Source organism: Rhizobium phaseoli, assembly GCF_003985125.1.
Lineage (GTDB): Bacteria > Pseudomonadota > Alphaproteobacteria > Rhizobiales > Rhizobiaceae > Rhizobium > Rhizobium phaseoli.
In genome coordinates this window covers 57,180-112,943 of record NZ_ML133582.1, presented here as the reverse complement: position 1 = coordinate 112,943, position 55,764 = coordinate 57,180, and the positions used below count along the sequence as shown (strand labels likewise).

Sequence of the window (55,764 nt, the reverse complement as noted above, 5' to 3'; positions counted from 1 at the left end):
CTACGCCGTAGTTGCCGTAGTACTGAACGCCGGGGGTGATCTTCAGCTTGTCGGTTGCCTTGATCGCATATTCGGCAGCGACAGCCCACTCAGCCGCGTTGTAGTAGGCGTTCGGGCCAGTGGAGTAGACGGCAGCGAGGCCGAGCGTACCGGGGCCGATTTCAACCGTACCCATTGCGCGAACGGCGCCTTCTTCGTTGTCAACGTCGTAACCAGCGGTGATCTGGTAGCTGAAGGCACCAGCCTTGCCACCGAGACCGACTGCAACGCCGACATTGTTCGGGGTTTCGCCGTCATAGAACGGGCCGTCTTCCAGTTCGTCGACGCTGATGCCAGCGTAGAAGTCACCGGTTTCGTACTGATAACGGATCGAGTTATGCAGCGTGACCGGAGAACCGATATCGTCGGTTTCGCCCGAGAGGCCATCGTCCCACCAGCTGTAGAACAGACCGGCGCGGAAGCCCGCGACGTCGAGGTAAGCGGAGTCGAGCTTGGCTTCCTGGTCGGTGGCGTTGTCAGCATTGAACTGCATGACGATGACGCCGGTCAGCGGACCGTACTCGGTGTCGCTCTTGGCCGTGAACTGAACCTGACCGCGGGTGACGGCATCCCAGTCCGAATCGCCGCCGACATCTTCGCCAACGTTGACCTGGAAACGGATGTAGCCTTCGATCTTGAGGCAGGTTTCGGTGCCGGGGATGTAGAAGTAGCCGGTGCCGTAAGCGTCGCAGACGCGAACATATTCAACCGGTTCCGGCTCGGCAGCAACGATAGCGTCAGCAGCCTGAGCACCGGAAACTACTGCGAGAGCAGCAGCGGAGCCGAGAAGAAGGCTCTTGATGTTCATAAATGACCTCCAATTCAAAGTTTCGATCGGGTTTGGGATCTTTCGCTGAGCAGCGTTCCCTGCCCCATCCCCGTGTTTCAAGAAGTGGACGATCCGTCGCCCTTGCTTCCGAGGGTGAAAATACAAGACGGCGGCCGTCACGCAATCACCAACTTGCTCCAATGAGGGGTTTGAAGGCGCCTTCCCCGCATTCTGTTGCTGAAAGGACACAAGTCGGCCAACCGGCCCCGATTTCCTTTATAGTTTGTTAAGAAAAGCGTGATTTTGCGGGCGCTTAGGCGAGCTCGACAACGCGCTGGACATGCGCATTTCGACACATTTGCGACGCTTTTCTGACGAAATCCGATTGTTGCGGGAGGCATCCGGGTCCCCGGAAGCGTAACCGGCCGTTCACCGATCCGCTTTCGCCGGCCGCCAAGGACAGAACGCGACAAGTGATTCCCGCCGGCGATTCTCTCTTTTCGCAGGGAAGAGATTTGTCGACCGCGCGACTGCGAGGCTTAGCCGACCAAGCGACCAAAATTCCCCGTCGGAGGGTAAGACACGACACGCGCTGTGGAAATCGAAATGGCGGAGAAGATGGGATTCGAACCCACGATACGCTTTTGACGTATACTCCCTTAGCAGGGGAGCGCCTTCGACCACTCGGCCACCTCTCCGGTGCGGCCTAACTATGGTGACCGGTCTGTGAATGCAAGGGTTTTTTGAGTTTTCATCAGAAGAAATGCAGCGCCCGGCATTTCGACCGAGTGGGCAACGGGGGCATTGCGCATCTCTTCAATACGAGACCACGCTCGACCGCCAAGTGCTCAGGGAGAGCACCATCGTTTTTCGAGTCCTTGTGCCTAATCGCGAAACGTATAGCGGCCATGCGGCCGCATTCGCGTCGCTGCATAGGCGATAACCGAATGCCGGCTCAGCTCAGCAGGCTTTTGAGATCGGCGGAGGGGTCGGCGAGAATCGATCGGTCGGGGTTGGTTCCGGATTCCAGCAGTTTCTTGCCGGTCACATAGGCTTTCGCGTCGTTGATCGCGTCGACGGCGATCAGCCGGCCTTCCCTGAAATACCAGACCGAATGGGCGCCTTCACGGGCGCCGGGACGCAGCAACGTATCGTCATAACCGAGATTGAAGCCGGCGATCTGCAGTTTGACGTCATATTGGTCGGACCAGAACCACGGCTTCGGTTCATATGGCTCGCTGCCGCCGGCGATGACGGCTGCCGCTGCTTCCGCCTGGTCGACGGCATTCTGTACCGATTCGAGCCGGATGCGGCCGCCTTGCCACGGCAGGGCCGCGCAATCGCCAGCCGCAAAAATCGCCGAATCGGAGGTGCGGGCGAATTCGTCGACGATGATGCCGTTGGCGACTTCGAGGCCGGCTTCCTTGGCAAGCTGATCATTCGGCACCACGCCGATGCCAACGACGACGAAATCGACGTCGATGACCGAGCCGTCGGAAAGAGCGGCGCCGGAAACACGGCCATCCCTGCCGATCAGATGTTTGAGCCCGGTCTTCTCGCGAATCACCACGTCGTGGCCTTCATGGATCCCGCGCATGATGTCGGCCGTCTCCTTTGCCGCAACGCGCTGCAGGATACGGTCGGCCATCTCGATGACGGTGACCTCAAGGCCGCGATGGCGGGCAACGGCCGCCGCCTCGAGGCCGATATAACCGCCGCCGATAATGAGGACACGGCGGCCGGGGCGCATTTCGTCGGCGAGCAGATCGGCATCGCGCTTGTCGCGGGCGACATAGACACCTTCGAGATCGCCGCCGATTGCCGCCGGCAGCCGGCGCGGCGTCGAACCGGTGGCGAGCACCAGCGTGCCGTAGTCGAGAACGGAGCCGTCCTGCAGCAAGACCTGCTTGCTATCCCGCTGGATCTGTTCGGCCCAGGTCGAAACACGAAGATCGACATCGTTGTCGGGATACCAATGCTCCGGGCGGAACAGCAGGCGGTCGAAGCTCATTTCGCCGAGCAGATATTTCTTCGAAAGCGGCGGACGCTGATAGGGCGCCACATCCTCGGCGCCGATAAGAGTGATCGGGCGCGTATCCTTCAATGCCCGCAGCTTGGCCGCCAATGCGAAACCGGCCTGCCCCGCGCCAATGATCACCACTCTATCCGTCACGATCTCACTCCCGAAACTGCGCCCGACAACCACGTCAAGGCCTATCCCCTGCCCGGAGCGCCGTCAACGGAAAGCGGCTTCTTACATTCAGCCGATTTCGATCCAGCGACGCTCGTGGAAGGACTGTGCCATGGCATGCACCGACTTCTCTATCCTGAGACCGTCTTTAAATGTCACGATCGACGACGGCTCGCCTGAAATCGCCCGGATCAGCTCGCGGCATTCGATGATCTTGAGATCATTGAAACCGAGGCCATGGCCAGGCGCCGGAATGAACCGATCATACGGCCGATGGGCGGGTGCCGCCAGTATCTTGCGAAAACCCTGTTCGGAGCCACGTCCCTCCGCCTGATAGAGCTCGAATTCGTTCATCCGCTCCTGATCGTAAAGGATCGAGCCTTTCGAGCCGTAAACCTGCAGGGCGATGCGGCCCTTGCGTCCCCAGGCGGCGCGATTGGCCATCAATACGGCGGAGATGCCGCCGCCAAGCCGCATCAGCACGTTGGCAGCGTCGTGATTTTCGACGGCACGGCGACCGCCGGCGCTGAGCGGACGGTCGGCATAGGGTTTCGCCATGTCCGTGATGACGGCCTCGACGTGGCCGAAAAGATACCAGAGCAGCGACAGCGGATGCACGGCGAAATCGTCAAGCGCCCCATAACCCGCGGCAAGCTCGCTCTTCCAATAAAAGAAGACGTCGGGATCGGCCATGAAGTCCTCGTCCATTTCGACGCGGACATGATTGACCGTCCCGATGGCGCCCTCGCCGAGGAGCGTCCTAATGTGCTGCATCACCGGGTTCTGGATATAATTATAGCCAAGGACGGCAACCTTGCCGGAGCGCTCCGCCGTTTCCAGCATGCGCTCGGCATCGGCATAGGCCGGTGCCATCGGCTTTTCGCACCAGACATGCTTGCCGGCTTCGAGGGCTGCAATCGCCATCTCGGCGTGGAAGTGATTGGGCGTGGTGACGGAAACGACGTCGACCTCCGGGTCGGCGATCAGCGCCCGCCAGTCGGCGGTTGCCTTCTCGAAGCCGAATTCGGAGGCGCGCGCTTCAGCAAGCCCGGCATTGGCTTCTGCCAGATGCACGAGCCGCGGACGCTCGACATCGCCGAACACGGTCTTCACCGCATTCCATGCCAGCGCATGGCACTTGCCCATATAACCCGTGCCGATCAAACCGATGCCAAGTGGCTTCATTTCCGTCTCCTCCAGGACTGCGCGCGGATTTTTGGAATATTTGGATCATTTTGACAAGAGACCGTTTACCGGCATTTCCGCATCCCTTCCCGGACAAACTGTTTAAAAGCCTTGAATTACAGGCGATTAAAAACAATTAGGCGTGTCGTTTGAAATCGTCTATGCTCGACAATATGGAATATTTGTTTCATCCCGTGAGCCGCAAGCATGGATAACGACCCCCAGAGGCAGGCGCGTGTGCCGCGCGATTTCGAAAGCCTGCGCAGCACCATCATCGAGCGCAAGGCTAATATGCCGAAGCGGCTGGCGCAGGTCGCTGCCTTCGCGCTCGGTAATCCCGACGAAATCGCCTTCGGCACGACGGCGAGCATCGCCGCGGCCTCCGACGTCCAGCCCTCGACGCTGGTTCGCCTGGCTCACCATCTGGGCTATGAAGGCTTTTCCGATCTGCAGAGCATCTTCCGCGAAAGGTTGCGCGACCGGACTTTGAGTTATGAAGAACGGCTCGTCACGCTGGAGCAGGCGAGCGGCGACGACGAGGACGCCAATCTGCTTTCCGGCTTTATCGCCGCGGCAAGCCAGTCGGTGAACAGGCTGGCGGCGACGGTGCAGAGTGATACGTTCACGAAAGCGGTGGACATCCTGGCCGCCGCCGAAACGATCTATCTGATCGCCAAACGGCGTTCCTACCCGCTGACGGCGCATATGACCTATGCTTTTTCCAAGCTCAACATCCGCCATCAGATCGTCGCCTCCCCGAACGGGGTCGACCCTGAAATGGTGCAGTTCGCAACGCCGAAGGATGCGGCGATCGCGGCGAGTTTCTCGCCTTACGCGGCCGACAGCCTTAGCCAGAGCCAGGAGCTTGCCGACCGCGGCGTCCCGATCATCGCCATCACCGATTCGGCCTTTTCGCCGCTTGCCGCCTGCGCCACGCACTGGTTCGAGGTGGCGGAGGCCGACTTCGCCGGCTTCCGCTCGCTGTCGGCCTCGATGGCGCTCACCATGGCGCTGCCGGTGGCCATCGCCGAGCGCCGGCGCAAGCGCCAGCACGCAAAAGCGGGAAAAGCGAAAATGGAATAAACATTCCGAATTGACAAAATATCGGAACCAATGTTTCATTATTGAAAATTCGCAGGCACTGGAAGCCGCGCAAAATCTAGCGGGAGGACATCATGGTACAATCGAATCCGGGTTCACAGCCGGAGCCGGCGCTTGATGTAATCACGATCGGCCGTTCCTCGGTCGATCTTTACGGCCAGCAGATCGGGTCACGACTGGAGGATATCGCCTCCTTCGCCAAGTCGGTCGGCGGCTGCCCATCCAACATCGCCATCGGCACGGCGCGGCTCGGCCTCAAATCCGGACTCATCACCCGCGTCGGTGACGAGCAGATGGGACGCTTCATCCGCGAGCAGGCGGCGCGCGAAGGTGTGGCGACCGACGGCATCATCACCGACAAGGAGCGGCTGACGGCGCTGGTGCTGCTGGCGGTCGAGGCCGAGGGCGTGTCGCCGATGATCTTTTATCGCTCCGACTGCGCCGACATGGCGCTCGATGAAGGCGATATCGACGAGAATTTCATTAAGTCGTCGCGCGCTGTTCTCGTGTCCGGCACGCATTTCTCCCGGCCGAATACCGAGGCCGCGCAGCGCAAGGCGATCCGCATCGCCAAGGCGAACGGCCGCAAGGTGATCTTCGACATCGACTACCGGCCGAACCTCTGGGGCCTTGCCGGCCATGCCGAAGGCTTCGAGCGCTATGTGAAATCCGATCGTGTCTCTTCGAAGATGAAGGAGACGTTGCCCGATTGCGATCTCATCGTCGGCACTGAAGAGGAAATCCTGATCGCTTCCGGCGCCGACGACGTGCTCGGCGCGCTGAAGGAGATTCGCCGCCTGACGCCGGCGACGATCGTGCTGAAGCGCGGCGCCATGGGCTGCATCGTCTATGACGGCCCGATTGCCGACGACCTCGAAGCCGGCATCGTCGGCCAGGGTTTCCCGATCGAGGTGTTCAACGTGCTCGGCGCCGGCGATGCCTTCATGTCCGGCTTCCTGCGCGGCTTCCTGCGCGACGAGCCGCTGAAGACCTGCGCCACCTGGGCCAATGCCTGCGGCGCCTTCGCCGTGTCCCGCCTGCTGTGTTCGCCGGAATATCCGACCTGGGCGGAACTCGACTACTTCCTGAAGACCGGCAGCAAACATCGGGCGCTGCGCAAGGACGAGGCAATCAACCATATCCACTGGGCATCGACCCGGCGCGGCGAAATTCCGCTGCTGATGGCGCTGGCGATCGACCACCGTTCGCAGCTCGTCAGCGTCGCCGACGAGCTCGGCGTCGGACATGAGAAGATCGTCGCCTTCAAGCGGCTGGCGGTCTCGGCGGCAGCGCGAGTTTCGGACGGCCGCGACGGCTACGGCATGCTGATCGACGAACGTTTCGGCCGCGACGCTTTCTTCGATGCGGCGACGAAGAATTTCTCCTGGATCGGCCGGCCGGTGGAACTGCCGGGCTCGAAGCCGCTGCGCTTCGAATTCAGCCAGGATATCGGCTCCCAGCTTGTGGAATGGCCGCTCGGCCATTGCATCAAGTGCCTGTGCTTCTATCATCCCGACGATCCGGCCGAATTGAAGAGCGAGCAGCAGGAGAAACTGCGCACGCTGTTCGAAGCCGCACGCAAGGTCGGCCGCGAGCTGCTGGTGGAGATCATCGCCGGCAAGAACGGACCGCTTACCGACGATACGATCGCGACCGCGCTCGAAGAGCTTTATGCGCTCGGCATCAAGCCGGACTGGTGGAAGCTGGAGCCGCAAGCTTCCGGCGAAGCCTGGAAGAAGATCGATGCCGTCATCGCCAAAAATGATCCATGGTGCCGCGGTATCGTGCTGCTCGGGCTCGAGGCGCCCGCCGAGGAGCTGATCTCCTGCTTCCAAGCGACGCTGGCGGCCCCTTCCGTGAAGGGCTTTGCCGTCGGCCGGACGATCTTTGCCGACGCGGCGCGCGCCTGGCTTTCGGGCGCCATGAACGACGAGGAAGCGATCGCCGACATGGCCGGCCGCTTCCGGCAGCTGACAGAGGCCTGGCTGAAGACGCGCGGGCTTCACTGAGAATTAAATCCCTCCCCAACCCCTCCCCACAAGGGGGAGGGACTTAACTTGAGGCATCGCCTCACGCCAAAGTGGACTCAAACGAGACGTTGCGGCGAGAGCGAAAAGAGCCCGAAGATTAGCCCCTCCCCCTTGTGGGAAAAGGTTGGGGAGGGGAAAACAGACAGAGAGTTTAAACTTCGGGAGGCCCCGATGGGCAAGACGATCCGGTTGACGATGGCGCAGGCCGTCGCGCATTTCCTCAAAAAGCAGATGACGATCGTCGACGGCAAGAAAGTGCCGATCTTCGGCGGCGTCTGGGCAATCTTCGGTCACGGCAACGTCGCCGGCATCGGCGAGGCCCTCTATCAGGTACGTGGCGAACTGACGACCTATCGCGCCCATAACGAACAGGGCATGGCGCATGCCGCGATCGCCTATGCCAAGGCGAATTTCCGCACGCGTTTCATGGCCTGCACCACCTCGATCGGTCCCGGCGCACTGAACATGGTGACGGCTGCCGGTGTGGCGCATGTCAACCGCATTCCCGTTCTCTTCCTGCCGGGCGACGTCTTCGCCAATCGCGCGCCGGATCCGGTGCTGCAGCAGATCGAGGATTTCGGCGACGGCACGGTCTCGGCCAATGACGCCTTCCGTCCGGTTTCGCGCTATTTCGACCGCATCACCCGGCCGGAGCAGATCATTTCGGCGCTGAAGCGCGCCATGCAGGTGCTGACGGACCCGTTGGATTGCGGTCCGGTGACTTTGTCGCTCTGCCAGGATGTTCAGGCGGAAGCCTTCGATTATCCGCAGAGCCTGTTTGAGGAAAAGGTCTGGACGACCCGCCGGCCGCAACCGGATGCGGATGAACTCGCCAATGCCATCGCGCTGATTAAAGCCTCGCAGAAGCCGATGATCGTTGCCGGCGGCGGCGTGCTTTATTCGCAGGCGACGAAGGAACTTGCCGCCTTTGCCGAGGCCCACGCCATTCCCGTCGTCGTCACCCAGGCCGGCAAGTCGTCGATCGACGAAACCCTGCCGCTGGCGCTCGGCTCGGTCGGCGTCACCGGCACATCGGCAGCGAATGCGATCGCCGAAGAGACGGACCTCGTCATCGCCGTCGGCACACGCTGCCAGGATTTCACCACCGGCTCCTGGGCGCTGTTCAAGAACGACAGCCTCAAGATGATCGGCCTCAATATCGCTGCCTATGACGCGGTGAAGCATGACAGCCATCCTCTTGTCGCCGATGCCCGCGAAGGGCTGAAGGCGCTGTCGGCTGGCCTTTCCGGTTGGAAGGCGCCGGCGACGCTGGCCGAAAAGGCCGCGGCTGAGAAGAAGGTGTGGATGGACGCTGCGGAAAAGGCAATGGCGACGACCAATGCCGCCCTGCCCTCCGACGCGCAGGTGATCGGCGCGGTGGTGCGCACGATCGGCGGCGAGAACACGACGCTGCTTTGCGCCGCCGGCGGCCTGCCCGGCGAATTGCACAAGCTGTGGCCGGCGACCGCGCCGGGCAGCTATCACATGGAATACGGCTTTTCCTGCATGGGTTACGAGATCGCCGGCGGCCTCGGCGCCAAGATGGCGCGTCCCGAACGGGATGTCGTCGTCATGGTCGGTGACGGCTCCTACATGATGATGAATTCGGAGATTGCGACCTCGGTGATGCTCGGCCTCAAGCTCAACATCGTCGTGCTCGACAATCGCGGCTATGGCTGCATCAACCGGCTGCAGATGGGAACAGGCGGCGCCAACTTCAACAATCTGCTGAAGGACTCCTATCATGAGGTGATGCCGGAGATCGATTTCCGCGCGCATGCCGAAAGCATGGGAGCCATCGCCGTCAAGGTCGGCTCGATCGCGGAGCTGGAGCAGGCGATCGCCAGTTCGAAGAAGAACGACCGCACCTCGGTCTTCGTTATCGATACCGACCCGCTGATCACGACGGAGGCCGGCGGCCACTGGTGGGATGTCGCGGTGCCCGAGGTCAGCCCGCGCGAAGAGGTCAATAAAGCGCGCAAGGGTTATATCGAAGCGCGCGCCGCCCAGCGCATCGGCTAAATTACTGCTGTCATTTTCCGGAGGAGCGAGGCCGCTCCTCCGCGCTATTTTCAAGGAGAATATGATGAAGGCCAAACTCGGCATGTCGCCCATCGCCTGGTGGAACGACGACCTTCCTGACCTCAGCGACGATGTGTCCCTGGAGGAATGCCTGCGGCAGTCGCGCAGCGCCGGCTTTACCGGCATGGAGCAAGGCCGCCGTTTCCCGAGCAACCCGGAAGAGATGCTACCCATTCTGCGCGCTGCCGACGTGACGCTGTGCGGCGGCTGGTTCTCCGGCACGCTTGTTGTCGAGGAGCTTGCGGCCAACAAGGACCGCATCGCGCCGATGATCGAGCTGTTCAAGGCGGTCAATGCGCCCTGCATCGTCTATGGTGAAGTCGGCCGTTCGATCCAGGGCGATCGCTCCAAGCCGCTCGCCACCAAGCCGCGCCTTGCCGACGACGAGATGAAGGCCTATGGGCGCCGTGTCACCGAGTTCGGCGAATGGTGCGCCGAGCAGGGCATGCCGCTCTCCTATCACCATCACATGGCCGCCGTCGTCGAAACCGAGCCGGAACTCGACGCCTTCATGCGCTCTTCCGGCGCAGGCATTCCGCTGCTGCTCGATGCTGGGCATCTGGCTTTTGCCGGCGGCGACGTGCTGCGTGCCATCGACAATCATTATGCCCGCATCAACCATGTCCATGTCAAGGACATCCGCAAAGCTGTGGTGGACGGGCTCGACCGCAGCCGGCAGTCCTTCCTCGACGCAGTGGCGCTCGGCGCATTCACGGTGCCGGGCGACGGTTCGCTCGATTTCGGCGCCATCGTCCAGCGTTTTGCCGACCACGGCTATGAGGGCTGGTTCGTCGTCGAAGCCGAGCAGGATCCACGCAAGGCGCCGCCGCAGAAGATGGCCGAGATCGGCCATGCGAAACTGATGCGCGTGATGACGGCGGCGGGTTATACGGTGGAAACCGAAGGTTTCCCGAAGGGATAGTGAAGCAGAACTGCTGGAGCAAGGCGCGCCCTCATCCGCCCTTCGGGCACCGACCTGGGTTGAGCCACGGGTCTCAACCCGTCCTTCGGACCCCCTATGGGGCGAAGGGGGAATAGAGACGGCACGGCACATCGCTTCTCCCCTCGGGGAGAAGGTGGCGGCAGCCGGATGAGGGGGCCGCGCCTGCTAACGTTACGAGGAGAAACACCAATGCCAAACCTCAAGGTGAAACCATCCGGCACGCATGGCCGCGTCACGCATGTCACGCCTGAAAGCGCCGGCTGGACCTATGTCGGCTTCGATCTGCATCGCTTGACGCCGGGCGAGACGGTTTCGGGAGAGACCGGCGATCGCGAAGTATGCCTCGTCTGGGTGACCGGCAAGGGCAAGGCCTCGGCCGGGACGAAGGATTTCGGCATGCTCGGCGGCCGCATGAGCCCCTTCGAAGGCGCGCCGCACGCGCTTTACATCCCGATGGAATCGACGTGGTCGGTGACGGCGGAGACCGATCTCGAGCTCGCCGTCTGCTCCGCGCCCGGCGGCGGCACCTATGAAGCGAAAGCAATTCCGCCGGGCACGCATCCGCAGGTCACGCGCGGCAAGGGTACGAATGTCCGCTACGTCAACAATATCATGCCTGAGGACGACAACTCGGCGCATTCGCTGCTCGTCGTCGAAGTGATCACGCCCGGCGGCCATACCTCCTCCTATCCGCCGCACAAGCACGACCAAGACGACCTGCCGAACGAGAGCTTCCTGGAAGAGACCTATTACCATCGCCTCAACCCGCCGCAGGGTTTCGGTTTCCAGCGCGTCTATACCGACGATCGCTCGCTCGACGAAGCGATGGCGATCGAGGACGGCGACGTGACGCTGGTGCCGAAGGGCTACCATCCCTGCGCGGCAACGCACGGCTACGATCTCTACTACCTGAATGTCATGGCGGGGCCGAAGCGGATCTGGAAATTCCACAATGCCGCCGAGCACGAATGGCTGCTGAAAGCGTAAGCGCGACTGCGAATCGCTAAATAATCTGACAGCGCCAAGCCGCCGCTGATGGTTCACTGCCTCCATCCAACAAGGATGGAGGATCATCATGCACAGCTCGAATATCACGATACCGGCCCGCAACATGCGCTCTTCGCGTCCTATGCGGCCCGGCCTCTTGCCTGCCGCAATTGCGGCCGTCCACTGGCTGGCGCGCAAGATCGGCGAAAGGCGCAACCGCAATGCGCTGATGGAACTTTCCGACGCCCAGCTGAAGGATATCGGCCTTTCCCGCGGGCAGACGGAAAGCGACGTTCACGTCTACAGCCGCATCTGAACACAGGCATCAGTTGTGATACTGTGCCGCGGGTCGCCTCGCCGGCGGCCTGTCCGGCTGGGAAAATAAGATGTCGCAGTTTTCGACAGCATTGCTCCTGAAAACGAAGACCGTCGCCATTCGTGACGTCGTCTGCAATGGCGAGTGCCGCCACAGAAGCGACGAAGAATGCGCGCACAAGACGAGCCTCGTCTATCCCTATCGCGGCGTCTTCATGCGACATGTCGGCCGCAGCGATACGGTGGCCGAGGCCAATCAGATGCTGTTCTTCAATGCCGGCCAGGGCTATCGGATCAGCCACCCGATCGAAGGCGGCGACGCCTGCATCGATCTGGCGATCGACGAATCCCTGCTCGAAGAGCTCGCGCCGCAGGACCAGGTGCAGCAAGGCCCGGCCCTTTCATTCCGCCGCCAGCGCCGGCGGATCGATCCGCGCGCGCAGGCGCTGGTCGCTCTGCTGCGTCACGGGCTCAGGCGCAACGTCGCCGAAACGCTGGAGGCGGAAACGTTGGCGCTGACGCTGGTGCGCCGTTCGCTCGGCGAACGCACATCGCATGCGGCCGGGGCCAGCGCCGGCCGGCAGAAACTCGTCGACCGGGCAAAGCTGGTGCTTTCCTCCGATCTCGCACGGCGCTGGACACTGTCGGAAATCGCCTCCGAGGTTGGCGTCTCGCCCGTTTATCTCACCCAGGTCTTCCAGCAGGTCGAGGCGACGCCGCTTTACCGCTATCAGCTGCGGCTGAGGCTGGCCCGCGCACTTGATCTGCTCGGCCAGTATGAGGATCTGACCGCCCTCGGCCTCGACCTCGGCTTTTCCAGCCACAGCCATTTCAGCGCCTCCTTCAAGCAGGCCTTCGGGCAGACGCCGGCGGAATTCCAGCGCTCGGCGCAACTACGGCGCCGGTAAGACCGACAGGAATCGCTAAAGATTTCGACAGCGCCGATGCGGCCTTCGATGATCTTATCGGCCTGTCCCGATCCGGGGACGATCAACCGGAGGAGCATCTTATGAAGAAGACCACATGCGCTGCCTGCGACTGCGAACTCGGCGCGGAGACCATCACCGTCAAGCTTGGCGGCAAGACCGTCGAGGTCTGCTGCCAGGAATGTGCCGAGGCGTTGAACGAGGCGGAAGCCGCGACAGCGGCCGCTGCGACAGGCAAGGAATAGACTGTCGGGCAAGGCCGCGCTCACCGGCGCGGCGTTGCCATCTCAGACAGGCAGAAGCCCATAGCGCCAGCCGCGACGTTTTGCGTTTTGCGACAGCACCAGCACGGCAAGAACGACCATGCCTGCCTCGGCAAAGATCGGCACCATCCATATTCCCTGCTCCCCGAAGACGAAAGGCAGCAGGAAGGTCAGCGGCAGGGTGAGCAGATAGGGCCGCGACAGGCCGAAGATCGCCGCGCGCGGCGCGTCGCCGATCGACTGGAAATAGGACGACAGGATCAGCATCTGCCCGAAGAGAAAATAGGCGCCGATCGTCCAGGGCAGAATTCGCCTGACCTCGGCGACAATGGTGGGATCGGCGACGAAGGCAGCGCCGAGGCGGCCAGCCAAAACTTCGACCGCGATCTCCACCAGGCTGCAATAGACGAACGCCGTGCCCATGGCGATCTGTAGACTGCGGCCGACGCGGAGCCCGAGGCCGGCACCGTGATTGTTGCCGGCAATCGTCTGCAACGCGATGCTGAGGCCAAGCAGCGGCAGATAGGTGAAGGTCATGATCCGGGTGATGATGCCATAGGCGGCGACCGTCGCGACGTGATCATCCGTGCCCCAGAGCGAAATGTTGACGAGAATGGCAGCGGATGCCAGCGATGTTCCGATGAAGCCGAGGCTCATCGGTGCGCCGAAGACGACGATCCCGGGCCATTCGCCAAGCGCCAATCCCCGATAAGGCCTGAGTGCCGCCGGCCGGCGCCAGCGATAAGCCAATACGGCGGCGAGACAGGCGAATTGCGAAGCGATGGAGCCCGCCGCCGAACCGAACACGCCCCAATGCATCACCGCCATGAACAGCCAGTTGGCGAAGATGTTGAGCAGCGAGGCCGACAGCGTGCCCAGCGTCATGAACCCGATTTTGCCTTCGCAGCGCAGCCCATCGAGATGCAACGACAGGAAGAAGCTCACCGGGGCGCAGGCGATCATCGTGCCCATGAACAGCAGGGCGCCGTCGGCCACGGCGGCGGCGCCGGCACCGGCGGCGACGATCTGCCGGCCGAGACTCCAATAGACGATGTTGAGAATCAGAGTGACCGCCAGCGCCAGCGTGTGGGCGCCGGCAAATACTCTGCCCGCGCCTTGGCGATCGCCGGCGCCGAGCCGGCGGGCGAGGATGCTCGCCATGCCGTTCGACACGAGCGATTGCAGAGCGATCAGCAGCATCAGCCCTGGGAAGATGAGACTGACTGCGGAGAGCGCCTCGGGTCCGACATAGGCGCCGAGGAAATAAGCGTCGACGACGGTGAAGAGGCCGTTGAGCGTGGTGATCGCGACGATCGGCGCCGCCGTTCTGACAAAGACGCCCGGCAGCCAGCCGGTGAGAAAGGCATTGCCTCGGGAAAGATCGGTCATGAAGAAATCCGTGTGATATTGGCGAGTCCGATCCGGGTTGAAATCATTCGGATTCAGCCGGCCACAAAGGGAATTGGAGGCAATTTAGAGATCGAGCACCAGATGCGGCACGCCATTCGAGGTCTTCCTCGGAGAGACGCCGTCGGCATCGATCTGCGCGCTCACACGCCGGCGAAAGGCTGAAAAGCTCTCGAAGGTGACGACATCCACCGCTTCGTCGAAATGGATGGTGATCCTGTAAAGCTCGCCGCCCGGCAGGGCCGAGAGTGAGAGGATTTCGCCGGTGAACGGCTGGTTGAGATAACGGCCGCGAACATGCGCGCCGACGAAAAGCGGTGTTTTCGCAGCCACATTGGGTTTTGCGGCCAGCGCCGCAAGCGTATTCCAGTCGCGCGCGCCGTGCTGGCGGGCAATCATCTCGAGCGCCGCACTGTGGGTCAGCGCAGTGCCGCGATCGTTCATCGCCTGGCGCAGGCGTTTGGCCTGGGCCTTCAATTCGTCAATGCCGGGATAGGTCGTCATGGAGTGAGCCTTCGCAAGGCATGCTCTTCGACTGTGGATGGGAGCTCGCATTGCCGTCAGTCAGCATGCACAAGGGGCCGTGACCATGATCACGAGGGCTTCACCATGGATTTTCATCCGCGAGCGGCCGGTGCCTCGAACCGGCCTTTCTATGCGCGAAGGCCGCCGACATGTCAAGAATGGCCAATATCCCGCGGGAATGAACAAATTTGGGGCAAAACTGCCCAAAATCGATGCGATTTTCCGGCACTCTCCCGAGAAGACTTCAATCTTAACGATGTTCTTCAGCAGCTATCAGTAATCTCGTGCTAATTTTCTCATATGACAAGCGGAGGCTAAAGGGCCTTTCAGATGCACCTCGACACAGAACACCCCAAGCCGGAACGTGCTTACAGGGAATTCAACCTCGACAGGCCTGGCAACATCATCTTCGTCGGCCATCATCTCAGCACCGGAACGCAGGTGCGCTGCCTGATCCGCACGATCACGCTGGCCGGCGCGGTGCTTGAAGTCAGCCCAAGCCTGCAGATGCCGAGCCATTTCTTTCTCGAAATCCTCGGCATCCACGACGAGATCGGCGCCACCATGGTCAAGCGCGAAGATGAGCTGGTGACGATCAGCTTCAACATGCTGCTCAATCCTGAATTCCTGCACCACGTGCTGCGACTGAGCTTCGAAACCTGAGGCTTCTGTCACTCCGCGTCCTCTCGCGACGCGGCCGCGTCCCGCCTCTTCTTGCGGAGAGATACGCGATGATCGGAATGATCCAGAGAAGTCCGCGCCATTCCGGGCCATCGAGCGGATCGGCCATGGGATCGCGGCGCATGCGGCGATTGCGGGTTTCGACTTCCTCGAAGAGAACGACCCAGTTGAGAAGCATTGCCTATCCTCCATCTATTGCTGGAGCACCTGAGCTAGGCCTTCACGCGCTCCCTATGTAGAGGCGCTGGAGAAAGGGGGTTTTCATCGATGAAAGATGCGAGCTGGGACGATCTGCAACTCTTCTTCCACGTCGCGACCGGAGGCGGGCTTTCGGCGGCGGCAGCGCGTACCGGCCTCAGCGCGCCAACGATCGGCCGGCGCATGCTGGCGTTGGAACGGGTAACCGGCCGTTCGCTGTTCAGCCGCGGCCCCACCGGTTATTTGCTGGCCAGGGATGGTCAGGAGTTACTCGATCGCGTCCGGCTGATGCAGGATGCGGCGCAGGCGATCTCCGACTGGCGCGGCGAGGTGCTGATGCTGCCGATCGTCTCGACCGCCGCTGACAGCTGGACCCTGCGCTTCATCGCCGACCATCTGGCCGGCGTCTGGACGCTGAGCGACAGTTTCCGCATGTGCTACAAGAGCTCTGATGCGAGCGTCGACTTCACCTATCGCGAGGCGCATATCGCTATTCGCCACAGCCGGCCGGACAGCGGCAACGTCGCGATTCGCCGTTCGGTCAAAGTGGCTCACGCCGCGTACCAGGCGGCCGATTTTGCACAGAGCAACTGCAACTGGATTTCGCTTGGCACCGACATTGCCACCACCCCGGCAGACAAATGGACGTTCGAACAGCCGGATTATTGGATCACCGGCTGGACGAACACACCGCATATGCTGTTTTACCTGATCCGTGGCGGGGCCGGCCGCGGCGTGCTGCCCTGCTTCATCGGCGACCAGGAGCGCAGGCTCGTGCGCGCCGGGCCTGTGATCGACGATCTGCCCTACGAGATGTGGATCGTCGCGCATGACGACGAGCGGCAACGGCCGGAAGTGAGGACCGTCATCGACCGACTGGCGGCGCTGTTTGCCGATCATGAAGATCTGTTTGCCGGGCAGAGGCCGTCGGGGTGAGGTAAGCAGGAAACACAGGCCAGCCAGCCCACGCTCTTGATGCCTTTTTTTCACGCGGCGAGATGTCGCTCGATCTCGTCAATCGGCAGATTGGTATAGTCTTTCGCCAATTCCGCCGAAATCGCTGCCTGCGTCTCGACGCTGAGAGCCGGCCGCAAGGTGCCGAGCGCCTTCGGCGGCGCGATGAGGACGATCCGGTGCGCATCCTTTGCCTGGGTCAGCTCGTCCATTCGTTCCGCCACATGTTTCAGAAATTGAGCTTCGGCCTGCTCCTGCCAGCTCGTCTCTTCGACAGCGCTGCGGCTGAACCCATCGGCGGCATGGCTGCGGCCAGGCTTGTCGGCGCCGATTTCGCGATCGGGCTCGTTCGGTTGCGTCAGGGTTTCCAGCACTTTGAGGTTCATCAGTTGGGCATCGCCGGCATTCTGCATGATCAGGGCCTTGGCTCCATTGCAGACTACGACCCATGATTTCCCGGGAATTTTGACGTCGGTCATCTTCAACTCCTCGCTGTCGTCATCGAAGCGCGCCATGCTTCATCGATCAAGACAGAACGTCCAGCCATTGAAAGAGTTCGAGAAATTGTGCCGCAATCGATGAAGCGGCGATCCGCTCCGGCCTCGCTCTCGTAAAAGGTCAGGCTCAGGAGATCGACAATGAAGACAGCTCTGTTCGCTTATGCCGGCAGCCTCCTTTCCCTCCTCGTCTGGGATGGCATATGGCTTGGTCTTGTCGCCCGCAGCTTCTATCGCGACCAGCTCGGAGCGCTGATGCTGTCCTCGCCGAACCTTGCGGTAGCCGCACTGTTCTACCTTTTCTTCGCTGCTGCGGTGGTCGTGCTGGCGGTGCAGCCGGCATTGTCGGCAGGTTCGATCGCAACCGCTCTTGTTCACGGTGCCATTCTGGGACTGGCGGCCTATGGCACCTATGACATTACGAACCTTGCGACGCTTCGGAACTGGCCACTCGCCATGAGCCTGGTCGACATGGCTTGGGGCACGCTTCTGACAGCGTTGACCGCCGCCGGTGGATATATCGCCGCAAGGATTTTCGGCTGAACCGAACAGTCGGATATCAGCCGAGCGTCCCGATCGGAAACATCGACCGTCCCGCTTGGGCACAAATTTTAGACTCGTTAAAATTGTCATTTGATATTTGACGAATGTGCAAAACATTCATGTGAGCTTGGCTGGAGCAAGATCAGCTTGCACCAGGCCAAGAACCCCAACTGTGCCCTGCCTGACGGAGAATGTAAGATGACTATGCTCCGCGCTACACACCTTGCCACGGTCAAATCCGCCATTTACGACCTGCGCTGGGAAGAGTTCCACGTCAAGCGCCCCGCCCGTATTGTCGCCGTCCGGCCGTGCCTCACCGGCGTTTCGATGCGAAGCGCCGAGATCATCGATATCTCGCAGGGCGGCGCGACCTTCATTGTATCGACCACCGCCGGTCTGCCGAAACATTATTATCTCAACATCCTCGGTCTCGCCTATCGGATCGGATGTGCAGAGGTCTATCGTCACAAGGAACGTATCGGCGTGCGGTTCATCAACCTGATGGATCCCGACGTCCTGCGCCGCGTGGTGCGCACCGATTTCCTTGTCGGGAACATGGAAGCGATCGACGCACGGCGGGCGCCGATGTTCCGCCCGCAAGCCTCACCCATCGGTCAGCTGTCGAAATAATCTTGCTTGCCTTGGTCGTGACCCGGCCTATTGTTGCGCCACCGTCAACATGTCCGGGAAACTGCCTTCGCATGTCCGCCTTTTCGCGCTTCACAGCCCTTATCAGCGCCCTGCCCTCTACAGTTCCTTTCGTCGGCCCCGAGGCCATCGAGCGCCAACGCGGACGTGCCGTTCTGGCGCGCATCGGCGCCAACGAGAACGGCTTCGGCCCGGCTCCTTCCGTGCTTGCGGCGATAAGCGAGGAAGCCGGCAATATCTGGAAATACAACGACCCGGAAAATTTCGCGCTGAGGGAAGCGCTCGGCGCCCATCTCGGCACCTCCCCCGCCAATATCGCCATCGGCGGCGGCATCGACGAATTGCTCGGTCAGATCGTCCGGCTGGTGATCGAAGCCGGCGCGCCGGTAGTCACCTCGCTCGGCGCCTATCCGACTTTCAATTTCCATGTCGCCGGCTTCGGCGGCCGGCTGGTGACAGTGCCCTATGTGAACGACCGCGAGGATCTCGACGGACTGCTCGACGCCGTCAGGCGCGAGAATGCGCCGCTCGTCTATTTCGCCAATCCAGACAATCCGATGGGCAGCTGGTGGGACGCCGACAGCATCGTCGCTTTCGCCAAGGCACTGCCAGAGACGACGCTGATGGTGCTCGACGAGGCCTATAGCGAGACGGGGCCGGCAAATTCGCTGCCGTCGATCGCCGCGCTGATCGATCTGCCGAACGTCGTGCGCACCCGCACCTTTTCCAAAGCCTACGGACTTGCCGGCTCACGCACCGGCTACGTGATCTCGACGCCGGGCACGGCGCAGGCCTTCGACAAGATTCGCAATCATTTCGGCATGAACCGGCTGGCGACGGCCGCCGCGCTTGCCGCCCTCAAGGACCAAGCCTATCTCAGCGAGGTGGTCGGCAAGATCTATGCGGCACGGGAGCGGATCGGCCGCATCGTCCGGGCCAATGGCCTCGAGCCGCTACCCTCGGCGACGAATTTCGTGGCGATCAACGCCGGCCGCGACGGCGCTTATGCCCGGGCGATCGTCGACGGGCTGATGGAGCACGGCGTCTTCATCCGCATGCCCGGTGTGGCGCCGCTCAATCGCTGCATCCGCGTCAGCGTCGGACCCGAGGCCGACATGGCGCTGTTCGAGGACGCGCTGCCGCAGGTGCTGAAGGCGATCGGCTGATCAAGCATGATGCGAAACATGTGAGTGATTTTCGGAGGACGTCATCCGCTGGTATTTAACGAAGAACCGCGGCCGGTGGAGGATATCCGGCCGCGGTTCTCTTCTCCCGGCATCGGCGTTTCAAATCGCCCCGCCAGCCCCTCTTTCGAAGTTGTTATTTCTATCGAACCGCCCGCACGAGACGGGTTCAGTGAACCGTCATCCATTCGCGGGCAGCGCGCAACGCTTCCACGAGCTGCATCTTGTTCATGGTGGCGGCCACGTCGGCGCGAAGCTCGGCGGCGCGGTCGTTGCCCTTGATTGCGGCAATGTTCAGCCACTTGTGGGCAGCGACGAGATCGATGGCGCAGCCGCGGCCGGTCGCATACATCAGACCCATTTCGCAGAAGACATCGGCGCTGTTGTTGTCGCCACCCATGGTGGCCGTTTCAGCATTGTGCATTTCAAAGCGTGCCATCGGTTTTATCCCTGTTAGCCTGTTTATGACTTACCCTGTTTTACCTCCGGGCCTTGCCGTCTATCGCAGCTTGCGGCCCTTGCGGTCCGGCGGGTTTGCCCCGCTCGTTTGATGGCTTCACTATGCCAAACGGCCTTCAAAAAACGCCTAAAATGCATGATTAATTTGAGACAAACAAAGTGCAAACGCTTGGTAAAATTGGATTTTTGTTAAACATCGGATTCGTTGGGACTGAAGGGTTTTCGTTCAAATTTTACGAAAGATTCAGATTCGAAAATAAACCGATCGTTCATTATGAAATCAGCAGACGACAGGTTCGAAAGTTTGGGCCTCTGAAGGTCAGGACCTCACGCTGCCGCGAGAGCAATGATCGCTGCTGGCTGCAAGCGGATCTTCGAGGAGATCGTCTGCGGCGCCAAGAAGGACCGTCCGGAGCTGAATAAGATGCTCGACCACCTTCGCCACGGCGACGTCGTGGTCGTGGTCGTGGTCGTGACCAGGCTAGATCGCCTCGCCCGATCGACGATCGATCTCCTACACATCGGGGGAGAAGATCGAGGCGGCCGGAGCCGGGTTGAAGTCGCTGGCAGAGCCTTGGGCGGTTTCGACGACGGCGGCGAGAAAGCGACTGCCATCGCCAAGGAATACGGTGTTCAGGTCCGTTCCGTCTACCGCGCACAAGAAGTCATGGAAGGGCGTATAAAGCTTAAGAGGCATCAGCAGCAGCAAGTGACTGTGACTGGGTTCTTGTCTTCGAAAATGATGGATTTAATGCTCTGAGCCCGTCATGTTCTTGGTCAGTTACTCGTTAGTTAAATTGGACTATGGACAAAATCCGACTTAACTTATAACGTGTATTTAGCGAGATGTTCTGTTCTACCATTAATGGGAAGAAATTGACTTGTTTCGCAAATTTTTCTTTGGGAGAGAGCAAATGGCAGAAGAAAAAGGCCGAGAAGAACTTGTGCGTGTCTACCGTGACGCCAGCAGGAGTGATGATGTGATCATCGAGGTTCTTGGACAGCCCGTCGGCGCATTGAAGCAGATGAAAGCTGAACCTTGGAAGCTGTCAGAAAGCGCCAAGAGCACAGATACCGGTAAACCTTCCTGAACGGGGAGGCATCCCCGAAGTCAACACAATGTTGATCACCCATGCCGCTGTAAGACTTTTTCCGAGTTCGACGGCCGAGACGACTTGGCGAGTAACGAACCTTGATACATGTGTAGAGTATCGTTGCGGACGGCTCGCAACGATGCTGCTCATCGCTTTTGCAGACGGCGACGAAGAAGGATCGGTCACCGACAACTTCGTCGCGGAATACAGTTTTCCCCGGGACCTCGTTTTCGAGGCCATTGAGCGTCTGTGTGGCCTGGGTCTTTTGGTCGAAGGTAGCGACGAGTCGCATAGGCGGACGCAATCCCTACTCTCTGAGTGGGCAGCGTTCGGATGGGTTGACTCTGCCGACTATCATTTGGCAACCCGAAACTATCCCTTTGTGGATTATTCCGTCGACGGGCGCAAACTCGATTTCGAGCGAATGGTTTCCTACGTGCGGTCGGCGCCTGACCTCGAAAGAACTAAAGCATTTTCGAAAACAATACGCCGATACCCCGCTCCAACCACATCGGTAGCCCTATCTGCTCTCGATGAGCCATTCTCAACAGTTTGGCTTGGTCAGCCCGACTTGGAGCCTTGTACGCGGCAAAGATGCCTTCTGCTTTTGTCAGTCGTTTACGGGCAACTCCGGACTCGCTCCTTGGCGGATGACAAATCCCTGATGGCAGATGCGATAGGCAAAACGAGCCCATCGGGTGGATCAAGACATCCGACGGAAGCTTACCTGTTCGCATTTGGCGTCCGAAACCTTGAAAATGGAATTTATCACTTCAACGTCGCAGACAGCACACTCGATAAGATCAGGTGCTTCGATGCTTCGGCGGAGAACCTCCAACGCTTATTCTCCGGGCCATTGAGGGCGTCATTCAAGGTCCATGCGATCATCGTCATGACAAGCGTGTTTGAGAGGAGCATGTACAGGTATCGAGAACCACGGAGCTTTCGCGCGATTTATATGGATGTCGGACATTTAAGTGGCACTTTGGATGTCACTGCGAAAGCACTCCATATGAATTGTCTCGTTCAACATGGCCTCAACGATCGAGCTGTCGGAGAACTTCTTGGATTGGATTTGCTTACCGAGGGCGTGATCTACGGAGCGGCTATCGGAGGGAGTTCAAGTCCGAGCGTTTCTGAACTCAGCACCCTGAGTGAAACCAATGCGTAACTGGAAGCCTCTTCTCACGGTCCGACGCAATCTGATCGGCGGTAGTGGAGAGATCCAGATCAGCGACGCATTGAGCCAAACACGATACAAAGTGAGGAAGCGAGATCTTCTGGACGCCCTCGCTGCCTCGGGCGAACGTAGCGCCCTGGTGACGTCCTCCTTCGAGCAGCTTGGTTTGATCTCCCAAAACCCGGCTCACTTCGAAAGTGAGTACGAAGGAATTCAGCATTGGGTATCACGGAACTGGACCCTAGCGGTCAGTTATTATCTTTGGTCGATCCGCGATGACTTCCTAGACAAAGGAGAGGATTACGAACGTCTCAGATGCGATGCGTTGCAGGAGATGTTGAACGAGAGCGACTTACCTCTCCCTGCATCTATTCCATTGGATGAAGCAGTGCATCTGCCGAAGCCGCTACCACTGCCCTCAGGCGAGACGTGTGGCGAAGTTCTGTCTAAGCGTGTCACAACGCTAGTAATGTCTTCGAATGGACAACTAACCGCCGCGGGCTTTCACGGGCTGCTGCTTCACGGATTCTCGGTATCGCGTCCATATCACGTGCCCGATATTGAAGACCACATCCACAATATTCTCCACGGCGTTGGGTTCGCATTCGACCCATACATTGCTGTGTTTGATGTCGACGGTATAGAGGCAGGAATTTACTATTACAACATCAGTGAAGACCGGCTTCAGGTGGTAAAAAGGGGCAATTTCAGAAAAGAGGTTGCATCTGGCCTGATCGGACATGAGCAAGCGCATACAGCAAGCTGTACAATATTACTGACAGCTGATTTTTCGCGATTCCAATGGAGGTATCGGCACGAGCGAGCCCTCAGAAACCTGTATTTCGATGTTGGGCGTATGGCTCAATACTTGATTATCATCGCGACCGCCTATGGAATCAAAACGCATATAACACCTGCAACTGTTGATGATGCACTCGCAAATTTGTTATCCATTGATCCCGATGGGAGGCAGGTTTTCCACACGATTACGCTCGGCTTTTGAAATGGCCCCCTGAATTCTTCGACGCGATTGGGCGCCGCGATGGACCCAAGATTATTTTTGGATCAGATCAATTGGTTGGCCGCCAAGTGTTCCGGTGAAGACCTCCGGTGGCTTCAGCCATTGCTCATATGCAGCCGCACCAGCCTGAACGATACCGACCGCTGTGAGTGCGATGGTCAGCAGAACGATTCTCGTCTGAATCTTCTTGTTGTCGTTGTGTCGTCGCTCGTCTTCGAAATAGGCCGCCGCGGTGTTCAGCGCTTTAGGCGTTGGCCTGTAGCCCCCGTGTTCTCCTGCAGCTAGATCACCAGATTCTTGTAACGCTTCGATTATGAAGGTGTAATAGTTCATAAGCTCGTCTTTGTCCGGACGATGCACCCAACGGTTCGAATACAGGTGTGTCAGCAAACTTGTCGTTCGAATCTGGAACTTGCGATCTTTCACGGTTTCGGCCAGGACGTAATCCAGGACTTCAATTCGAGCCTGCCGCACAAGCGCTCTCTTGTTAAATCGCGATTGCAGGAAACGGTCATACTTCACAGACAGCCACGGCCACGGTGAGCAGCGGAGGAGGAGGAACTTCGGGATTCCAACGCTATAAAAGGTCGATCCTCGGTAGTAGTACTGAATGTAGAGTTGATAATCCTGCAATTCAAAAGTCGGAATAGTCTTGTCGTCGGTGAAATATCTACCGTCGTTCGACCACTTCCCTTGAAGTTGCGAACCTTCGAATTGCTCTAAGAGAAATTTCGCTTCTCCCTGCCTGTCGAGAAGATACGCCATGCAGATATCGTTACTCTTGGCGCCATCTCCTGACGTAGTCACCAAGGAGGATGTTCTTTTTGCCAAAGCAAGAGCAATTGCGCGCTTCATCGTCCATTGCCGCGCCCAAGCCGCTAATCCCATTGTCCCCACGACGTTTTCCTCGAGATCTTCTCTTTCCTCTACTCCCGTAGAAGACGATGCACGAGTACCGAGCTACATGTACCGGGCATAATCCGTGCTGGCCAAGTCATCGCCCATGTATTTCAACACCTCACCGACCTTACGGGCCGCTCGGATCGGGATTGGAAGCTTCTGATTCATCTGTGTGGAATTCCAATTGATCTTGGTGAGCGAGAGGACTTCCTTGGCGATCTGCGAGACGGTGCTATCACTCGACGAATGCGGGCACAGCAACAGCGGCCGAGGATCATACACCCCCGGATATGTTCCGTAGTATGGAATGCTCCCGTTTGTGTAGAGCAAGCCCTTTCCATCAAGTTCAACGAAGGTTCCCCGCATGACAGGGTAGTTGCCGTCACGGAGTATCTTGATTGATGAAGATTCCTGCACCCAGACAAGATCCTTCATTTCTGTCCCGACGCTCTCAAGTGCGTCGGTAATGCCATCCGCTTCTTCATCGCGAAATCGCGATGTCTTCAGCACAATCACACGAGCTGGGAAGTTCCGATGGTGGTTCTTGTAAGCCGTCAGGACGTCGGTGATCAGGTCACGCGCATCGTCCTGTGTCATGTATGGATGCCGCCCACGGCTTTCTGTCTGCGCCCGGCGGCCCTTCAAGATGAAGCCGCGGCCGCGCTCATCGAACATCTGGGCGGCACTGGTGAATAACTGTTGTCCGCCTACCTCGCGATAGAAGCTCACTCCGATGTAGCACGCAGAAAACTCGCCTTCCTGCGGCATCCTCCGCCAAGGGATGCGACCCGTACCCTTATAATAGACAGATGTAAGGAAATTCCACGTGCGATCTGCGGCATCCTGGACTTCTCGCTCGCTGCTTTCCTTCACCTTGCGCGGGATCGACGCTCGCTCGTCGAGGACGTCCTCCCATACGATCTGGGTCGCAAATCGGAACTTCATTGCCTTGGCTTTGAACATCCCACGGAAGTTAGGCGCATCAGATCCGCCACTGTCTTCAGGTTCTGTAGTACCGTCGGAGTCGACCTTCGCGTTCCATACTCTCTCAATCAGTGAGACTGGCAGCGCCACGATCGCTATGTCCGGTCGACTGTTGCTCTCGTCAATCGCTGTGAGCAACTGGATCAGTTCATCCACGGCCATCTCGACAGCTTTAGCGTTGTTCGGCTCCTTTCGGATGCGATCGATCCGGAACTGTGGAATGGAAGCGCAGGCGTCGGTTGCGATCTCGAACCTGCACCTGAATGGATTCTGATTCCCGAGGCCCGGGAAATCGGGGTGCATGTTGGGATGCTTTTCTGTCTTTCCAGCGATGCCTTGCGCCGCTGCATCAAGAAACTTTCCAGTGTCCTCGACAGTCTTGGCGCTGCCGACAACAGCGATTTTGATCGCATCACCGACAGGGGTTTGCAGCGGTCCGGCCATAAAGAGGCCCCGTCGGGGATCAGGATCTTGAAACCTGTCACCAAATTCCAGGTGCGGCTCATCGAAGATTGTCGACTGAAATTTCATGCGCGCTTCAATAGATCCGGCTTTTCTTCGCCCGGATCGTCCTTCTTCTGATTACCCCAGACGTCGTCAGGGACTTTCGTTGGCAGTTCGAGGGTCGGCGGCGCTCCAAAGGATATTCTCGGCTCTGGAACCGCCACTGCAAACAGATCATCACTCTTGGGCTCGAGGCTCGAAAGGAATCGATGCCACATGATAACCTGGCCCCTCAATGACGCGCTCTTATCCAGTCGCTTCTTCCCGGCAAGAAGGGCGTCGGGATGTGGGTGATAGGTGAAACCGTTTGTCGTGAAGACATAGGTCGGCTCGACGACGAGATACCATTCATCGTAGAAGCTCTCGAACCGAGGGACGAAGGCGTGATGGCGTACGAAAGCGATACTGCCCGCTACGCGCTTGCTCTCGATCGGATTCACAACGTCTGCTTCGGTCAGCTTCTTCGAGGATTCGTACTTGAAGACGCGCGTTGTGTATTCCGTCCTAGCGGCAAAATAGAAGCAGTGGCTCTCAGTGCTCCATGAGAGCTCGCCCCGAACTTGATGATCAAGAGTTTGGCGAAGGAGATAAGCGAACGTGTTGCGCTCGTTTACATCATCGTGGAAAGCAAGATGGGCAGTGTCGATCGCTTCGACCTGGTCGATATCCACGATCTTGCGACACACCGTCGTCCTTGGGTCATGGAACGACCAGAAGGAGCCGCCTTTAATAGCCCAATCGAAACGTGCGGGCTCGTCGTTCTGAAGGAGAATTGCGTTGGCTTGTCTAGTGTTGAACGAAGTCGTTGCGACGAAAACTTCGCCGGGGAGCTTCAGAGGCAGGATGTTGACCAAAGCCTCCTCGCCTCCGCCAAGGGGTGGCACATAGTATCCGAATCCCGCCTTCGGAACGGTGATGGCAGCAACTCGGTCTGCAGCATCATTGTCGAGCACGTCATCTTTCTTGCTAAAAGTAAGGCGACGTTCTTGCGCCTCTTCCCCTCGAGGGATCTCCTTCCAAAAGAAGCTCTCGTCAGATTCGCGGTAGAGAACGATGATGACCGGAAGATTGCTCGGGCGCCAATAGGCCAGATCCTCGCTTCTCAGGAGATAATGAAAGCCTTCCTCAGTTTCTCCGGCATATCTCCCCTCCTTTGTAGTCTTAACCTGGACCGCAATCATTTGTGCCAGAGGCTTTCCATCGGCCATAACCTCAGCGATGCCGTCGATCCCTGTTTCTAAGCGGGAACGAACATCAAACTGAAAGCCCATGCGTAGAAAGCGCAGCTTCGCGGCAGTTTCGCCAATCTCGCCTATCAACTGATTTTGAGTGACCGTTTTCGCCATAGCTGATCATAGAACGAGGCGTGAACATCTGCCAATGCCTTGTCGTCCTGATTGCACAATATTTCTACTAACGGTGGGTACGCGAACTACACTTAAAACGGCGCACGGCCCCTTGCGATCACTTTGCCGTTCGCGCATCCTGAGTTGCCAAATATTCATTATGCACCCTTTTGAGAAATAACGGTGCCTTCCGATCGGTCGATTGCAGCATGTCCAAAGTCGCTACAAAGAAAACAAACTTCGATCCCGCCCAGAAAGCAGCCCTTCTCGCTCAAGCTTCCACAGCAATTTCGGCATTCGTCGAGGGCCTTGCTCAGTTCGAACCAGGGATGCTTGTCAAAGATGACGACGACTATGGGTTCACGTTCTTCGACGGCTTCATGGTCTATTTCACCAAGCCTTATTTGGAAGCCAAAGCCGAATTCACCCATTTAGCGGCGCGGCTCCTCAAAGCTCGAGCCGCACATGAGCTAACTATCGGCACACTTATTCAGAAGGCAGCGCAAGGCTATGTCATCGCAAGGTCGAACGAGAACGGCGGTGATGCTGACGGCGACATTCTAAAGGCGTCAGCGAAGACGTTGGTTGATACCCTGCTCGAGGAGCTTTCCAAGGTCTATACCCGCATTGAAGCAAATTATCTCGTGTCGCATGACGGGTTTGCCGGCATTGTTAAGCTTGGTCGAGTGAGAAGCATGACCTGCGAGGATGCTGGGACAGAGACACCTCTCGCAGGCATCACAAAAATTCGGCTCGCTCCAGGGGATTACCCGAACCAGTCTATCCTTTCGACCGGGACGTATTTGGTCGGGATGCCCCGCATGGTGTGGGTTGTCGATGTTCCCGCGACCAAAGAGAACGTGCCCGAAGAAGCGAAATGGCTAATCGATGTTGCCGTCAGCTTCATGCGCCTAAGTTCTAGGCACTGGTCGGTTAGGTATCCGAAACTGGGCCAAATTGAACCCCACCCCACCCTGCCAGCTTCACTTGGTGCGCCACACGTAACCTTCCATGGCGAACACTCTTTCACCGGAGGAAAAAAGCTTCCCGCCATCTATGACATTAACAAAAAGGTGGCGAAAGATATCCAATCCACGAGCTGCCAACAAAGAGCTAACGTCTTGTTTGATCCGCCGAACAAGTCGCTTGCCATGCGAGTTGCGCAGGGGCTTGGCTGGTTGACGCGCGGCCGTCAGGTATCGGATAGGGCCGAGCAATTGTTATCGTTTTTCACAGCTGTCGAGGCCCTTCTTACCTCCAATGATAAGAATGACCCCGTAACGCAGACGATAAGCCGTCACGTCTCCGTAATTTACACGCAGAAGCTCGCGGATCGAGTGTCCGTTTACAATCGTGTGAAATCCCTCTATGGGCTCCGCTCAGCCGTTGTCCACGCAGGTAAACGCGATGTGCTCTGGCAGGATGTGAACACGCTACAGTCGATCGTGGAAGCGGTTTACTTTATCGTGCTCCAGCGTTGCGATTTAACGATGAAGCAGGACAAATTCGCTCAAAGCCTTTCAGATGCGAGTCATGGCCTGCCTTGGGAGTTCGCCAAGCCAGTTCCTCCCGCAAAAGGAAAAGCGTCGTCGAAAACAAAAAGCTGACAGCAAAATCACTGTCAGCAAAAGTATCTATACTCATACTTTCAGCTGCGTAAATTGAGAGCGCGAGAATGGGCCGTCAAAAGAAAAGTACTTTTTCAGGCACCTGCAAAATATGTAGTTCCATTCCTACGATTAATTCTCATCTTATACCTGAGGCATTCGTCAAGGAAATCTTCTTTCACCCGAAAGCGGATGAGAAACATATGCTCGTACATAACGATAAAGGGGTGAAACTTCAGTCGAACACCGGAAGATACGCACCAGATCTCCTTTGCGGCAAATGTGACGGTATCCTTGGAAAATATGAGGAGAGTGCTTTAGCTCTCCTGAAGCAACTGCGGCTTGTGAAAATCGGCACAAAAACTGGAACCACTTCACACATCAACTCTGGCACATACCGCTTTCGCGTGGAGAAGGTCGACGACTTTGTCCGCTTCGCTTGCGGAATCCTTTGGAAGTACGCCTCGCTCCCGGAAGACAATCCATCCGTGATTAAAGTAGGACATTTTCGAGAGTCTCTCGAGCTGGTCTGCTTTCACGACGCGCCCGTACCCTCGACAATTGACGTTTTCCTTGAACGAGACCTCTTGTCCGTAAGTGCTTTCGATGACCCGCATGACGTATTCTATTACGTGACGCCTTCTGTCGATGTAGTCGACGACCGACGCATGATCTGGTTCAGCGTTGGGGGCTTCATAATCTATGTGAAGTTAGACAACGGCGAGCCATCTGATTTTGCTCCATCGGTGTGCTGGATGCGCGGGAGAAAGAAGTGTCACTTCAACGTCTCCATGAGGGCGCTGCACACTAACACGGGCATCGTGGAATCGATCCATACAGCAAGAGACGATCTAGCGCGCTTGAACCGCAAGATTCTACTGCCCCAGAGAGGGGTTCGATAAACGGAGCTGCCGATCACGCGGCATCTCTTAAAGCTACAAAAAACCTCCTCTTCAGCTGCTTTCGGCGAACTCCGGCGATAGCCGATCAGCCATATTTACCTTTACGTTCGCGTCAGTTATTTTCGCGGCCGGTCAAAAGGACATCAGGGAGGAAAAGATGATCCGCAGCTTGATTCTCGCCGGCGCCCTCGCAGTGATCGCGGGCACGGCGCATGCCGAAGAGCCGATCGTCGGCAATTGGAAAACCGCCTCGGGCGAAACGGCGGTGATCGCGGCCTGCGGCGGCAGCTACTGCGTGACGCTGAAAACCGGCAAATACACCGGCCGGAAGATCGGTACGCTTGCCGGCACCGGCGGCAGCTACGCTGGCGAGATCACCGATCCGGCCGCCGACAAGACCTATAGCGGCTCGGGCAAGGTTTCCGGCAATTCGCTGCGGATGCAAGGCTGCGTCCTGAAAGTTCTCTGCAAGTCGCAAACCTGGACGCGGCTCTGATGCGATAAGGCCGACGCGGCGAGCGTCGCAAAATGGCCAGGTATGCCGGCTGGAATGTCGGCATACCTCGAAGCTTTCTCGGCTCGCCGATCTTCACGACAATCGGCCCGACCCTGCCCCGTAAGCTGAACGCTGGATGAACCGGCATCTCAGCACTCGTTCAGCCGTCGCATGGCAAAACTCATGTCATGGTTAGGTTGCGTATCGGGGCATGAGATGAACCTCTACATTCTGGCAAGACGTTTCAGCATCATCACGCTGTTCGCAGCGATCTTCGCGATCACATTTTCGGCGGTTGTCGTGCATGAAGGCGGCGGCGGTACGCAGTCGCATTTCGGTGCGAACTATACCTGCCTGGAGAGAAACGGGACCTTCTGCGCGCCGACGGTGCGGTGAACGGTACAGACACGGAAGAAGATAAAAAATCGATTTCCGCCGGCGCACGTCGTTTGCTTGTCAAAAACAACTCTCTATAATGCGTCATGAACAAACGAATCTCCCCTTTGTCGCCCCTCGACATTTCCTCTCCATCCCCTTTCCAGCCTGAGAGTTTCGATGATCCGGCCAAGGCCGTCGAGACGCTGACCGCGCTTTACGAACGGAATACGGCGTTCCTGATCGAGAGCTTTACCGAGCTTGCCCAAGGCGCTCCGATCGCCTCGCGCTACCGCGCCTTCTATCCGCAGGTGAGCATCGAGACGACCAGCTTCGGCCATGTCGATTCGCGCCTCTCCTACGGCCACGTCACGGCGCCCGGCATCTACACGACGACGGTCACCCGACCGAAGCTCTTCAAGCATTACCTGAAGGAGCAGCTGTCGCTGCTGATGAAGAGCCACAATGTTCCGGTGATCGTCTCGGAATCGACGACGCCGATTCCGCTGCACTTCGCCTTTGGCGAGGGCGCGCATGTGGAAGCTTCAGCCTCCGCCTTCGTCGACGTCCCGATGCGCGATATCTTCGACACGCCGGACCTCAACACCACCGATGACGAGATCGCCAACGGCGAATATATCCCGCCGCCGGGCGAGCCTTCGCCGCTTGCGCCGTTCACCGCCCAGCGTATCGATTATTCGCTGGCCCGGCTGTCGCATTATACGGCGACGCATGCCGAGCATTTCCAGAATTTCGTGCTGTTCACGAACTACCAGTTCTATATCGACGAATTCTGCAACTGGGCGCGCAAGCTGATGGCCGAGGGCGGCGACGGTTATACGGCCTTCGTCGAGCCCGGCAACATCGTCACCCTGCCCGGCTCGAACGTGCCGGAAACGGATGCGACGCTTGCCCGCCTGCCGCAGATGCCGGCCTACCATCTGAAGAAGAAAGGCCATGCCGGGATCACCATGATCAATATCGGCGTCGGTCCCTCCAACGCCAAGACGATCACCGACCATGTCGCCGTGTTGCGCCCGCATGCCTGGCTGATGCTCGGCCACTGCGCCGGCCTGCGCAACAGCCAGCGGCTCGGCGATTACGTCCTTGCCCATGCCTATATGCGCGAGGACCATGTGCTTGACGACGACCTGCCGGTCTGGGTGCCGATCCCGGCGCTCGCCGAAGTGCAAGTGGCGCTGGAGGCCGCCGTCGCCGAAATTACCGGCTACGAGGGCTTCGAGCTGAAGCGCATCATGCGCACCGGCACCGTCGGCACCATCGACAACCGCAACTGGGAACTGCGTGACCAACGCGGGCCGGTGAAGCGGCTGTCGCAGGCGCGCGCCATCGCACTCGACATGGAATCGGCAACGATCGCCGCCAACGGGTTCCGCTTCCGCGTGCCTTACGGCACGCTGCTCTGCGTCTCCGACAAGCCGCTGCACGGGGAATTGAAGCTGCCGGGCATGGCGACGGCCTTCTATCGCACGCAGGTCAACCAGCATCTGCAGATCGGCATCCGCGCCGTGCAGAAGCTCGCCGCCATGCCGAAGGAAGCCCTGCATTCGCGCAAGCTGCGCAGCTTCTTCGAAACAGCCTTCCAATAGGCCGTTTCCTCATCTGCCTGCGACGACGGGTGCCGCGTGCTGGTCAACCACCTGAGGCCTGCCGGCAGCAGCGTTCAGCCCTGCTATCAACAGGGTGAAGCCGACGATGGCGAAAGCGGTGCGTGAGAGAATCTTCAGCCCATCGCTTTCGTCGAACGCCGGACGGCGCTTCTCATGGCGGCGAGCCCAGATCTGGCTTGCGAGCGCGATTTCAAGAATACTCATTGCCGTTCTCCTCGACAGGTTTCGATGAAGCCTTGTCGAGTGCTGCCTTGCGATTTCGACACCGGACCGGCACAAATTATTTTTCCCGCCGCTGTCGAAATGCGCGGCGATCGTTCGTCCAGGCATATGGAACACCGCAAAGGAGGCTGCCTGCGATGAAATATCTCTGCCAGGTCTGGTTCGATGGCGCGATACTCGGCGCCATGACGAAAGAGGAGAAGGCCGAACTCGACGCGAATTCCTTGAACTACGACAGAGATCTCGTCGAAAGCGGACATATGATCGTCGCCCAGGCGCTGCAGTCGCCGAAATCAGCGGTAACCGTGAGGGTGCGCCATGGCGAGATGTCGGTGACGGACGGCCCCTTCGCCGAGACCAAGGAAGCGCTTGGCGGCTTCATCCTGATCGAGGCCAAGGATCTCAATGACGCGATCCGGGTTGCGGCTGGCATCCCGCTAGCGAAACTCGGCGCGATCGAAGTTCGCCCCATCCATGAATTCGGCTGAGGAGGTCACGCAATGAAGTTTCTGGGTCAGGTCTGGTTCGATACCGAAAAGAGCAGCAAAGTCACGCAGGAGGAATGGGACGCGGTCACGCAGGAGTGCATCGTCAGCGACGACCATTGGCGCGACAGCGGTCACATGCTGAGCGCGCTGGCGCTTTATGAACCCGAGCGAGCCGTAACGCTCCGCGTTCGCAATGGCATTGTCGCCGCTACAGATGGTCCCTTCGCCGAAATCAAGGAGCATCTCGGTGGGTTCGTGGTGATCGAGGCCAAGGACATGGATGAAGCGAAAGCAATCATTTCCACCTTCCCGATCCTCAAATATGCGTCGATCGAAATCAGACCCGCCTATTCGATCAAGGATGGGAGATAGCCATGCGCTTCGTCTGCCTCATCTATAATCCCGCCGATATGGATGGCACGCTCAGTCAGGCCGAGGGCGACGATCTCGTAAGGGCGCATTTCCAGTATGACGAGGAGCTTCAACGCAAAGGCATCATGATCCATTCCGATGCATTGGAAGGTCCCGACAGCGCCTCGGTCCTGAGAGTGCGCCATGGCATTCTGTCTTCGACCGATGGCCCTTACGTCGAGACCAAGGAACATCTGGCTGGCATCTACATCATCGAGGCAGCCGATCTCGAAGAGGCGCGGAAGGTCGTCGCGGACATTCCAAGCGTCCGCGTCGGATCGATCGAATTGCGTCCGGTGAGGCTGCTCACCCTGCCAGAGTGAGGATCGCCTGTTGGAACGCGTGATCGAGGAAATCTACCGATCGCAATCGCGCCGGGTTCTGGCGACGCTGATTCGTCTGCTCGGCGATTTCGACCGGGCCGAGGAAGCGCTGCACGACGCCTTTGCCGCGGCGGCGCGGACCTGGCCGGCTGACGGCATTCCCGGCAACCCTTTCGCTTGGCTCGTTTCGACGGGACGTTTCAAGGCAATCGATGCAATCCGCCGCCGGGCGCGCTTCGATGCCTCGCAGCAGCACATCGAGGACAGTCTCTACACGGTCGACGAAACGGAGATCGGCGACATGGAAGCGATCGAAGACGATATGCTGCGGCTGGTCTTCACCTGTTGCCATCCCGTTATTCCCGCCGATGCGCAGATGGCGTTGGCGCTTCGGGAAATCTGCGGACTGACCACCGAAGAGATCGCCCATGCCTTCCTCATTCCGGCGCCGACGGTCGCCCAGCGGATCGTGCGCGCCAAAGGCAGGATCCGGGCTGCGAACGTCCCTTACGAAGTGCCGGGCCGCGAGGCGCTACCCGAACGGCTCGACCGGGTGCTGCATGTCATCTATCTCGTCTTCAACGAAGGCTATTCCGCCTCTTCGGGAGACGCGGTCGTTCGCGCCGATCTGACCGGCGAGGCCATCCGGCTGGCGCGGCTGCTGCTGGCACTGCTGCCGCATCCCGACGTTTGCGGACTTCTGGCCCTGATGCTGCTGCAGGATTCCCGTCGCAGCGCGCGCAGCAGCAAGGAGGAAGCACTGGTGCTGCTTGCCGATCAGGACCGCTCGCTCTGGGACCGCGCCAAGATCTCGGAAGGCCTGGCACTCCTGGCCAAGGCAATGCGGACAGAAGAGATCGGCACCTATACGGTGCAGGCGGCGATCGCCGCCGAACATGCGAAGGTGCCGACCGCCGGGCAAACCGACTGGCGGCGGATTGCCTTCTATTACGATCTGCTTCTGGCAGCCCAGCCCTCACCTGTCGTCGAGCTCAACCGCGCCGTGGCGATTTCAATGGCCGAAGGGCCGGCGAAGGGGCTGGATCTGATCGATGCCATTCTGGGGCGCCGGGAGCTGCAGGCCTATCACCTCGCCCATTCGGCCCGGGCCGACTTCCTGCGCCGGCTCGGCCGGCGAGAAGAGGCGATCGCAGCCTATGAGACGGCCTTGTCGCTCTGCCGGCAGGAGCCGGAGCAGGCATTCTTGAGGAAACGGATTTCAGCGCTTGCCGCGGCGTCCGAGCGGCAGTGAGATCGCCGTGCCCGTCAGCGCCGAGACGATGATCAGCAGATGGGCATTGACGCTCGCCTGCGCCAGTGCAGCCAGCGCCGCCCGCTCGCTCGACGCTCCGAGCGCAATGGCGCCGGCGGTGATGCCCGCCGGATAGGTGCCGACCCCGCCCGGCGCGTGCACCGGCAGGACGGAAGAGAGTTCGCCGCCAAGCGCGCCGCCGAAGCTCGCCGCCATCGGTACAACGCCCATCAGGCCGAGCGCCCAGGCAAGCACGATCACCTTCACCAGCCAGTTGACGATGGTCATCGCCCAGGCGCGTGCAAAGGCTGCGGCGCCGAGCGGCAAGCCGTTTTCGATCTCGACAACCAATTTCTGCGCCTTAGCAGGCAACAGCCTGGCGGCGCCGCGCAACAGCGGCCTGCGCGCGGCGAAGGCTGCGACCGGCAGCAGCAGGAAGGCCGCCCAAAGCGACCATGCGACGAGAGCATCGGCCGCGGCAAGCGCAAAGCCGATGCCGGCAGCCGCCAACAGAGCATGCAGGTCGAGCAGCCGCATGACTAGGAGTGCCGAGGTTCCGCGCGTCAGCGGAATGCCGAATTCGGTACGCATCAACAGGGGAAAGCTGGTTTCGCCGGTCCGGAAGGGCAGCATGATGTTCAGGAGATTGTGAATTTGCGTGACCCGGAAAAGCGTTGCAAATCGCCCCGCGGTCTCCTTCGGAAAATAGTCGTAGATGCGCCAGGTGCGCAGGAAATAGGTACCGGTCAGCGCCACGAGCGCTCCGATCACCGGACCTGCCCCGACATCGGCCCATTGGCGGATGATGACGGGCCACCCCCAGAACCATTGCACGAAGAGCGCATAGGCTGCGACAATAACGACCGTCAGCGCCGTCATGCGATTGCGCATAAACCAGGACTGCTGGCTTTCAACGATCGAACTCTTCATGTAGTAGGCATTCCTCGCTTGGCGTCGGCATGGTCTTGGTTTCGTCGCCAGGCGTTTTAGGAGAAATGAAGGTTGCGCACAACGGCGGAGTTCGTGGCAATGGCGGCGAGATCGCTTCACACCGACGATCCGCGCCACAGCCCGACAGATGACGACGCCTTGCCGGCTTGACTTGGAGATCGATGTTGGAGCGCATTACCAAAAGCTTGACGAGCGCCGCTATTTTTCTGGCAGTCTATTTCCTGCTGAACATCGCGCTCCGCATCGCCCTGCCGCATACGCTCGATCTCGACGAGGCGGAGCAGGCGTTTTACTCACAATATCTCCTGGCCGGCTACGGCCCGCAGCCGCCCTTCTATAACTGGATCCAGTACGCCATCGTTTCGGTGACCGGCATTACGATGTGGGCGCTCTCGGTTCCGAAAAACATCATTCTGTTCGGCTGCTATCTTTTCTACGGTCTGGCGGCCCGCGAGGTGCTGAAGAGCCGTTTGCTCCCGCCCATCGCCATGCTGAGCCTGATTACCCTGCCGCAAGTCGGCCTGATGGCGCAGCGCGAGCTCACTCATACCGTTGCTCTGCTGTTTGCCACCTCGCTGTTCCTCTTCGGCTTTTTCCGGACGCTGCGCCAGCCGACGATCGGCAGTTATCTCGTCATCGGCATCGCCACCGGCATCGGGCTCATCTCCAAATATAATTTCGCCATTTTGCCATTTGCCGCCTTCATCGCCGTCCTGCCGGAGCGGAAGTGGCGCGGTCGCCTGTTCGACTGGCGTCTGCTGCCGGCGATCGTCATCGCCATTCTGATCGTCCTGCCGCATGCACTCTGGCTGCCCGATAATCTCACCAACGCTTCGGCCCCGACACTGGAGCGGATGACCGCCGAGCATGAGGCCGCCGCCGGCCTTCCCCGCATCCGACAGGGACTGCTCTCCCTCGTCATCGCTGTCCTCGGCTTCGTTGCCCTGCCGATCATTGTCGTCGCAGCGGCCTTCCGACGGAATTTCATTCGGGCACTCTCTTCGTCCAGCCCGATGATCCGGGTGATCGAACGGATGATCGTTGTCAGCCTGCTCGCCTTCGCCGGTATCGTCGTCTTCGCCGGCGCCAGCGATATCCATGAGCGCTGGCTCGACCCGTGCCTGCTCGTCCTGCTGATCTATCTGTTCCTGAAGCTCGAAACCGCAGGTCTCGATCTTTCCGCCGGCCTTGCCCGCTTCCGGCCGGTAGTGCCGGTCTTCATGATCGTCATCCTGTCGATCCTTCTGCTGCGCATCGTCGCCATTCAATATATCGGCACCTATACGAGAACGAACGTCCCCTTCGCCAACTACGTGACCGAACTGACTGCGACCCGCAAACCGGTTCTCATCGTCGCGGGAACCAAGTTCGTTGCGGGCAATATGAAGCTGGAGTTTCCCGACGTCCCTGTCGTGATCCCGTTCTTCCCCGGTCCCGGGGTTCCCGAATATGCGGCTGCGAAGGGACCCGTGCTCGTTGTCTGGCGCGGCGAGACGGCAAGCGACCCGACCATTTCGCCCAGCTTCGCCAATGATCTCGTGAGATCGGGCATTCATCTGAAAGAGATAAATACGCTGACGCTGCCCTATCTTTTCGGTGACGGCAAACATACCTTTTCCATCGGCTACTCCTGGGTCGAGGGCGGCGCGCAATAGCGTTGCGGCGGCCCGGGAGAGGGAAACCGGCATTGTCCGCTGGCAACGGACGGACACTTCATGTAGTAGGCTTCCGCAAACGCGGTGGCGGCAGTAAGGATTGCCAGGCCGCCCGGCCTTTTGGAGATGAAAGTTGCAGACAACGGTAGAGCCCATTCGCGGCACGAATGATCCGGTACAATCGCTCGAGCTGTCGCTGGTCGTGCCCGTTTTCAACGAAGAGGAAAGCGTCGGTCCGCTGGTCGAACGCATCCTGGCGGCGATGGGCCAATATCCCCATCGCTGGGAACTGATCCTCGTCGACGACGGTAGCACCGATGCGACGCTCGTCAACGCCCGCAAGTTCGTCGGGCGCGAGGGGCTGGCGCTCAGAATCGTCGAGCTGCAGCGCAATTTCGGCCAGACCGCCGCCATGCAGGCCGGTATCGACACCGCCCGGGGCCGGCTGATCGCGACGATGGACGGCGACCTGCAGAATGATCCGAAGGATATTCCTGCGATGGTCTCGGAGCTCGAGCGGCGCGAACTCGACCTGCTGGTCGGCTGGCGCAAGAACCGCCAAGACGGCCTGCTCCTGCGCAAGATCCCCTCCTGGTGCGCCAACTACCTGATCGGCCGCATCACCGGCGTCAAGTTGCACGATTACGGCTGCAGCCTGAAGATCTATCGTGCCTCGATCATTAAGCAGGTGAAGCTGATGGGCGAGATGCACCGCTTCATTCCGGCCTGGGTTGCCGGCGTCGTGCCGAGCTCGCGTATCGGCGAGATGGTCGTCACCCACCATGCCCGCGAGCACGGCGTCTCGAAATACGGAATTTCGCGCACCTTCCGCGTCATCCTCGACCTGCTGTCGGTGATGTTCTTCATGCGCTACAAGGCGCGGCCGGGGCATTTCTTCGGCTCGCTGGGTCTCGGCCTCGGCGCTGTCGCCATGCTGATCCTGCTTTATCTCGGTTTCGACAAATTCATCATGGGCAATGATATCGGCACGAGGCCGATGCTGATGGTCGGCGTCGTGCTGCTGCTGTCGTCGGTGCAGATGATCACCACCGGCATTCTGGCGGAAATGATCGCACGCACTTATTATCGTGACGACGCCTCCCCGAACTATATCGTGCGGCAGATCTTCGACGATCAAGCCTAAGCCGGCGGCACGATGCTGGAACGCGCGACGAGGACGATCGGAACCGCGGCGCTGCTGCTGGCAGCCTATTTCGTGCTGAACATCGCGCTGCGCATCGCGCTTCCGCATTCGCTGGAGCTTGACGAGGCCGAGCAATCCTTCTTTTCGCAATATCTGCTGGCGGGCTACGGCCCGCAGCCGCCCTTCTACAACTGGATGCAATATGCCATCGTTTCGGTGACGGGCATGTCGATCGGCGCGCTTGTTGTGCCGAAGAATATCCTGCTCTTCCTCTGTTACGTCTTTTACGGCCTCGCCGGGCGCGAAGCGCTGAAGGACCAGGCGCTCGCCGCCATCGGCATGCTGGCGCTGATCACCCTGCCCCAGGTCTCCTACATGGCCCAGCAGGACCTGACTCACACCACGGCGCTGCTCTTTGCCAGTTCCCTGTTCCTCTACGGCTTTTTTCGAACGCTCGACCGGCCCGGCGTCGGCAGCTACCTGCTGCTCGGGCTTGCAACGGGCATCGGGCTGATCTCGAAGTACAATTTCGCTTTGATGCCGGCGGTCGCGCTGATTGCCATCCTGCCTGACGCCGAATGGCGGCGCAGGGCGCTCGACTGGCGCATGCTGATCGCGATTGGCGTCGCGCTCGTCATCATCCTGCCGCACGCGATCTGGCTGCAGGGCAATCTCGCATTCGCCTCCTCCGATACTCTGGTCAAGATGGCCGCCGGCAACGAACCCGCCGGTATCACACGGATCGGCAAAGGCCTCCTCGCCTTTCTCATCGCCATCATCGCCTTTGCCGCGCTGCCGGTCGCCATCTTCGCAGCCGCCTTCCGCCAGGATTTTGTCCTGATGCTTTCAGCCGGAAACCGCTGGACCGGGATGATGGAGCGGATGATGCTGGCAAGCCTTGCCGGCATCGTTCTGATCGTGCTGTTCACCGGCTCCACCACGGTGCGTGAGCGCTGGCTCGACCCTTTCCTGCTGGTGCTGCCGATCTATTTCCTGGCAAAGATGCAGGCGGGCGGGCTCGATCTTTCCGCCGGGCTGCGCCGCTTCCGGCCGGTCGTTCCGGTGCTGATGGCCTGCATATTGATCGCGCTCGGCTTTCGCGTGGTCGGCGCCGGGCTGATCGGCACCTACAGCCGACCGAATGTGCCGATGGCCGATCTCGCCCGCGAAATGACCCGGCAGGCCGAACCTGCGCTGGTGATTGCTTCCGAACCCTATGTTGCCGGAAACATGCGTCTGCAGCTTCCCGATGTGCCCGTGGTGATACCGGATTTCCCGGCCTTGGGAATTCCGGCCTATGCCGAGGCCAAGGGGCCGGTGCTGATCGTCTGGCGCGGCAAGAAGACGGCGACGGCCGCGGATGCCGCCATGCCGGAGCGGTTTTCATCGGCGCTGACGGCGGCGGGCATCGTGCCGCAAGAGATCGGCTCGCTGTCGCTTCCCTATTATTTTGGCCGCCTAGGCGACAATTTCGCGCTCGGTTACGCCTGGGTCCGGCCGGGGGCAAGATAGATGACCGAGACCAACCTTCGCGATATGCGATGGATTTTCGTGCTGCTGGCGGCCTATTTCACGCTTCAGATCGGTGTGCGGTTCGCGACCTCGCATTCGCTCGATCTCGACGAGGCCGAACAGGTCTTCCGCTCGCAATGGCTGGCCGCCGGCTACGGCCCGCAACCGCCCTTCTACAACTGGCTTCAATATGGCGTCTTCCAGTTTGCCGGCGTCTCGCTTGTCGCCCTGTCCGTCGTCAAGAACCTTCTGCTCTTCATCTCCTACCTGCTGTACGGCCTGACGGCGCGGCTCGTCCTGCGCGACAAGGCGCTGGTTGCGATGGCAACGCTCGGGCTGCTGACGATCCCGCAGATGGCTTTCGAGATGCAGCGCGACCTCACCCACACGGTCGCGGTGTTCTTCTCGGCCAGCATCTTCTTCTACGGCTTCATCCGCAGCCTGAAGCAGCCGAGTCTTGCCTCCTATCTCGTCGCCGGCGTCGGCATCGGTTTCGGCCTGCTTGCCAAATATAATTTCGCCATCCTGCCGGCTGCCGCCCTAATCGCCGCGCTGCCGGATGCGCGCCTGCGGCCGCGGATCTTCGACCGGCGGCTGGTGGTGACCATTGCCGTGGCGCTCGTCATCACCCTGCCGCATCTCTTCTGGCTGAAAGACAATCTCGATTTCGCCACCGCCCGCACTCTGGAGAAGATGACCGCGAGCGGTCATGCGAGCCATCTCATGCAGGTGGCCATGGGTGTCGGCTCGCTTGCTCTCGCGGTCATCAGCTTTGCCGGATTGACGGTGGCGGTGTTTGCGGTCGTCTTCGGCAAGGGACTTCGTCCGGCGCTTGCCGCCGGCTCGGACTGGACGCGGCTCATCGAGCGGATGATGCTCGTCTTCCTGGCCGGCATCCTGCTGTTGATCGTCTTCGGCGGGGCTGCCGGCATCAAAGATCGCTGGCTGGTGCCGATGCTCTTCATCCTGCCGCTCTATTTCTGCCTGAAGGTCGAGGCGGCAGGCATCGAGACCGGCAAGGCTTTCCGGCGCTTCATGCCCGTCGTCGCCGTCATCATGATCGGCGTGCCGGCTGTTCTTTATGGCAGCGTCGCCGCCGCACGCTTCACCGGCCATTACGAACGATTGAACAGGCCCTATGCCACGATGTTGGAAAACCTGCGCAAACAGGCCGAGCCGGCGGCAATCCTTGCCGGCGACAGCCTGCTCGCCGGCAATCTCAGGCAGGATATTCCCGGCGTGCCTGTGCTCTCCGTCGACTATCCCGGCTTCCACCCGGATCTTGCTGGCCGGCGCCCGCTTCTCCTCGTCTGGCTGATACCGCCGAAGGGGGGCAGCGAAGCGCTTCCGCCGGCCATGGCCCAATGGCTCCAAGCCAATCTCGGCATAGCGGCACCCGAGGCGGCGGTGGTCGACGCACCCTATTTCTACGGTCGCGGCGACGATCGGTATCGTTTCGGCTATGCCTGGGTCGGCCAGCCGGACTGAGTAGAGTTAGGAGTGCGGCGATCGCATATACCGAATGGCCGGGATAAGTGTACAAGGCCTGGGATGACGGAGAGTGGGCTGACGTTCTCGCCAAACTCGACGCTAAGCGTCTTCACACGTAGACAGGAGGAGGAATCGGCCAGGCTGAGCGACATCACGCTTTCAGCTCCTTCCAGGCCAAATCCAGCGCCAGCTTGGTAATTCGCGCCATCTCGTTCACCTCCGCGTGGGTGATGACGAGCGGCGGCGAGGCCAGCATGCGGTCGCCGGTGGCGCGCAGCACGAGGCCATTTGCGAGCGCATGGTTGCGCACGAGAGCGCCGATCCGATCGGGCTTGTCATAACGGGTGCGCGTGCTCTTCTCCGCGGCCAGCTGCAGGCCGCCCATCAGGCCGATACTCTGAGCCTCGCCGACGAGATCATGGTCGGCCAGAGCCGCCCAGGCCTTGCCGAAATAGGGGCCGATATCGTCGCGCACGCGTTCGACCAGCCCTTCCTCCTCGATGATGCGCAGGTTTTCGAGTGCCGCTGCCGCACAGACCGGGTGGCCGGAATACGTGAAGCCGTGGTTGAACTCGCCGACGTCATTGATCAGCACGTCGGCGATCTTGTCGCTGACGAGCACGCCGCCGATCGGCAGGTAACCCGAGGAGAGACCCTTGGCGATCGGCGCCAGATCCGGCTCGACGCCGAAATGCTGATGGCCGAACCAGGCACCCAGGCGGCCGAAACCGCAGATCACCTCGTCGGTCACCAGCAGGATATTGCGCGCCTTGCAGATGCGATCGATCTCCGGCCAGTAGGTTTCTGGCGGGATGATGACGCCGGCCGCCCCCTGCACCGGCTCGGCGACGAAGGCGGCGACATTCTCCTCGCCAAGCTCGTCGATCTTCGCTTCAAGCTCGCGAGCGACCTTGAGGCCGAATTCATCGGGCGCGAGATCGCCGCCCTCGCCGTACCAGTAGGGCTGGCCGATATGGACGATTCCCGGGATCGGCAGGTCGCCCTGCTCGTGCATATATTTCATGCCGCCGAGGCTGGCGCCGGCAACGGTCGAGCCGTGATAGCCGTTCTTTCTCGCGATCACGATCTTCTTCGACGGCTTGCCGACGGCGCTCCAGTAGACGCGAGCCATGCGGAACCAGGTGTCGTTCGCTTCCGAACCGGAGCCGGTGAAGAAGATATGGTTGAACCGCGCGCCCGCATGCGACGTCACCTTCTGCGCCAGCAGCGCCGTCGGGGTCGAGGTCGTGCCGAAGAAGGTGTTGTAATAGGGCAGCTCGTTCATCTGTCTTGCGACGGCCTCGCCGATTTCCCGGCGGCCATAGCCGATATTGACGCACCAGAGGCCGGCGAAACCATCGAGATATTTCCGGCCGCGATCGTCGAAGATATGGACGCCCTCGCCGCGCTGGATGATGCGGGCGCCATCGGCGTTCAGCTTCTTCATATCGGCGAAGGGGTGCAGATGATGGGCTGCGTCGATCGCGGCAAGGTTCGAGGCCGGGTAAGTGTCGGGCATGGCTGGTAAAAGACCCTCGCGGATTGAAAGGCTGCTATCGATGGGATAGGAGCTTGGCCTTGTCCCAGAGGATTTTCAAGGTCATGGCGAGCGACAGGATGGACGGCAAGGCCGGTGGCGACCCGCGTTTCGAGATCCTGATCGTCGGCATGAACGGCGAGTTGCGCGGCAAACAGCTTCCATCAGGCGCCGAAAGCAAGGCCTGGGCCGGCGAGATCCGCCTTCCGACCTCGACGCAGTCGCTCGACATATGGGGCGACGACAATGACGATATCACCGGCCTGTCGCTGACGATCGGCGATCCCGACGGCATGGTCGTTGCCGACCGGCGCAGCCTCGCGCCGATGCCCTGGGCGCCGGAGGGCTCGATGCAGGTGCTTGCCACCATGCACGAATTCGACGGCAGCCCGAGCTTCATGGATCCGCGCGCCATCCTCGCTTCCGTGGTCGAGCGCTACCGCAGCCGTGGGCTGACGCCTGTCGTCGCCACCGAGCTGGAATTCTACGTGATGTCGGGCGACTGGCGCGAAACCGGCCGCCCCTCTCCGCCCGAAAGCCTCACCTATCGCGGCGAGCCGAACGGCTTCCAGCTCTACGACATGAGTGCCGTCGATGCGCTCGAGGACTATCTGCAGACGCTGAGGGCCTACGCCAAGGTGCAGGGACTGCCGGCGGATGCGACGACGGCGGAATTCGGCCCGGGCCAGTTCGAAGTCAACCTCACGCACCGCGCCGATGCGCTGGCCGCCGCCGACGATTGCCTCTATTTGAAGCGCATCGCCGAGCAGGCGGCGCGCCGCCACGGGCTGAAATCGACCTGCATGGCAAAACCTTATTCCGACCATGCCGGCTCCGGCCTGCATGTGCATGCGAGCATCGTCGACAGCCAGGGCCGCAACATCCTCGATGCTAGGGGTGGCGAGCCCAAGCTGCTGAAATCGGTCACGGCAGGCCTGCTCGACAGCATGCGCGCGGCGCAGCTGGTTTTCGCTCCCTTTGCCAATTCCTATCGTCGCTTCCAACCCGGCTCGTTCGCGCCGGTCGATCTGACCTGGGGTAACGGCCATCGCGGCACGGCGATCCGCATACCCGACACGGATGGGCCGGCCGCCCGTATCGAGCACCGCGTCGCCGGCGCCGACGCCAATCCCTATCTGCTGCTTGCGGCGATCCTCGGCGGCATGCTTGCCGGTCTCGATCGCGAACTCGATCCCGGCGAAGAGACGACGCCCTCCCACACGCCAGCCAATACGACGCGGCTGACGCATGATTTCCTGAGCGCGGTCGAGAGCTTCCGTGCCTCACCCTTCATCGCCGATATTTTCGGCACGCGATATCAGGTGCTTTACGGTGACACCAAGCGCAAGGAAGCGCTCGCGCATCTGCGCACCGTCTCGGATTTCGATTATCGCACCTACCTGCCGCGGCTCTGAAGCCTCCGGTGTTCAGGCCGCAGGCTCGCGGCGCTCATCGGCATCCACCTGGGCGGCCAGCCCCTGCTTGACGAGGACCTTCAACTCGCCGGGATGCAGGCGGATCGAAACATCGCGTTGGAGCGGCAACAATTCGCCGTCCATGACGCAATTGGCCTTGCGGCGCAGTTTCGGGAAATGCAGGTGTACCTCGGCCGGATGCATCACCATGACGTCGGCATTCTCACGGACCTTGCCACGCAGCATGTCCAGGGCAAGACGGGCGACGCCGAGGGGTTTCAGCGGATTTGCCGTATAGAAGCCGAGTTCGCCGCTTCTGAGATTATCGGCATAGAGCAGCGCATTCTCGCCGAAGGGATTGTTGGAGACCGAGATCGCCGAGACCCAGCGGCGCTCGCGCATGCCGGCGGCCTCGAATTCGACCTCGAACTCAGGCGGATTGAAGATCACGCCGAGAGCGGCCTTGGTGCTTGCCCGTATTTTGCCGAGGCGCGAGCGATAGCTGTAGGCATTGCGGTAGCGCACCATGCGGGCATGCAGACCGGCCGAAAACTGATGGATGAAAGGCCGGCCGTTGGCGCTGGCGATATCGACGTTATCGACCTCCCCGGACGCCAATACGTCAAGCGCCTGCCAGATATCGAGCGGCACGCGCAGCGAGCGGGCAAAAAGGTTCATCGTGCCGGCCGGCACGACGCCGAGCGCGATGCCGTTCTTCCAGGCGATCGACGCCGCCGCCGAAATCGTGCCGTCGCCACCGCCGGCGACGATGCCGTCGATATCATCGCGCTTGGCGGCCCGTTCCATCGCGGGAATGATTTCCTTGCCCGAAAAGACAATGGCATCGAAATCATGCCCGGCATCCCGAAAGGCCGCCTCCGCCCTCTTTTCGTAGGCCACCATGTCGGTGGTCCTGAAGGTGCCGCCGTCGCGATTGAAAAAGCCTACAAGCTTCATAAGGGCTCCCGTCCCTGGCGCGGAAATGCTCCTGCCTTTGCCCCTGAGATGGTTGCGGCATTGGGGATTTCAAGCACAGCCGCTTTTCCGCAAGAATAGCAGGGATGCAAATATTGCAACGGACATATGCACATAGCAGGACGCTGCACTGCGAAAAATGCACTCGACGCCTGCCGGTATATCACGGATAGATCAGATATCGGAGAAATCATCTCCACTTCCCGCCATGTATCACGATTGCCTCGCGGCGGCGTTCGCGCCTGGGGCATTGCCAAGCAGAAAACCGTCCCGAGGAGCTCTCATGAGTGAGATCGCCATCAATGAGTCCGTTGGAACCCAGCCGGAGGACGGGCTGCCTTCGGCAACGACCGTAGCCTTGGTTCAACTGGCCCTCGCCTGCGGCGGCTTCGGCATCGGCACCGGCGAATTCGCGATCATGGGACTGCTGCCCAACGTCGCCGAGACTTTCTCCGTCACGACGCCGCAGGCCGGCTATGTCATCAGCGCCTATGCGCTCGGCGTCGTCGTCGGGGCGCCGGTCATTGCCGTGCTCGCCGCGAAGATGGCGCGCCGCACGCTGCTTTTGACGCTGATGCTGGTCTTCGCCATTGGCAATATCCTCAGCGCCGTGGCCCCGACCTTCGAATCCTTCACATTCCTGCGCTTCGTCACCGGCCTGCCGCACGGCGCCTATTTCGGCGTCGCCGCCCTCGTCGCCGCCTCGATGGTGCCTGCGCATCGGCGCGCACGCGCCGTCGGGCGCGTCATGCTCGGATTGACGGTGGCCACCCTTCTGGGCACGCCGGCAACGACGCTCTTCGGCCAGTCGCTCGACTGGCAGGTGGCGTTTCTGACGGTCGGCGCCGTCGGCCTGCTGACCGTTGCGCTGATCTGGATCTATGTTCCGAAGGACACGGTTTCCGAAGAAGCGAGCTTCCTGCGCGAGCTCGGCGCCTTCCGGCGGCCGCAGGTCTGGCTGACGCTCGGCATCGCCGCCGTCGGCTACGGCGGCATGTTCGCCATGTTCAGCTATATCGCCTCGACAACGACGAAGGTGGCGATGCTGCCGGAAAGCGCGGTTCCGATCATGCTGGTCCTTTTCGGCGTCGGCATGAATGCCGGCAATTTCATCGGCTCGTGGCTGGCCGACAAATCGCTGCTCGGCACGATCGGCGGCTCGCTCATCTATAATATCGTCGTGCTCACCACCTTTGCGCTGACCGCGGCCAACCCCTATATGCTCGGCCTCTCCGTTTTCCTCGTCGGCTGCGGTTTCGCCGCCGGCCCGGCGCTGCAGACGCGGCTGATGGACGTCGCCGCCGACGCGCAGACGCTGGCTGCCGCCTCCAACCATTCCGCCTTCAACATCGCCAATGCGATCGGCGCCTGGCTCGGCGGCCTCGTCATCGCCTGGGGCTATGGCTTTGCGGCAACCGGTTACGTCGGCGCCGCACTCTCCTTCCTCGGCCTCTTCGTCTTCGCAGCATCGTTCCGGCTGGAACGTCGCGGCCGAAGCCCGCAGGCCGTCTGAGCCATGACTAGCCACCCGCTCGAGGGTGCGACATTCTGGCGTTAAGCATCTACCCCGCTTGACTCTTTTCGCATTCGGGACCACCTAGCATGACACGTGGATGACACCCGTCCTGCCACGGATTTTAACGGAGCCATCTTAGCGATGCCAAGCGACAGTAGCAGTCGATTGCCTTTGCCGTACGCGGCCCCCGTGCGCTGACCGACTCCTGTCGGCTCGCCCGTCGGACGCTACGGCGGATCGACGGAAAGGCGAGCCTCAATGAATTTCAACCGCTTCCCACTTCGGGCAGGCCATGCCGCCCGCGCCTTCATCAACAACAGCCGCGGCGCAACGATCGCCGAACGCGTCGATGCGTTGAACGCGCTCAGCATCCAGGATGCCGGCCGCGTCCTGTCAGGCATGCCGCTCGACTATGCCGTCAACATTCTCGACCGGCCGGAGCTTCGCAACGCCGCCGAGATCCTGGCGCTGATCAGCGCCGAGGATGCCGCCCGGCTGCTGCACGGCATGTCGAATGACCGCGTCGCCGACGTGCTGCTCGAACTCGACGGCGAGACCCGCGCCCGCCTGTTCTCCAGCCTCGACGAGCCGGTGCGCATCGCGATCCAGCATCTGATGGGCTATCCGCCGCGCACGGCCGGCGGCATCATGACGACGGAATTCGTCAGCGTGCCGGACAGCTGGACCGTTGCCCAGACGCTCGATCATGTGCGCCAAGTCGAACGCTCGCGCGAAACCGTCTACGCCATCTATGTGCTCGACGAGGCCAGCCATGCGCTCATGCATGTGGTGACGCTGCGCCGCCTGATCACCGGCGAGCCTGAGGCTTCCATTCTCTCGGTGGCGCAGAAGGGCACGCCGGTTTCGGCCGATCCGCTGATGAAACAGGAGGATGTCGCCCGGCTGATCCGCAAGCACGACCTGCTCGCCTTGCCGGTGACCGACGAGCATGGGCAGATGCTCGGCATCGTCACCGTCGACGACGTGATCGATACGATGATCTCGGACACGACGGAAGCGGCCCAGAAGTTCGGCGGCATGGAGGCGCTCGGCCAGCCCTATATGAAGATCGGCTTTGCCGGCATGATCCGCAAGCGCGCCGGCTGGCTCGCCGCCCTGTTCCTCGGCGAGATGCTGACGGCAAGCGCCATGCAGCATTTCGAGGGCGAGTTGGAAAAGGCCGTGGTGCTGACCCTGTTCATCCCGCTGATCATGAGCTCGGGCGGCAATTCCGGGTCGCAGGCGACGTCGCTGATCATCCGGGCCCTGGCGCTCGGCGAGCTGAAGCTTTCGGACTGGTGGAAGGTGCTGTTGCGCGAACTGCCGACCGGCATCGTGCTCGGCGCCATCCTCGGTCTCGTCGGCTTCGTCCGCATCGTCTTCTGGCAGTCGGCCGGGTTTTATGATTACGGCCCGCACTGGCAGATGGTCGCCATCACGGTGTTTGCCGCCCTGATCGGGATCGTCACATTCGGCTCGATCTGCGGCTCGATGCTGCCCTTCGTGCTGCAGAAGCTGCGGCTCGATCCGGCCAGCGCCTCGGCCCCGTTCGTCGCCACGCTCGTCGACGTCACCGGGCTCGTCATCTACTTCTCGGTGGCGCTGCTCATCCTCAGCGGGACGCTGCTTTAGGTCTGCAGACGGCATAAGCCCGAGGGATTATTTTCCCTCCGGCAGCTTCAGCGGCCCGTGCGTCTTGATGCTGCGGATGGCGAAGTTGGAGCGGATGTCGCTGACATTCGGCAAGGTCAGCAGCGTTTCGGTCAGAAGCCGTTCATAGGCGGCGAGATCCTCCACCACCACTTCGGCGAGGAAATCGGCGGTGCCTGATATCAGGAAGCAGGAGACGATCTCGGGAATGGCGAGCAGCGCCTTCTGCTGGGCCTCGGAATTCTCGCGGCTGTGGTGGACGACCTTGAATTCGACGAAGACCGTCAGGCCGAGGCCAACTTCCTTGCGGTCGATATCGGCGGTGTAGCCGCGGATGATGCCGGAGCGTTCGAGGTTGCGGATGCGGCGCAGGCAGGGCGACGGCGAAAGGTTCACCTTCTCGGCGATTTCGACATTGGTGGCGCGCGCATCCTCCTGCAGGCACTTCAGGATGGCGATATCGAATTTATCGAGATTTGGCATTTTCGTGATCCTCGGCGGCGTCGATTGGCAGAAGATTGCGCTTAGCACGATTTTCAAGCCACAGATAGCAAGGACATGCCCCACCCTCCTGATCTAATCTTTTCCTCGACCGGAAGGCTCCGGATGAAGGAAGGGACAGGACGATGACCACCATTGCATTTACCAACGACAAGTCGCCATCGCAGGCACTGGGTTATGCCGGCGGCGCTGTTACCGTGCTGATCTGGGCGACATGGTTTCTCGTCACCCGCCACAGCGCGGCAACGCCGCTCGGCTCGATCGATATCGGGCTGATCCGTTTCGGCATTCCGGCCCTCGTGCTTTCGCCCGTGTGGCTGAGGACGGGACTGCTGCCGAAGGGCCTGCCGCTTCATCTGCTCGTGATCATGGTGTCCGGTTCCGGCGCCGTCTTCTTTCTGCTGACCACCTTCGCAATCCATTCGACGCCGGCTGCCTCGTCGGGCATTCTGCTCGGCGGCTCCATGCCGCTCGCCACAGCGCTGATCGGGGTTGGGCTGTTTGCCGAGAGGCCTGACAGCACACGTATTGCCGGGCTGGTCGCAATCGTTGCCGGCGTGCTGATCCTGCTGACCCGCAGCCTTGCCGACGCCTCGCTGCCATGGACAAGTTTCGTGCTGCTGCCGGCCGGCGCTCTTCTGTGGGCGAGCTATACGCATGCCTTCCGCCGCTCCGGCCTGACGGCCCTGCAGGCGAGCGCGCTCATCGCCGTCTGGTCCTTCCTGATCATGGGAGCGCTGGCGCTGATCTTCGGCATCTCACTGCCGCAGGCGCCCCTGCAGGAAATCGGCCTGCAGGCGTTGAGCCAGGGCATTCTTTCCGGCCTCGTCGCCATGCTCGCCTACGGCACCGCGGTCAGAACTCTCGGCGGCACGCAGGCCGCCGCCTTCACGGCGCTGACGCCGGTGCTGGCGACGCTGGGCGGCGGCTTGCTGCTCGGCGAAACGGTCGGCATTGCCGAGGTCAGCGCGGCTGTCGTCACCGGCATCGGCGTGGCGCTTTCCACCGGGATCGCGGCACGTCGCTGACCATCGGCCACCATCAAATAATATGGAAGCCGCCGGCAGCCATCGCTGCGGCGGCTTTTTCAATGGCCTGATTTTGCCCGTTCAAGCCTGGATGACGACGACCCTGGCGCCGACTTCGACGCGGTCATAGAGGTCGATCACGTCATGGTTCATCATGCGGATACAGCCGCTCGACATGGCGAGCCCGATCGACTGCGGCTGGTTGGTGCCGTGAATGCGGAAATGCGTGTCGCCGCCCCCGCGATAGAGATACATAGCGCGAGCGCCGAGCGGATTGTTCGGGCCGCCGGGCATGCCGCCGGCAAGCTTGCGATAGCGTTCTTCGCGGCGCTGCATGTTTTCCGTCGGTGTCCAGCTCGGCCATTCGGCCTTGCGGCCGATATAGGCGTCACCGGCAAAGGCCAGCCCCTCGCGGCCGACCCCGACACCGTAGCGCATCGCCCTGCCGTCGCCGAGGACATAGTAAGCGCGGCGCGCCGGCGTATCGACGACGATCGTGCCCGCCGCATGCGTGGTTTCGTAGGCCACCTCCTGGCGGCGCAGCTCCGGCTTGATCTTGTCGATCGGCACCTGCTTCAACGGAAATTTTTCATCCGGAAGTGCGGCGTAATTGGTCTGGCTGTTCAAGCCTGTCGAAGAGCAACCGGCCACGACAAACGGCAGAGCAATCAGAAAGCCCCGGCGGGAGATCGTCATGAATGTGTCCTTAGTGCGTCAAGATGATGTCGCAAGCTAAGGAGATTATGGTTAATGAAACGCTAAAGGAGCACAGCAGACAGAGATAACGACTGCGTTATCATGTATAGCCCACCGCTATTTCACGACAGTTTCAACATTGCCCGCCAGCGCGAGATATTGATCAGCCGAAAAGTTTTCCCATCCGTCTTGCGGCGCACGATCGAGTTGTGGCGAAAGAGCGGAATAGATACCGAAGAATCCATCGGAGAGTTGGTGGCGCCGGGCCATGTAAGCCGCCTTCGATAGGCCGCCCTCGCTTTCCCGACTCAGGATTTCTTCGCTCCCTGCCGACATTGACCAGACCAACCGGGTGTTCGCCGTGCAAATGTCGACAACAGGATTCCCGCCGGCACAACTGCCTACGACGATTTCGTCATCCCCCCAGATGTCCCGGCGCAAGAAATCCGAGAGTCGCATTTGATCGTGGAACCCACCGGTTGCGATGCGAAGGCGTGCAATGCGAATATATTTCTTATCCGGCGGCGGAAGCTGCGGCACCTTGATGGTCTGCAGCAGATAGGGCGGCTCCGACTCGAAGCGGATTTCGAGAAAGGGCCGGTAGCCCCAGAGTAGAGGCACGGGCGCCTCGCTTCCGCCATCCATCCACCAGTCGGGCGGTCCCAGAAATTCCGAGACCTCGCGCATCGTCGCGCCACGCGTAAGCGGCCCGAGCGCTCCTGTTCGCAGAAAGGAGAGCAGGGAAAGCGTAGCAGATCTGGGATGGCGGACGACCATCCGATCTACATGTTCGGATAGACCGGCCCCTCGCCGCCCTGCGGCGGCACCCAGTTGATGTTCTGGTTGGGATCCTTGATGTCGCAGGTCTTGCAGTGCACGCAGTTCTGGGCGTTGATGACGAAGGTGTCCTCGCCGTCCTTCTCCACCCACTCATAGACGCCGGCCGGACAGTAGCGCGTCGACGGACCGGCATAGATGCCGAGCTCGGAGCTCTTCTGCAGGCCCATGTCCTTGACCTGCAGATGCACCGGCTGATCTTCCTCGTGATTGGTGTTCGACAGGAACACCGAGGACAGGCGGTCGAAGGTCAAAACGCCGTCCGGTTTCGGATAGGCGATCGGCTTGTGCTGGGATGCCGGCTCCAGCGACTGCGCATCGGTCTTGCCATGGCCAAGCGTGCCGAAGAAGGAGAAGCCCAACAGCGTGTTGGTCCACATGTCGAGCCCGCCGAGCGCCACGCCGAGCGCCGTGCCGAACTTCGACCACAGCGGCTTGACGTTACGGACACGCTTGAGATCGCGGCCGATGTCGCCCTTGCGCCAGTCGGTCTCGATCTCGACGACCTCGTCATGGCTGCGGCCGGCTGCGATGGCCGCCGCCAGCTTCTCGGCCGCCAGCATGCCCGACAGCACGGCATTGTGGCTGCCCTTGATGCGCGGCACGTTGACGAGGCCGGCCGAACAGCCGATCAGCGCGCCGCCGGGGAAGGTGAGCTTCGGCACCGACTGATAACCGCCCTCGGTGATGGCGCGCGCCCCATAGGAGAGCCGCTTGCCGCCTTCGAAGGTGCCGCGGATCGCCGGATGCGTCTTGAAGCGCTGGAATTCCTCGAACGGGTAGAGATAGGGGTTCTTGTAGTTCAGGTGGACGACGAAGCCGACCGCCACCAGATTGTCTTCGAGGTGATAGAGGAAGGAGCCGCCGCCGGTCTTCATGCCGAGCGGCCAGCCGAAGGAGTGCTGCACCAGGCCCTGCTTGTGGTGCTCGGGCTTGACCTGCCAGAGCTCCTTGATGCCGATGCCGAACTTTTGCGGTTCGCGGTCCTTCTGCAGATCGAACTTGGCGATCAACTGCTTCGCGAGCGAGCCGCGTACGCCTTCGCCGATCAGCGTATATTTGCCGCGCAGTTCCATGCCGCGGGTGTAGTTCGGGCCGGGCTCGCCGTTCTTCTCGATGCCCATGTCGCCGGTGGCGACACCGATCACCGCACCCTTGTCGTCGTAGAGCACTTCGGTGGCGGCAAAGCCCGGATAGATTTCGACGCCGAGCTCTTCCGCCTTGCCCGCCAGCCAGCGACAGACATTGCCGAGCGAGACGATGTAATTGCCGTGATTGTTCATCAAGGGCGGCATCATGACATTCGGCAGGCGGATCGAGCCGGCCGGGCCGAGCAGCAGGAAATGATCGGATGTGACTTCCGTCTTGAACGGATGATCGGCCTCATCGCGCCAGCCGGGCAGCAGCCGGTCGATGCCGATCGGGTCGACGACGGCGCCCGAGAGAATATGGGCGCCGACCTCCGAGCCCTTCTCCAGCACGACGACCGACAATTCCGGATCGACCTGCTTCAGCCGGATCGCCGCCGCAAGCCCGGCAGGGCCTGCGCCGACGATTACGACGTCGAATTCCATGCTCTCGCGTTCGGGCAGCTCAGTCGTCTCGGTCATTCACTCGTCTCCGCTTGGCCGTCTGCGGCCATCATCCCATGGGTGACTTTCTTGTCAAAACGGCGAAGCATTGTCGAGCCGGGATGCGACAGCCAATCTCCAATTCGCACAATGATCTTTCCGCCGATCCGAGATTTACGATAACGCTTACGTTAACGTCAATTACGAAAGCGGTGCCGCACCCTCTCTTTCCTTTTTCGTTGTCTGCGCCTTATACATCGCTGAACGTCATCGGAGAAAATCATGGATCTCGGCATCAAGGGCAAAAGAGCGCTCGTTCTCGCCTCCTCGCGCGGGCTTGGCCTCGGCATCGCCGTCGCGCTGGCGCGGGAGGGCGCAAACGTGCTGCTCTGCGGGCGCAGCGGCGAGCAGCTGGAGGCCAATTGCAAGGCGATCAACAGCGAGGGCCACGGCCGGGCAGACTGGATCTGGGCCGACCTCGCAGACGAGGGCTTCGTCGAGACGGCGAAGACGGCCGTGAAGGACAAGTTCGGCGGCCTCGATATCCTCGTCAACAATACCGGCGGCCCGACGCCCGGCACGACCGAGGAGATGACGGCCCAGAAGCTTGAAACCTATTTCCTCTCGATGGTCGCCCGGGTGATCACGCTCACCAATGCGCTACTGCCTGATATGAAGGCGCAGGGCTGGGGTCGCATCCTGACGGTCGCCTCGTCGGGCGTCATCGAGCCGATCGCCAACCTGGCGCTGTCGAATACGCTGCGCCCCGCGCTTGCCGGCTGGAGCAAGACGCTCGCCTCCGAAGTGGCGCATTTCGGCATCACCACCAACCTGCTGCTGCCGGGCAGCATTCTGACGGCGCGGCTCGACGATCTCGATGGTGCCGCGGCAAAGCGGACGGGCAAAAGCGTGGAGGAAATCCGAACCGACAAGGAGGCGCGCATTCCTGTCGGCCGCTACGGCCGGGTGGAGGAGTTTGCAGCAACCGCGGCCTTCCTGTGCAGCCAGCCGGCAAGTTACATCACCGGCTCGCTCATCCGCTGCGACGGCGGCGCGGCACGATCCGTCTAATTGATTCTCTCAGACGAGGCGGGCTGCGGCGGCTGCCCAGTTCGCCGCGCTGCGGATCATCTGTTCGACATTGGCCGGATCGTCGGCAAGTTCGGCGAGTTCGGAAAGCCTGTGGAAGCCGGTCATGATCGCGATGCGCCGTCGGTCAAGCCGGCGCCCGGTCAGGATCTCATAGGCCGCGACGATGCGTGCGGTCAGATCGGGCGAGATGAAGTTCGAATAGATGAACTCCTGATGCAACGGCCCGAAACCGGAATCGGCGAAATCGTAAATGCCGTTGAGCCTGCCGTGGCGAAAGTCGAAGGCCATGTTCCAGCCATGGCCGTCGAAAAAGCCGTAGACATTGCCGTAAGGATCCGGCGGCAGGAATTCGAAATCCGAAACCACGGTCTCGGCAAAGCGCTGGATATCAGCCGGCAGCAGCGGCAAGGCCTTCGCTCGCACCACGGCCGGCGATTGCCACGGCTGGATCGCCGCTGCGCCGGCCGCGCGCAGGCGGTCGGCGTCGAGCGCATGCAGCTCGGCGTAAAACCGCGCGAGATCATCCGCCAGACGCTGGCGTACGCCCTCCCCGAGCGCCTCGTAATCTTGGTCAATGAGATGTTCGCCCTCGAGCTTGGCGTGACAGGAGAAGATCGGCGGCCCGTCGTGAATGCGCATATCGGGAACCGCCATCGATAGCGACGGCCTGATGATGTCGAGCAAGGCCGCTTCCTTCACCAGCGCCCTTTCGGCGCCGAGATGGCGGGGAAACTTGAAGATCAGCGTGTCGTCGACATCGACCGCTATCGAATCCCAGCTTTTTGCAGACAGCTTGAAGACGGAGGCCGTCAGGTGGGGAAACACGCTTGTGATGAGTATGCGAAAATCGCTGGTGTCCAACTCAGTCATGACGAGCTGCCTTCTCTGTTTTTCCGCTATTCCTTGTGTGCAGCGACCCGCATGGGGAGCGGCTTCGGCTTGCCGGCAACGCCGCCGCGGAGCCGCGTCAAGCGCACCCGGCTATATTAGTATAATTTGAATATTACGGAATATTCATTACAAAAATTTAAGCCGTTATAACCACTTAGTGATCGCGACCGGGGAATTATGTCTTTTTTGCGCCGCAATAAAAGCGGCTCAATCAAGCATAAATTCGCAACCCTGCTCAACCGGTCTCGCCATGAAGAAATTTTGGATCACCGTCAGTATTATCGCCGTTGCCGCCGTCGGTCTCTGGCAATTCGGCAATTTGATCCCCTACGCCTCGCGCATTCCCTACCTCTCGCAGCTGATCAGACAGCCGGCGGCCGGCAATGACAGCGGCCAGCAGGCTGAGGGCGGCCAGGCACAGGTCGATCCATCGCAAAATGGCAGTCAACGTCAGGGCGGCGGCCGCAGGCGCGGCGGCGGCGGTCCGACCGTCGTCAAGACCGTCGCAGCGGCCAAAACGACGCTGCCGATGGATGTGACGGCGTCCGGCTGGGCCGACGCGGATGACAATACCACCATCGCCGCACAGGAACAGGGGCTGATCGTCAGCATCGCTGCGCAGGACGGGGCGACCGTCAA

56 protein-coding genes and 1 tRNA gene (2 of these 57 running past the window's edge) are annotated in these 55,764 nt (G+C 60.5%); 36 read left to right on the top strand and 21 right to left on the bottom strand.

Features of this window, described 5'->3' with window-relative positions:
* The 4 genes from EFD56_RS24350 to EFD56_RS24335 all read right to left on the bottom strand — a co-directional run.
* Positions 1 to 847, bottom strand: the 5' portion of a protein-coding gene (locus EFD56_RS24350) for a porin (protein ID WP_012483255.1). Its footprint begins 173 nt before the window's first position; the window shows 847 of its 1,020 coding nt (coding positions 1-847); its start codon is at positions 845 to 847; its stop codon lies off the left edge, out of view.
* 568 nt (positions 848 to 1,415) lie between these two features.
* A tRNA-Ser gene (locus tag EFD56_RS24345) sits at positions 1,416 to 1,506 on the bottom strand.
* A 257-nt stretch (positions 1,507 to 1,763) separates the two neighbouring features.
* Complete coding sequence (locus tag EFD56_RS24340) at positions 1,764 to 2,981, bottom strand: NAD(P)/FAD-dependent oxidoreductase (protein WP_037113843.1); 1,218 nt, start codon at positions 2,979 to 2,981, stop codon at positions 1,764 to 1,766.
* An 87-nt stretch (positions 2,982 to 3,068) separates the two neighbouring features.
* Positions 3,069 to 4,184, bottom strand: a complete 1,116-nt coding sequence (locus tag EFD56_RS24335; RefSeq protein WP_126906517.1) for a Gfo/Idh/MocA family protein — start codon at positions 4,182 to 4,184, stop codon at positions 3,069 to 3,071.
* 207 nt (positions 4,185 to 4,391) lie between these two features.
* Between EFD56_RS24335 and EFD56_RS24330 the strand changes: the two genes are divergently transcribed.
* From EFD56_RS24330 to EFD56_RS32765, 8 genes are all read left to right on the top strand, one after another.
* Positions 4,392 to 5,267, top strand: a complete 876-nt coding sequence (locus tag EFD56_RS24330; protein ID WP_037137754.1) for a MurR/RpiR family transcriptional regulator — start codon at positions 4,392 to 4,394, stop codon at positions 5,265 to 5,267.
* 92 nt (positions 5,268 to 5,359) lie between these two features.
* The gene (locus EFD56_RS24325; protein WP_064821708.1) at positions 5,360 to 7,294 is read left to right on the top strand and encodes a bifunctional 5-dehydro-2-deoxygluconokinase/5-dehydro-2-deoxyphosphogluconate aldolase; all 1,935 of its coding nucleotides are present in this window, start codon (positions 5,360 to 5,362) and stop codon (positions 7,292 to 7,294) included.
* Between the two features lie 192 nt (positions 7,295 to 7,486).
* Positions 7,487 to 9,337, top strand: a complete 1,851-nt coding sequence (gene iolD / locus EFD56_RS24320; protein ID WP_126906516.1) for a 3D-(3,5/4)-trihydroxycyclohexane-1,2-dione acylhydrolase (decyclizing) — start codon at positions 7,487 to 7,489, stop codon at positions 9,335 to 9,337.
* A 64-nt stretch (positions 9,338 to 9,401) separates the two neighbouring features.
* A complete protein-coding gene (gene iolE / locus EFD56_RS24315) occupies positions 9,402 to 10,319 on the top strand; it encodes a myo-inosose-2 dehydratase (RefSeq protein WP_126906515.1) in 918 nt (305 codons plus the stop codon).
* A 210-nt stretch (positions 10,320 to 10,529) separates the two neighbouring features.
* A complete protein-coding gene (gene iolB / locus EFD56_RS24310) occupies positions 10,530 to 11,327 on the top strand; it encodes a 5-deoxy-glucuronate isomerase (RefSeq protein ID WP_126906514.1) in 798 nt (265 codons plus the stop codon).
* Positions 11,328 to 11,415: 88 nt separating this feature from the next.
* Positions 11,416 to 11,643, top strand: coding sequence for a DUF1127 domain-containing protein (locus tag EFD56_RS24305; protein WP_126906513.1), 228 nt, complete (start codon positions 11,416 to 11,418; stop codon positions 11,641 to 11,643).
* Between the two features lie 70 nt (positions 11,644 to 11,713).
* On the top strand, positions 11,714 to 12,550 hold the full coding sequence (locus tag EFD56_RS24300; RefSeq protein WP_126906512.1) for a helix-turn-helix transcriptional regulator: 837 nt from the start codon (positions 11,714 to 11,716) through the stop codon (positions 12,548 to 12,550).
* Positions 12,551 to 12,651: 101 nt separating this feature from the next.
* Positions 12,652 to 12,813, top strand: coding sequence for a hypothetical protein (locus EFD56_RS32765; RefSeq protein WP_164736865.1), 162 nt, complete (start codon positions 12,652 to 12,654; stop codon positions 12,811 to 12,813).
* 42 nt (positions 12,814 to 12,855) lie between these two features.
* Here the strand turns inward: EFD56_RS32765 and EFD56_RS24295 are convergent, their stop codons facing one another.
* Together EFD56_RS24295 and EFD56_RS24290 are read right to left on the bottom strand one after the other, a co-directional pair.
* Positions 12,856 to 14,220: an MATE family efflux transporter gene (locus EFD56_RS24295; RefSeq protein WP_126906511.1), complete on the bottom strand. Its 1,365-nt coding sequence runs from the start codon at positions 14,218 to 14,220 to the stop codon at positions 12,856 to 12,858.
* Positions 14,221 to 14,304: 84 nt separating this feature from the next.
* The gene (locus EFD56_RS24290; RefSeq protein ID WP_183817425.1) at positions 14,305 to 14,742 is read right to left on the bottom strand and encodes a glyoxalase superfamily protein; all 438 of its coding nucleotides are present in this window, start codon (positions 14,740 to 14,742) and stop codon (positions 14,305 to 14,307) included.
* Between the two features lie 351 nt (positions 14,743 to 15,093).
* Here EFD56_RS24290 and EFD56_RS24285 point away from each other — a divergent pair, with 351 nt between their 5' ends.
* Positions 15,094 to 15,426 (top strand): hypothetical protein, encoded by a 333-nt coding sequence (locus EFD56_RS24285; protein ID WP_009999226.1) that lies wholly within the window; start codon positions 15,094 to 15,096, stop codon positions 15,424 to 15,426.
* Here EFD56_RS24285 and EFD56_RS33235 read toward each other — a convergent pair.
* On the bottom strand, positions 15,377 to 15,622 hold the full coding sequence (locus EFD56_RS33235; RefSeq protein ID WP_080711925.1) for a hypothetical protein: 246 nt from the start codon (positions 15,620 to 15,622) through the stop codon (positions 15,377 to 15,379). The genes EFD56_RS24285 and EFD56_RS33235 overlap by 50 nt on opposite strands.
* 89 nt (positions 15,623 to 15,711) lie before the next feature.
* Here EFD56_RS33235 and EFD56_RS24275 point away from each other — a divergent pair, with 89 nt between their 5' ends.
* Positions 15,712 to 16,578: a LysR family transcriptional regulator gene (locus EFD56_RS24275; RefSeq protein ID WP_126906509.1), complete on the top strand. Its 867-nt coding sequence runs from the start codon at positions 15,712 to 15,714 to the stop codon at positions 16,576 to 16,578.
* A 50-nt stretch (positions 16,579 to 16,628) separates the two neighbouring features.
* Here the strand turns inward: EFD56_RS24275 and EFD56_RS24270 are convergent, their stop codons facing one another.
* Positions 16,629 to 17,075, bottom strand: a complete 447-nt coding sequence (locus tag EFD56_RS24270) for a baeRF12 domain-containing protein (RefSeq protein ID WP_004672543.1) — start codon at positions 17,073 to 17,075, stop codon at positions 16,629 to 16,631.
* 159 nt (positions 17,076 to 17,234) lie between these two features.
* Between EFD56_RS24270 and EFD56_RS24265 the strand changes: the two genes are divergently transcribed.
* The 3 genes from EFD56_RS24265 to EFD56_RS24255 all read left to right on the top strand — a co-directional run bounded on the left by EFD56_RS24265 (position 17,235) and on the right by EFD56_RS24255 (position 19,450).
* Positions 17,235 to 17,636 carry a DUF2177 family protein gene (locus EFD56_RS24265; protein ID WP_126906508.1) on the top strand — a complete coding sequence of 134 codons (402 nt, stop codon included), beginning with the start codon at positions 17,235 to 17,237 and terminating at the stop codon, positions 17,634 to 17,636.
* A 198-nt stretch (positions 17,637 to 17,834) separates the two neighbouring features.
* Positions 17,835 to 18,266: a pilus protein PilZ gene (locus EFD56_RS24260; RefSeq protein ID WP_004672539.1), complete on the top strand. Its 432-nt coding sequence runs from the start codon at positions 17,835 to 17,837 to the stop codon at positions 18,264 to 18,266.
* A 71-nt stretch (positions 18,267 to 18,337) separates the two neighbouring features.
* Positions 18,338 to 19,450, top strand: coding sequence for a pyridoxal phosphate-dependent aminotransferase (locus tag EFD56_RS24255; RefSeq protein ID WP_126906507.1), 1,113 nt, complete (start codon positions 18,338 to 18,340; stop codon positions 19,448 to 19,450).
* 187 nt (positions 19,451 to 19,637) lie between these two features.
* Here EFD56_RS24255 and EFD56_RS24250 read toward each other — a convergent pair whose 3' ends face one another.
* Positions 19,638 to 19,907: a sel1 repeat family protein gene (locus tag EFD56_RS24250; RefSeq protein WP_004672535.1), complete on the bottom strand. Its 270-nt coding sequence runs from the start codon at positions 19,905 to 19,907 to the stop codon at positions 19,638 to 19,640.
* A 366-nt stretch (positions 19,908 to 20,273) separates the two neighbouring features.
* Here EFD56_RS24250 and EFD56_RS24240 point away from each other — a divergent pair, with 366 nt between their 5' ends.
* The 4 genes from EFD56_RS24240 (at position 20,274) to EFD56_RS24230 (ending at position 23,204) form a co-directional block, all read left to right on the top strand.
* Positions 20,274 to 20,687: a recombinase family protein gene (locus tag EFD56_RS24240; protein WP_245440635.1), complete on the top strand. Its 414-nt coding sequence runs from the start codon at positions 20,274 to 20,276 to the stop codon at positions 20,685 to 20,687.
* Positions 20,688 to 20,841: 154 nt separating this feature from the next.
* Positions 20,842 to 21,018: a hypothetical protein gene (locus EFD56_RS32760; protein WP_164736864.1), complete on the top strand. Its 177-nt coding sequence runs from the start codon at positions 20,842 to 20,844 to the stop codon at positions 21,016 to 21,018.
* 142 nt (positions 21,019 to 21,160) lie between these two features.
* Positions 21,161 to 22,192, top strand: coding sequence for a SagB/ThcOx family dehydrogenase (locus EFD56_RS24235; RefSeq protein WP_164736863.1), 1,032 nt, complete (start codon positions 21,161 to 21,163; stop codon positions 22,190 to 22,192).
* Entirely contained in the window at positions 22,185 to 23,204 is a 1,020-nt protein-coding gene (locus tag EFD56_RS24230; RefSeq protein ID WP_126906504.1) for a SagB/ThcOx family dehydrogenase, read from the top strand. The genes EFD56_RS24235 and EFD56_RS24230 overlap by 8 nt, the downstream gene beginning before the upstream one ends.
* Positions 23,205 to 23,255: 51 nt before the next feature.
* Here the strand turns inward: EFD56_RS24230 and EFD56_RS24225 are convergent, their stop codons facing one another.
* The 3 genes from EFD56_RS24225 to EFD56_RS24215 form a co-directional block, all read right to left on the bottom strand.
* On the bottom strand, positions 23,256 to 24,119 hold the full coding sequence (locus EFD56_RS24225) for a hypothetical protein (protein WP_126906503.1): 864 nt from the start codon (positions 24,117 to 24,119) through the stop codon (positions 23,256 to 23,258).
* A 63-nt stretch (positions 24,120 to 24,182) separates the two neighbouring features.
* Positions 24,183 to 25,637: an argonaute/piwi family protein gene (locus tag EFD56_RS24220; protein ID WP_126906502.1), complete on the bottom strand. Its 1,455-nt coding sequence runs from the start codon at positions 25,635 to 25,637 to the stop codon at positions 24,183 to 24,185.
* Entirely contained in the window at positions 25,634 to 26,956 is a 1,323-nt protein-coding gene (locus EFD56_RS24215; RefSeq protein ID WP_126906501.1) for a DUF4365 domain-containing protein, read from the bottom strand. The genes EFD56_RS24220 and EFD56_RS24215 overlap by 4 nt, the downstream gene beginning before the upstream one ends.
* Positions 26,957 to 27,165: 209 nt before the next feature.
* Between EFD56_RS24215 and EFD56_RS24210 the strand changes: the two genes are divergently transcribed.
* From EFD56_RS24210 to amn, 5 genes are all read left to right on the top strand, one after another.
* A complete protein-coding gene (locus EFD56_RS24210; RefSeq protein WP_126906500.1) occupies positions 27,166 to 28,563 on the top strand; it encodes a HEPN domain-containing protein in 1,398 nt (465 codons plus the stop codon).
* A gap of 68 nt (positions 28,564 to 28,631) precedes the next feature.
* Positions 28,632 to 29,465 carry a hypothetical protein gene (locus EFD56_RS24205; RefSeq protein ID WP_126906499.1) on the top strand — a complete coding sequence of 278 codons (834 nt, stop codon included), beginning with the start codon at positions 28,632 to 28,634 and terminating at the stop codon, positions 29,463 to 29,465.
* A gap of 157 nt (positions 29,466 to 29,622) precedes the next feature.
* A complete protein-coding gene (locus EFD56_RS24200; RefSeq protein WP_097541750.1) occupies positions 29,623 to 29,961 on the top strand; it encodes a DUF2147 domain-containing protein in 339 nt (112 codons plus the stop codon).
* A 216-nt stretch (positions 29,962 to 30,177) separates the two neighbouring features.
* Positions 30,178 to 30,357, top strand: a complete 180-nt coding sequence (locus tag EFD56_RS24195) for a hypothetical protein (protein ID WP_010009317.1) — start codon at positions 30,178 to 30,180, stop codon at positions 30,355 to 30,357.
* Between the two features lie 86 nt (positions 30,358 to 30,443).
* Complete coding sequence (gene amn / locus EFD56_RS24190) at positions 30,444 to 31,946, top strand: AMP nucleosidase (RefSeq protein WP_126906498.1); 1,503 nt, start codon at positions 30,444 to 30,446, stop codon at positions 31,944 to 31,946.
* 9 nt (positions 31,947 to 31,955) lie between these two features.
* On the opposite strand, the gene EFD56_RS24185 is transcribed toward amn, so the two are convergent.
* The gene (locus EFD56_RS24185; RefSeq protein ID WP_010022928.1) at positions 31,956 to 32,171 is read right to left on the bottom strand and encodes a hypothetical protein; all 216 of its coding nucleotides are present in this window, start codon (positions 32,169 to 32,171) and stop codon (positions 31,956 to 31,958) included.
* 155 nt (positions 32,172 to 32,326) lie between these two features.
* Between EFD56_RS24185 and EFD56_RS24180 the strand changes: the two genes are divergently transcribed.
* The 4 genes from EFD56_RS24180 to EFD56_RS24165 are packed head-to-tail and all read left to right on the top strand — an operon-like array spanning position 32,327 to position 34,663.
* A complete protein-coding gene (locus EFD56_RS24180; protein ID WP_126906497.1) occupies positions 32,327 to 32,677 on the top strand; it encodes a YciI family protein in 351 nt (116 codons plus the stop codon).
* Positions 32,678 to 32,689: 12 nt separating this feature from the next.
* On the top strand, positions 32,690 to 33,049 hold the full coding sequence (locus EFD56_RS24175; protein ID WP_126906496.1) for a YciI family protein: 360 nt from the start codon (positions 32,690 to 32,692) through the stop codon (positions 33,047 to 33,049).
* Between the two features lie 2 nt (positions 33,050 to 33,051).
* Entirely contained in the window at positions 33,052 to 33,411 is a 360-nt protein-coding gene (locus tag EFD56_RS24170; protein WP_126906495.1) for a YciI family protein, read from the top strand.
* Between the two features lie 10 nt (positions 33,412 to 33,421).
* Positions 33,422 to 34,663, top strand: coding sequence for an RNA polymerase sigma factor (locus tag EFD56_RS24165; RefSeq protein ID WP_126906494.1), 1,242 nt, complete (start codon positions 33,422 to 33,424; stop codon positions 34,661 to 34,663).
* Here the strand turns inward: EFD56_RS24165 and EFD56_RS24160 are convergent.
* On the bottom strand, positions 34,631 to 35,593 hold the full coding sequence (locus tag EFD56_RS24160; protein ID WP_126906493.1) for a lysylphosphatidylglycerol synthase domain-containing protein: 963 nt from the start codon (positions 35,591 to 35,593) through the stop codon (positions 34,631 to 34,633). The genes EFD56_RS24165 and EFD56_RS24160 overlap by 33 nt on opposite strands.
* Positions 35,594 to 35,775: 182 nt before the next feature.
* On the opposite strand from EFD56_RS24160, the gene EFD56_RS24155 reads away from it, so the two are divergent.
* The 4 genes from EFD56_RS24155 (at position 35,776) to EFD56_RS24140 (ending at position 41,413) form a co-directional block, all read left to right on the top strand.
* Positions 35,776 to 37,269, top strand: a complete 1,494-nt coding sequence (locus tag EFD56_RS24155) for an ArnT family glycosyltransferase (protein WP_126906492.1) — start codon at positions 35,776 to 35,778, stop codon at positions 37,267 to 37,269.
* Between the two features lie 133 nt (positions 37,270 to 37,402).
* A complete protein-coding gene (locus tag EFD56_RS24150) occupies positions 37,403 to 38,413 on the top strand; it encodes a glycosyltransferase family 2 protein (protein ID WP_064827251.1) in 1,011 nt (336 codons plus the stop codon).
* Positions 38,414 to 38,425: 12 nt separating this feature from the next.
* The gene (locus EFD56_RS24145; protein ID WP_126906491.1) at positions 38,426 to 39,925 is read left to right on the top strand and encodes an ArnT family glycosyltransferase; all 1,500 of its coding nucleotides are present in this window, start codon (positions 38,426 to 38,428) and stop codon (positions 39,923 to 39,925) included.
* A complete protein-coding gene (locus EFD56_RS24140) occupies positions 39,926 to 41,413 on the top strand; it encodes a glycosyltransferase family 39 protein (RefSeq protein WP_126906490.1) in 1,488 nt (495 codons plus the stop codon).
* A 154-nt stretch (positions 41,414 to 41,567) separates the two neighbouring features.
* On the opposite strand, the gene EFD56_RS24135 is transcribed toward EFD56_RS24140, so the two are convergent.
* Positions 41,568 to 42,935 carry an aspartate aminotransferase family protein gene (locus tag EFD56_RS24135; RefSeq protein ID WP_126906489.1) on the bottom strand — a complete coding sequence of 456 codons (1,368 nt, stop codon included), beginning with the start codon at positions 42,933 to 42,935 and terminating at the stop codon, positions 41,568 to 41,570.
* 83 nt (positions 42,936 to 43,018) lie between these two features.
* Between EFD56_RS24135 and EFD56_RS24130 the strand changes: the two genes are divergently transcribed.
* Positions 43,019 to 44,368 (top strand): glutamine synthetase family protein, encoded by a 1,350-nt coding sequence (locus EFD56_RS24130; RefSeq protein WP_126906524.1) that lies wholly within the window; start codon positions 43,019 to 43,021, stop codon positions 44,366 to 44,368.
* 12 nt (positions 44,369 to 44,380) lie between these two features.
* On the opposite strand, the gene EFD56_RS24125 is transcribed toward EFD56_RS24130, so the two are convergent.
* On the bottom strand, positions 44,381 to 45,325 hold the full coding sequence (locus EFD56_RS24125; RefSeq protein ID WP_004675005.1) for a diacylglycerol/lipid kinase family protein: 945 nt from the start codon (positions 45,323 to 45,325) through the stop codon (positions 44,381 to 44,383).
* A gap of 301 nt (positions 45,326 to 45,626) precedes the next feature.
* Here EFD56_RS24125 and EFD56_RS24120 point away from each other — a divergent pair, with 301 nt between their 5' ends.
* The gene (locus tag EFD56_RS24120; protein ID WP_126906488.1) at positions 45,627 to 46,856 is read left to right on the top strand and encodes an MFS transporter; all 1,230 of its coding nucleotides are present in this window, start codon (positions 45,627 to 45,629) and stop codon (positions 46,854 to 46,856) included.
* A gap of 261 nt (positions 46,857 to 47,117) precedes the next feature.
* Positions 47,118 to 48,491 (top strand): magnesium transporter, encoded by a 1,374-nt coding sequence (mgtE, locus tag EFD56_RS24115; protein WP_126906487.1) that lies wholly within the window; start codon positions 47,118 to 47,120, stop codon positions 48,489 to 48,491.
* 27 nt (positions 48,492 to 48,518) lie between these two features.
* On the opposite strand, the gene EFD56_RS24110 is transcribed toward mgtE, so the two are convergent.
* Positions 48,519 to 48,992 (bottom strand): Lrp/AsnC family transcriptional regulator, encoded by a 474-nt coding sequence (locus tag EFD56_RS24110; RefSeq protein WP_003587651.1) that lies wholly within the window; start codon positions 48,990 to 48,992, stop codon positions 48,519 to 48,521.
* 143 nt (positions 48,993 to 49,135) lie between these two features.
* Between EFD56_RS24110 and EFD56_RS24105 the strand changes: the two genes are divergently transcribed.
* Positions 49,136 to 50,038: a DMT family transporter gene (locus tag EFD56_RS24105; RefSeq protein WP_126906486.1), complete on the top strand. Its 903-nt coding sequence runs from the start codon at positions 49,136 to 49,138 to the stop codon at positions 50,036 to 50,038.
* Positions 50,039 to 50,119: 81 nt separating this feature from the next.
* On the opposite strand, the gene EFD56_RS24100 is transcribed toward EFD56_RS24105, so the two are convergent.
* The 3 genes from EFD56_RS24100 to EFD56_RS24090 form a co-directional block, all read right to left on the bottom strand.
* Positions 50,120 to 50,734, bottom strand: a complete 615-nt coding sequence (locus EFD56_RS24100; RefSeq protein ID WP_004672572.1) for a L,D-transpeptidase — start codon at positions 50,732 to 50,734, stop codon at positions 50,120 to 50,122.
* Positions 50,735 to 50,851: 117 nt separating this feature from the next.
* Positions 50,852 to 51,421 carry a hypothetical protein gene (locus EFD56_RS24095; RefSeq protein ID WP_125461090.1) on the bottom strand — a complete coding sequence of 190 codons (570 nt, stop codon included), beginning with the start codon at positions 51,419 to 51,421 and terminating at the stop codon, positions 50,852 to 50,854.
* 95 nt (positions 51,422 to 51,516) lie between these two features.
* Positions 51,517 to 53,181, bottom strand: a complete 1,665-nt coding sequence (locus EFD56_RS24090) for an electron transfer flavoprotein-ubiquinone oxidoreductase (RefSeq protein WP_126906485.1) — start codon at positions 53,179 to 53,181, stop codon at positions 51,517 to 51,519.
* 243 nt (positions 53,182 to 53,424) lie between these two features.
* On the opposite strand from EFD56_RS24090, the gene EFD56_RS24085 reads away from it, so the two are divergent.
* On the top strand, positions 53,425 to 54,213 hold the full coding sequence (locus EFD56_RS24085) for an SDR family oxidoreductase (protein WP_004670411.1): 789 nt from the start codon (positions 53,425 to 53,427) through the stop codon (positions 54,211 to 54,213).
* Between the two features lie 9 nt (positions 54,214 to 54,222).
* Here the strand turns inward: EFD56_RS24085 and EFD56_RS24080 are convergent, their stop codons facing one another.
* Positions 54,223 to 55,104, bottom strand: coding sequence for a phosphotransferase family protein (locus tag EFD56_RS24080; RefSeq protein ID WP_085742103.1), 882 nt, complete (start codon positions 55,102 to 55,104; stop codon positions 54,223 to 54,225).
* 271 nt (positions 55,105 to 55,375) lie between these two features.
* Here EFD56_RS24080 and EFD56_RS24075 point away from each other — a divergent pair, with 271 nt between their 5' ends.
* On the top strand, positions 55,376 to 55,764 hold the beginning of the coding sequence (locus EFD56_RS24075; RefSeq protein WP_126906484.1) for an efflux RND transporter periplasmic adaptor subunit. Its footprint extends 922 nt past the window's final position; the window shows 389 of its 1,311 coding nt (coding positions 1-389); its start codon is at positions 55,376 to 55,378; its stop codon lies off the right edge, out of view.

Coding starts and splice junctions, on each gene's coding strand:
- EFD56_RS24130 (WP_126906524.1), top strand. CDS start 43,019: ATGGCGAGCGACAGGATGGACGGCAAGGCCGGTGGCGACCCGCGTTTC.
- EFD56_RS24285 (WP_009999226.1), top strand. CDS start 15,094: ATGCACCTCGACACAGAACACCCCAAGCCGGAACGTGCTTACAGGGAA.
- EFD56_RS24275 (WP_126906509.1), top strand. CDS start 15,712: ATGAAAGATGCGAGCTGGGACGATCTGCAACTCTTCTTCCACGTCGCG.
- EFD56_RS24135 (WP_126906489.1), bottom strand. CDS start 42,935: ATGCCCGACACTTACCCGGCCTCGAACCTTGCCGCGATCGACGCAGCC.
- EFD56_RS24095 (WP_125461090.1), bottom strand. CDS start 51,421: ATGCGCGAGGTCTCGGAATTTCTGGGACCGCCCGACTGGTGGATGGAT.
- EFD56_RS24160 (WP_126906493.1), bottom strand. CDS start 35,593: ATGAAGAGTTCGATCGTTGAAAGCCAGCAGTCCTGGTTTATGCGCAAT.
- EFD56_RS24090 (WP_126906485.1), bottom strand. CDS start 53,181: ATGACCGAGACGACTGAGCTGCCCGAACGCGAGAGCATGGAATTCGAC.
- EFD56_RS24235 (WP_164736863.1), top strand. CDS start 21,161: ATGCTGCTCATCGCTTTTGCAGACGGCGACGAAGAAGGATCGGTCACC.
- EFD56_RS32760 (WP_164736864.1), top strand. CDS start 20,842: ATGGCAGAAGAAAAAGGCCGAGAAGAACTTGTGCGTGTCTACCGTGAC.
- EFD56_RS24300 (WP_126906512.1), top strand. CDS start 11,714: ATGTCGCAGTTTTCGACAGCATTGCTCCTGAAAACGAAGACCGTCGCC.
- EFD56_RS24195 (WP_010009317.1), top strand. CDS start 30,178: ATGAACCTCTACATTCTGGCAAGACGTTTCAGCATCATCACGCTGTTC.
- EFD56_RS24295 (WP_126906511.1), bottom strand. CDS start 14,220: ATGACCGATCTTTCCCGAGGCAATGCCTTTCTCACCGGCTGGCTGCCG.
- EFD56_RS33235 (WP_080711925.1), bottom strand. CDS start 15,622: ATGCTTCTCAACTGGGTCGTTCTCTTCGAGGAAGTCGAAACCCGCAAT.
- EFD56_RS24085 (WP_004670411.1), top strand. CDS start 53,425: ATGGATCTCGGCATCAAGGGCAAAAGAGCGCTCGTTCTCGCCTCCTCG.
- EFD56_RS24155 (WP_126906492.1), top strand. CDS start 35,776: ATGTTGGAGCGCATTACCAAAAGCTTGACGAGCGCCGCTATTTTTCTG.
- EFD56_RS24080 (WP_085742103.1), bottom strand. CDS start 55,104: ATGACTGAGTTGGACACCAGCGATTTTCGCATACTCATCACAAGCGTG.
- EFD56_RS24105 (WP_126906486.1), top strand. CDS start 49,136: ATGACCACCATTGCATTTACCAACGACAAGTCGCCATCGCAGGCACTG.
- mgtE (WP_126906487.1), top strand. CDS start 47,118: ATGAATTTCAACCGCTTCCCACTTCGGGCAGGCCATGCCGCCCGCGCC.
- EFD56_RS24260 (WP_004672539.1), top strand. CDS start 17,835: ATGACTATGCTCCGCGCTACACACCTTGCCACGGTCAAATCCGCCATT.
- iolE (WP_126906515.1), top strand. CDS start 9,402: ATGAAGGCCAAACTCGGCATGTCGCCCATCGCCTGGTGGAACGACGAC.
- EFD56_RS24230 (WP_126906504.1), top strand. CDS start 22,185: ATGCGTAACTGGAAGCCTCTTCTCACGGTCCGACGCAATCTGATCGGC.
- EFD56_RS24170 (WP_126906495.1), top strand. CDS start 33,052: ATGCGCTTCGTCTGCCTCATCTATAATCCCGCCGATATGGATGGCACG.
- EFD56_RS24325 (WP_064821708.1), top strand. CDS start 5,360: ATGGTACAATCGAATCCGGGTTCACAGCCGGAGCCGGCGCTTGATGTA.
- EFD56_RS24200 (WP_097541750.1), top strand. CDS start 29,623: ATGATCCGCAGCTTGATTCTCGCCGGCGCCCTCGCAGTGATCGCGGGC.
- EFD56_RS24255 (WP_126906507.1), top strand. CDS start 18,338: ATGTCCGCCTTTTCGCGCTTCACAGCCCTTATCAGCGCCCTGCCCTCT.
- EFD56_RS32765 (WP_164736865.1), top strand. CDS start 12,652: ATGAAGAAGACCACATGCGCTGCCTGCGACTGCGAACTCGGCGCGGAG.
- EFD56_RS24335 (WP_126906517.1), bottom strand. CDS start 4,184: ATGAAGCCACTTGGCATCGGTTTGATCGGCACGGGTTATATGGGCAAG.
- EFD56_RS24270 (WP_004672543.1), bottom strand. CDS start 17,075: ATGACCGACGTCAAAATTCCCGGGAAATCATGGGTCGTAGTCTGCAAT.
- iolB (WP_126906514.1), top strand. CDS start 10,530: ATGCCAAACCTCAAGGTGAAACCATCCGGCACGCATGGCCGCGTCACG.
- EFD56_RS24250 (WP_004672535.1), bottom strand. CDS start 19,907: ATGGCACGCTTTGAAATGCACAATGCTGAAACGGCCACCATGGGTGGC.
- EFD56_RS24240 (WP_245440635.1), top strand. CDS start 20,274: ATGATCGCTGCTGGCTGCAAGCGGATCTTCGAGGAGATCGTCTGCGGC.
- EFD56_RS24215 (WP_126906501.1), bottom strand. CDS start 26,956: ATGGCGAAAACGGTCACTCAAAATCAGTTGATAGGCGAGATTGGCGAA.
- iolD (WP_126906516.1), top strand. CDS start 7,487: ATGGGCAAGACGATCCGGTTGACGATGGCGCAGGCCGTCGCGCATTTC.
- EFD56_RS24305 (WP_126906513.1), top strand. CDS start 11,416: ATGCACAGCTCGAATATCACGATACCGGCCCGCAACATGCGCTCTTCG.
- EFD56_RS24290 (WP_183817425.1), bottom strand. CDS start 14,742: ATGACGACCTATCCCGGCATTGACGAATTGAAGGCCCAGGCCAAACGC.
- EFD56_RS24210 (WP_126906500.1), top strand. CDS start 27,166: ATGTCCAAAGTCGCTACAAAGAAAACAAACTTCGATCCCGCCCAGAAA.
- EFD56_RS24175 (WP_126906496.1), top strand. CDS start 32,690: ATGAAGTTTCTGGGTCAGGTCTGGTTCGATACCGAAAAGAGCAGCAAA.
- EFD56_RS24220 (WP_126906502.1), bottom strand. CDS start 25,637: ATGAAATTTCAGTCGACAATCTTCGATGAGCCGCACCTGGAATTTGGT.
- EFD56_RS24100 (WP_004672572.1), bottom strand. CDS start 50,734: ATGACGATCTCCCGCCGGGGCTTTCTGATTGCTCTGCCGTTTGTCGTG.
- EFD56_RS24265 (WP_126906508.1), top strand. CDS start 17,235: ATGAAGACAGCTCTGTTCGCTTATGCCGGCAGCCTCCTTTCCCTCCTC.
- EFD56_RS24120 (WP_126906488.1), top strand. CDS start 45,627: ATGAGTGAGATCGCCATCAATGAGTCCGTTGGAACCCAGCCGGAGGAC.
- EFD56_RS24110 (WP_003587651.1), bottom strand. CDS start 48,992: ATGCCAAATCTCGATAAATTCGATATCGCCATCCTGAAGTGCCTGCAG.
- EFD56_RS24185 (WP_010022928.1), bottom strand. CDS start 32,171: ATGAGTATTCTTGAAATCGCGCTCGCAAGCCAGATCTGGGCTCGCCGC.
- EFD56_RS24145 (WP_126906491.1), top strand. CDS start 38,426: ATGCTGGAACGCGCGACGAGGACGATCGGAACCGCGGCGCTGCTGCTG.
- EFD56_RS24125 (WP_004675005.1), bottom strand. CDS start 45,325: ATGAAGCTTGTAGGCTTTTTCAATCGCGACGGCGGCACCTTCAGGACC.
- EFD56_RS24180 (WP_126906497.1), top strand. CDS start 32,327: ATGAAATATCTCTGCCAGGTCTGGTTCGATGGCGCGATACTCGGCGCC.
- EFD56_RS24330 (WP_037137754.1), top strand. CDS start 4,392: ATGGATAACGACCCCCAGAGGCAGGCGCGTGTGCCGCGCGATTTCGAA.
- EFD56_RS24205 (WP_126906499.1), top strand. CDS start 28,632: ATGGGCCGTCAAAAGAAAAGTACTTTTTCAGGCACCTGCAAAATATGT.
- EFD56_RS24140 (WP_126906490.1), top strand. CDS start 39,926: ATGACCGAGACCAACCTTCGCGATATGCGATGGATTTTCGTGCTGCTG.
- amn (WP_126906498.1), top strand. CDS start 30,444: ATGAACAAACGAATCTCCCCTTTGTCGCCCCTCGACATTTCCTCTCCA.